The sequence below is a fragment of the Parendozoicomonas sp. Alg238-R29 genome, from assembly GCF_947331445.1.
Lineage (GTDB): Bacteria > Pseudomonadota > Gammaproteobacteria > Pseudomonadales > Endozoicomonadaceae > Sansalvadorimonas.
Genome location: NZ_CAMZOG010000004.1, coordinates 1 through 57,671, shown reverse-complemented (window position 1 = coordinate 57,671; position 57,671 = coordinate 1). Strand labels below are relative to the sequence as shown.

The 57,671-nt window shown below is 48.1% G+C and carries 46 protein-coding genes and 1 pseudogene; 12 read left to right on the top strand and 35 right to left on the bottom strand.

The window, feature by feature from the left end; translation table 11 throughout:
- Window positions 1-15: 15 nt before the first annotated feature.
- The 8 genes from QMA35_RS01800 to QMA35_RS01765 form a co-directional block, all read right to left on the bottom strand.
- A complete protein-coding gene (locus tag QMA35_RS01800) occupies window positions 16-585 on the bottom strand; it encodes a DUF4892 domain-containing protein (protein WP_281645414.1) in 570 nt (189 codons plus the stop codon).
- A 22-nt stretch (window positions 586-607) separates the two neighbouring features.
- A complete protein-coding gene (locus tag QMA35_RS01795; RefSeq protein ID WP_281645413.1) occupies window positions 608-1,489 on the bottom strand; it encodes an alpha/beta hydrolase in 882 nt (293 codons plus the stop codon).
- A gap of 46 nt (window positions 1,490-1,535) precedes the next feature.
- Window positions 1,536-1,955, bottom strand: a complete 420-nt coding sequence (locus tag QMA35_RS01790; RefSeq protein ID WP_281645412.1) for a hotdog fold thioesterase — start codon at window positions 1,953-1,955, stop codon at window positions 1,536-1,538.
- A gap of 353 nt (window positions 1,956-2,308) precedes the next feature.
- Window positions 2,309-3,601, bottom strand: coding sequence for an MFS transporter (locus QMA35_RS01785; RefSeq protein ID WP_281645411.1), 1,293 nt, complete (start codon window positions 3,599-3,601; stop codon window positions 2,309-2,311).
- Between the two features lie 4 nt (window positions 3,602-3,605).
- Entirely contained in the window at window positions 3,606-4,826 is a 1,221-nt protein-coding gene (locus QMA35_RS01780; RefSeq protein ID WP_281645410.1) for an MFS transporter, read from the bottom strand.
- Between the two features lie 332 nt (window positions 4,827-5,158).
- Window positions 5,159-5,605 (bottom strand): phosphohistidine phosphatase SixA, encoded by a 447-nt coding sequence (sixA, locus tag QMA35_RS01775; protein ID WP_281645409.1) that lies wholly within the window; start codon window positions 5,603-5,605, stop codon window positions 5,159-5,161.
- A gap of 10 nt (window positions 5,606-5,615) precedes the next feature.
- A complete protein-coding gene (locus tag QMA35_RS01770) occupies window positions 5,616-5,942 on the bottom strand; it encodes a DUF4389 domain-containing protein (RefSeq protein ID WP_281645408.1) in 327 nt (108 codons plus the stop codon).
- Window positions 5,943-6,041: 99 nt separating this feature from the next.
- The gene (locus QMA35_RS01765) at window positions 6,042-7,073 is read right to left on the bottom strand and encodes an NAD(P)H-dependent glycerol-3-phosphate dehydrogenase (protein WP_281645407.1); all 1,032 of its coding nucleotides are present in this window, start codon (window positions 7,071-7,073) and stop codon (window positions 6,042-6,044) included.
- A gap of 413 nt (window positions 7,074-7,486) precedes the next feature.
- Here QMA35_RS01765 and fabA point away from each other — a divergent pair, with 413 nt between their 5' ends.
- Together fabA and fabB are read left to right on the top strand one after the other, a co-directional pair.
- Entirely contained in the window at window positions 7,487-7,999 is a 513-nt protein-coding gene (gene fabA / locus QMA35_RS01760) for a 3-hydroxyacyl-[acyl-carrier-protein] dehydratase FabA (RefSeq protein WP_281645406.1), read from the top strand.
- A gap of 17 nt (window positions 8,000-8,016) precedes the next feature.
- Complete coding sequence (gene fabB / locus QMA35_RS01755; RefSeq protein ID WP_281645405.1) at window positions 8,017-9,234, top strand: beta-ketoacyl-ACP synthase I; 1,218 nt, start codon at window positions 8,017-8,019, stop codon at window positions 9,232-9,234.
- A 75-nt stretch (window positions 9,235-9,309) separates the two neighbouring features.
- On the opposite strand, the gene QMA35_RS01750 is transcribed toward fabB, so the two are convergent.
- From QMA35_RS01750 to QMA35_RS01715, 8 genes are all read right to left on the bottom strand, one after another.
- Window positions 9,310-12,606, bottom strand: a complete 3,297-nt coding sequence (locus QMA35_RS01750; protein WP_281645404.1) for a hypothetical protein — start codon at window positions 12,604-12,606, stop codon at window positions 9,310-9,312.
- 26 nt (window positions 12,607-12,632) lie between these two features.
- Window positions 12,633-14,309 carry a M4 family metallopeptidase gene (locus tag QMA35_RS01745; protein ID WP_281645403.1) on the bottom strand — a complete coding sequence of 559 codons (1,677 nt, stop codon included), beginning with the start codon at window positions 14,307-14,309 and terminating at the stop codon, window positions 12,633-12,635.
- A 142-nt stretch (window positions 14,310-14,451) separates the two neighbouring features.
- The gene (gene htpG / locus QMA35_RS01740) at window positions 14,452-16,380 is read right to left on the bottom strand and encodes a molecular chaperone HtpG (RefSeq protein WP_281645402.1); all 1,929 of its coding nucleotides are present in this window, start codon (window positions 16,378-16,380) and stop codon (window positions 14,452-14,454) included.
- 121 nt (window positions 16,381-16,501) lie between these two features.
- Window positions 16,502-17,449, bottom strand: coding sequence for an AEC family transporter (locus tag QMA35_RS01735; protein ID WP_281645401.1), 948 nt, complete (start codon window positions 17,447-17,449; stop codon window positions 16,502-16,504).
- On the bottom strand, window positions 17,446-17,874 hold the full coding sequence (locus QMA35_RS01730) for a PaaI family thioesterase (RefSeq protein ID WP_281645400.1): 429 nt from the start codon (window positions 17,872-17,874) through the stop codon (window positions 17,446-17,448). The genes QMA35_RS01735 and QMA35_RS01730 overlap by 4 nt, the downstream gene beginning before the upstream one ends.
- Complete coding sequence (locus QMA35_RS01725; protein ID WP_281645399.1) at window positions 17,864-18,358, bottom strand: PaaI family thioesterase; 495 nt, start codon at window positions 18,356-18,358, stop codon at window positions 17,864-17,866. The genes QMA35_RS01730 and QMA35_RS01725 overlap by 11 nt, the downstream gene beginning before the upstream one ends.
- A gap of 70 nt (window positions 18,359-18,428) precedes the next feature.
- Entirely contained in the window at window positions 18,429-19,181 is a 753-nt protein-coding gene (locus tag QMA35_RS01720) for a DUF599 family protein (RefSeq protein ID WP_281645398.1), read from the bottom strand.
- Between the two features lie 22 nt (window positions 19,182-19,203).
- A complete protein-coding gene (locus QMA35_RS01715; RefSeq protein WP_281645397.1) occupies window positions 19,204-21,255 on the bottom strand; it encodes a S9 family peptidase in 2,052 nt (683 codons plus the stop codon).
- Between the two features lie 220 nt (window positions 21,256-21,475).
- Between QMA35_RS01715 and QMA35_RS01710 the strand changes: the two genes are divergently transcribed.
- Both QMA35_RS01710 and QMA35_RS01705 read left to right on the top strand, forming a co-directional pair.
- Complete coding sequence (locus QMA35_RS01710) at window positions 21,476-21,907, top strand: hypothetical protein (RefSeq protein ID WP_281645396.1); 432 nt, start codon at window positions 21,476-21,478, stop codon at window positions 21,905-21,907.
- Window positions 21,908-21,925: 18 nt separating this feature from the next.
- A complete protein-coding gene (locus QMA35_RS01705; protein WP_281645395.1) occupies window positions 21,926-22,696 on the top strand; it encodes a class II glutamine amidotransferase in 771 nt (256 codons plus the stop codon).
- 7 nt (window positions 22,697-22,703) lie between these two features.
- Here the strand turns inward: QMA35_RS01705 and QMA35_RS01700 are convergent, their stop codons facing one another.
- The 3 genes from QMA35_RS01700 to QMA35_RS01690 all read right to left on the bottom strand — a co-directional run bounded on the left by QMA35_RS01700 (window position 22,704) and on the right by QMA35_RS01690 (window position 25,397).
- The gene (locus QMA35_RS01700; protein WP_281645394.1) at window positions 22,704-23,654 is read right to left on the bottom strand and encodes a LysR family transcriptional regulator; all 951 of its coding nucleotides are present in this window, start codon (window positions 23,652-23,654) and stop codon (window positions 22,704-22,706) included.
- Window positions 23,655-23,786: 132 nt separating this feature from the next.
- Window positions 23,787-24,059, bottom strand: coding sequence for an outer membrane protein transport protein (locus QMA35_RS01695; RefSeq protein WP_281645393.1), 273 nt, complete (start codon window positions 24,057-24,059; stop codon window positions 23,787-23,789).
- Window positions 24,060-24,143: 84 nt separating this feature from the next.
- Window positions 24,144-25,397 (bottom strand): outer membrane protein transport protein, encoded by a 1,254-nt coding sequence (locus QMA35_RS01690; protein ID WP_281645392.1) that lies wholly within the window; start codon window positions 25,395-25,397, stop codon window positions 24,144-24,146.
- Window positions 25,398-25,647: 250 nt separating this feature from the next.
- Between QMA35_RS01690 and QMA35_RS01685 the strand changes: the two genes are divergently transcribed.
- Window positions 25,648-26,328 (top strand): pseudouridine synthase, encoded by a 681-nt coding sequence (locus tag QMA35_RS01685; protein WP_281645391.1) that lies wholly within the window; start codon window positions 25,648-25,650, stop codon window positions 26,326-26,328.
- 14 nt (window positions 26,329-26,342) lie between these two features.
- Here the strand turns inward: QMA35_RS01685 and cysK are convergent, their stop codons facing one another.
- Window positions 26,343-27,314, bottom strand: a complete 972-nt coding sequence (gene cysK, locus QMA35_RS01680) for a cysteine synthase A (protein WP_281645390.1) — start codon at window positions 27,312-27,314, stop codon at window positions 26,343-26,345.
- 224 nt (window positions 27,315-27,538) lie between these two features.
- On the opposite strand from cysK, the gene QMA35_RS01675 reads away from it, so the two are divergent.
- The 3 genes from QMA35_RS01675 to QMA35_RS01665 all read left to right on the top strand — a co-directional run bounded on the left by QMA35_RS01675 (window position 27,539) and on the right by QMA35_RS01665 (window position 31,115).
- Window positions 27,539-28,381, top strand: a complete 843-nt coding sequence (locus tag QMA35_RS01675) for a MoxR family ATPase (protein WP_281645389.1) — start codon at window positions 27,539-27,541, stop codon at window positions 28,379-28,381.
- 260 nt (window positions 28,382-28,641) lie between these two features.
- Window positions 28,642-29,454, top strand: a complete 813-nt coding sequence (locus QMA35_RS01670) for a LuxR family transcriptional regulator (RefSeq protein WP_281645388.1) — start codon at window positions 28,642-28,644, stop codon at window positions 29,452-29,454.
- Window positions 29,455-29,936: 482 nt separating this feature from the next.
- Window positions 29,937-31,115 (top strand): VWA domain-containing protein, encoded by a 1,179-nt coding sequence (locus tag QMA35_RS01665; RefSeq protein ID WP_281645387.1) that lies wholly within the window; start codon window positions 29,937-29,939, stop codon window positions 31,113-31,115.
- Here the strand turns inward: QMA35_RS01665 and QMA35_RS01660 are convergent.
- The 9 genes and pseudogenes from QMA35_RS01660 to QMA35_RS01620 all read right to left on the bottom strand — a co-directional run bounded on the left by QMA35_RS01660 (window position 31,112) and on the right by QMA35_RS01620 (window position 45,320).
- Window positions 31,112-31,246, bottom strand: coding sequence for a Glu/Leu/Phe/Val dehydrogenase dimerization domain-containing protein (locus QMA35_RS01660; RefSeq protein ID WP_281645451.1), 135 nt, complete (start codon window positions 31,244-31,246; stop codon window positions 31,112-31,114). The genes QMA35_RS01665 and QMA35_RS01660 overlap by 4 nt on opposite strands.
- Window positions 31,189-31,521, bottom strand: coding sequence for a hypothetical protein (locus QMA35_RS01655; protein WP_281645386.1), 333 nt, complete (start codon window positions 31,519-31,521; stop codon window positions 31,189-31,191). Before QMA35_RS01655 ends, QMA35_RS01660 begins: the two co-directional genes overlap by 58 nt.
- 127 nt (window positions 31,522-31,648) lie before the next feature.
- The gene (locus QMA35_RS01650) at window positions 31,649-32,350 is read right to left on the bottom strand and encodes a hypothetical protein (protein WP_281645385.1); all 702 of its coding nucleotides are present in this window, start codon (window positions 32,348-32,350) and stop codon (window positions 31,649-31,651) included.
- A 268-nt stretch (window positions 32,351-32,618) separates the two neighbouring features.
- Window positions 32,619-32,774 (bottom strand): annotated as a pseudogene (locus tag QMA35_RS01645) (Sir2 family NAD-dependent protein deacetylase); the annotation flags it as partial.
- 77 nt (window positions 32,775-32,851) lie between these two features.
- Window positions 32,852-38,059, bottom strand: a complete 5,208-nt coding sequence (locus QMA35_RS01640) for a hypothetical protein (protein ID WP_281645384.1) — start codon at window positions 38,057-38,059, stop codon at window positions 32,852-32,854.
- 100 nt (window positions 38,060-38,159) lie between these two features.
- Entirely contained in the window at window positions 38,160-39,566 is a 1,407-nt protein-coding gene (locus QMA35_RS01635) for a hypothetical protein (RefSeq protein ID WP_281645383.1), read from the bottom strand.
- Between the two features lies 1 nt (window position 39,567).
- Window positions 39,568-42,690, bottom strand: coding sequence for an efflux RND transporter permease subunit (locus QMA35_RS01630; RefSeq protein ID WP_281645382.1), 3,123 nt, complete (start codon window positions 42,688-42,690; stop codon window positions 39,568-39,570).
- Window positions 42,687-43,970: an HlyD family secretion protein gene (locus QMA35_RS01625; protein WP_281645381.1), complete on the bottom strand. Its 1,284-nt coding sequence runs from the start codon at window positions 43,968-43,970 to the stop codon at window positions 42,687-42,689. The genes QMA35_RS01630 and QMA35_RS01625 overlap by 4 nt, the downstream gene beginning before the upstream one ends.
- 141 nt (window positions 43,971-44,111) lie before the next feature.
- Window positions 44,112-45,320 carry a hypothetical protein gene (locus tag QMA35_RS01620; RefSeq protein ID WP_281645380.1) on the bottom strand — a complete coding sequence of 403 codons (1,209 nt, stop codon included), beginning with the start codon at window positions 45,318-45,320 and terminating at the stop codon, window positions 44,112-44,114.
- A 535-nt stretch (window positions 45,321-45,855) separates the two neighbouring features.
- Here QMA35_RS01620 and QMA35_RS01615 point away from each other — a divergent pair.
- Both QMA35_RS01615 and QMA35_RS01610 read left to right on the top strand, forming a co-directional pair.
- Window positions 45,856-46,839, top strand: coding sequence for a metallophosphoesterase (locus QMA35_RS01615; RefSeq protein WP_281645379.1), 984 nt, complete (start codon window positions 45,856-45,858; stop codon window positions 46,837-46,839).
- A 121-nt stretch (window positions 46,840-46,960) separates the two neighbouring features.
- A complete protein-coding gene (locus tag QMA35_RS01610; RefSeq protein WP_281645453.1) occupies window positions 46,961-47,263 on the top strand; it encodes a hypothetical protein in 303 nt (100 codons plus the stop codon).
- A gap of 195 nt (window positions 47,264-47,458) precedes the next feature.
- Here QMA35_RS01610 and serS read toward each other — a convergent pair whose 3' ends face one another.
- Window positions 47,459-48,751 carry a serine--tRNA ligase gene (serS, locus tag QMA35_RS01605; RefSeq protein ID WP_281645378.1) on the bottom strand — a complete coding sequence of 431 codons (1,293 nt, stop codon included), beginning with the start codon at window positions 48,749-48,751 and terminating at the stop codon, window positions 47,459-47,461.
- Between the two features lie 278 nt (window positions 48,752-49,029).
- Between serS and crcB the strand changes: the two genes are divergently transcribed.
- Entirely contained in the window at window positions 49,030-49,422 is a 393-nt protein-coding gene (gene crcB, locus QMA35_RS01600; RefSeq protein ID WP_281645377.1) for a fluoride efflux transporter CrcB, read from the top strand.
- A gap of 180 nt (window positions 49,423-49,602) precedes the next feature.
- Here the strand turns inward: crcB and QMA35_RS01595 are convergent, their stop codons facing one another.
- Entirely contained in the window at window positions 49,603-52,233 is a 2,631-nt protein-coding gene (locus QMA35_RS01595; RefSeq protein ID WP_281645376.1) for an ExeM/NucH family extracellular endonuclease, read from the bottom strand.
- 320 nt (window positions 52,234-52,553) lie between these two features.
- On the opposite strand from QMA35_RS01595, the gene QMA35_RS01590 reads away from it, so the two are divergent.
- Entirely contained in the window at window positions 52,554-52,838 is a 285-nt protein-coding gene (locus QMA35_RS01590; protein ID WP_281645375.1) for a hypothetical protein, read from the top strand.
- Here the strand turns inward: QMA35_RS01590 and QMA35_RS01585 are convergent.
- The 4 genes from QMA35_RS01585 to QMA35_RS01570 all read right to left on the bottom strand — a co-directional run.
- Entirely contained in the window at window positions 52,832-53,278 is a 447-nt protein-coding gene (locus QMA35_RS01585) for a CopD family protein (RefSeq protein ID WP_281645374.1), read from the bottom strand. The genes QMA35_RS01590 and QMA35_RS01585 overlap by 7 nt on opposite strands.
- A gap of 102 nt (window positions 53,279-53,380) precedes the next feature.
- Window positions 53,381-54,730, bottom strand: a complete 1,350-nt coding sequence (locus QMA35_RS01580) for a replication-associated recombination protein A (protein ID WP_281645373.1) — start codon at window positions 54,728-54,730, stop codon at window positions 53,381-53,383.
- Window positions 54,727-55,455, bottom strand: a complete 729-nt coding sequence (gene lolA, locus QMA35_RS01575; protein WP_281645372.1) for an outer membrane lipoprotein chaperone LolA — start codon at window positions 55,453-55,455, stop codon at window positions 54,727-54,729. The genes QMA35_RS01580 and lolA overlap by 4 nt, the downstream gene beginning before the upstream one ends.
- Window positions 55,456-55,489: 34 nt before the next feature.
- A partial coding sequence (locus tag QMA35_RS01570) for a DNA translocase FtsK (protein ID WP_281645371.1) occupies window positions 55,490-57,671 on the bottom strand: 2,182 nt, incomplete at its 5' end.

Sequence of the window (57,671 nt, the reverse complement as noted above, 5' to 3'; positions counted from 1 at the left end):
GAAAAGAGAAGAGAATTACGGAGTTGACGTTACAGGAAAGAATTGGTCAATCATGGCGTAAACCCTGCGGGTACCGCGGGTTACTGTGTAGAGAACATAATACTCTTTCTGCCCGTCCAGTTTGCGGCTGGCGAGCATGTAACGTTGTTCACGGTCATGACCATACAAGGTGGCGACACCAAAGATGTCATTTGCCCAAAGATTGCTGGGACCACAGTCTCTCCCCTCACAAACATATTGAATATCAACACCCAGGGCTTTGATCTTTTTGGAGAAATAATTAAAAGCACGATCACTGGAATGACCAGAGGGCATTTCGTATATCCTGCGTTCTAACTGGCCATCCCTCCATTCTTCCTGCTCAGCCCGAATATCACCGCGAATCTTTTTTACTCGGCTGGATAACAGTGGATAATTACGAGCCTCTCGCGATTCGGACAGCTCAAGACTGGCATTGGGATAACGCTCAAGATGGGGAATATCACTATCCTCAGCTACAAGCGGAGTAGATAGACTGAGCGAAAAAACTCCCGCTATACACCCGGTTCGAAATACAGCCTTTAAACAGGTTAAGAATCCAACCACAGTTTCCCCCTGAGAATTGTCATCAGCTTTCTTCTGTTACAGCATTCGATACAGCAGCGCTGAGATGAGGCTGTATCACACTGGCAACATCATCAACCTGCTCCTCAAGGTGCAGGTGATGCTCGCCAGCCAGCCGTTTTACCGTAATGTGTTCCAGCGTATCAGCAAACTGCTTGGCAGCGCTATCAACCAGGCCATTTTCGGCTGCAATTAGAATCGCAGGTACTTTAACGGCGGAAACAAGCAGTCCAGATTGTTCCAGTGACATACGCATGGCTGTCGGTGCCAGTAAGCGACTGTCAGAACGCCAGATCCAGTCGCCATTGTCTTCTTTCAAACCACGGCGAACAATGATTTCTGCTGCCTTAGCAGTGATTTTCCCAAAGCCTGCCATCATCCGGGCTTTTACTGCCATTTCAATGGAAGGAAAACGACTTCTTGGCCTGCGTGACAGTCTTGTACGCCAGGCGATGGCCTTGCCAAGCTGATCTACAGTTTTTCTGGCTTCAGTATTGCCGGGCCAGAGGCCATCAATCAAAGTCAGTGACGCAACCCGGTCTGGCATGGTTGCAGCTGTCATCATCGAAACAATCGCCCCCATGGAATGACCCAGCAGATGAAGTTTTTCAAGCTGAAGGGCATCGGCAATGGTAATAACATCAGCCACATAAGACCACAGAGGATAATCACCACCGGCACCACGATGATCAGACAGGCCATGCCCAGCCAAATCCACTGCTATCACCCGTACACCTTTCAACAAAGGCGCAAGCCGGGTGAAAGATGCGGCATTATCCAGCCAGCCATGAAGAGCCAGAACAACCGGCGCGTCTTCCTGCCCCCAAGCCAGTGCGGAAAAAGTCATATCCGGGGTTTGAATTGTCAACGGTTGTCCTGATTCCATATTCTTCTTATTTCCTGGCTGAATTCCCTGGATAAGCAACGTGTTATTAAGCTTTCTTGACAGCCATGGTCAAACGAGAGACACATACCAGCTTATCATTGTCGTCATTAATAATAATTTCCCAAACTTGGGTTGAGCGCCCGATGTGTACAGCTTTAGCCGTTCCGGTCACAAGGCCACTGCGAGCAGAACGAATATGGTTGGCATTAATATCCAAACCGACACAATAATACCCAGGTTCCGCAGCGAAGTTGGCAGCCATACTGCCTAGAGATTCCGCCAATGCTACGCTGGCTCCCCCATGAAGCAGACGCATAGGCTGAACAGTGCGGGAATCAACTGGCATGGTACCAGTCACATAATCATCCCCAATTTCAATAACGACCATACCCAAGTGTTCACACAGGGTATCTTTCAGGCTTTTATTTAAAGCTTCAAGGGTAATTTCACGCTTCCAGATGCTCACGATATACCTCTTATGATTGTAAGTGCAGCCATTCCACCAACGAATGCAAAGGCGAGACTACCGAAGGGATACGCAGGCCTCAATCCCCGGAATAGAAAGCAGATCAATAAGTGAGCAAAACCAGGAGGCGTTCTCAATTAAGCATACGACTCAGTGGCGCTGGGCTCGACAACCTTACGCCAACAAAACCTGAACCCACTCTGATGACTCAGCCCTTGAGCCGTACCATGCCTGTCACTCTCCGATACTTTGAAGAAATCTTTGCCAGCGTCGCCATCTCCATCACCGTACTGATCGTTATTCTTAACGTAATACTGCGCTATGGCTATGGCTTTGTTATCCCCGCTATTTGTTCAGGCTCCTGTTTTTGGGAGCCTGAATTTCTCTTCTTCCGTCGACACAACTCTCAAAACCACCGTATTGGTTTTCCGTAAATAAAGCAGAAGAATACAGGCCACCAAAACACCCGCCGGAAGAATCATTAGCACTTCACGATAATTTTCCGTACACACCTCAGAGTACATTCCAATCAACCAGCCAATCAGTGGTTGATAGAATAACGCCCCAATCATCACACTGAGGGCATTGGTGAATGCCAACCCGATAGAAAGCTGCTCTCCTTTCAACCAGTGTTTAACGAGAACGAAAGGCAACATATAGGTTGACGCGCTCAGGCCAAGAAGAAACATCAGAGGAAAATACAAAACCGGTGTTAACCTGCCCGACAGAATGATTAAAAGCAGAGCGATAGTCATCACACCACCAACCATCATCGCTTTACGACTGTCCATGCCATGATCTGCCAGCCACCCCAGAACCGGAGCACCGACCGCCGCGCCAATAAAAATCATCCCGGCAATTCTGCCAGACTGCCCGATACAATCAGGGTTTGTGTCCAAATAAGGTATCGCCCAGAGTGCAGCAAAAGCATTCATAATCGCGAACATAAACCCGCAGAAGAGTGCCACCAGCCATACATCTGTATTACGAAAAACTTTGACCCATTCACCGGAATTGTTGTCACAGTCACAGGAAGCAGTCCCGCTATTTTTAGCAATAAAAAATAATCCACCTAACACGGGCACAAGGGTGAGAGCTGCAAAGATTTTGAAAGTAAAACGCCAGCCCCATACCTGGATGCTTTCTGGGATCAGGAAGTCACCAATACCGGCGCCAACCATGCCAAAGACTTCCATACCCGCTGCCAGCACACCAAAAAACAGTGGCGGAAAAGAGACTTCTACGGTTTTTAGGAAGCAAACGATACCAGGAGCAGCCCCTATCCCCATAATGACCCGGCCAATCATCATCTGAGTCATATTGTCTGCAGTGCCCTGTATCAAACAGCCAGCAGACATCAGCAAACCGGAGATGAGAAGCAACATGCGAACCCCGGTTCTCGACAGAATCCAACCAGCCGGAATCTGTAGAAAAACATAAGGATAAAAAAACAGTGAAGACAGCATTCCTACACCGGCTTCATGAATACTCAGATCAGCTTTCAGCTCGGGAACCATCAAGCTGACAGAACCCTGCAGAACGAACTGCAGGGAAACAAATAAACCAACCGTTAAATAAGCCCAGATTACCCGACTTGTGATTGCTGATTCCGTTTGAAGGGCAATAGGTTCAACGCGCTTAAGCATTGCCTTAAGCCTCCTTCAACTTCAGAGAGGCCAGAAGAGCCATTACGGCCAGTACCAACAGGGGAATAAAAGCAATCTGGTAGTCAACTATTCCAAGCTGCTGGGTCGCTGCCCGTATATCAAGGATGCTGCCTAACAGCGGTTGCAATATCTGCCCGGCAACCAGCAGGCAGACATTAATAAAGGCGATAGCCAGCCCTAAACCAGACTGGGGAAGCGACTCACCCGGAGCAACAAAGGCCAATCCATAACTTCCCATCGCCATACCCAACAGAAACAGCAGTACAGCCATAATCACTGAGGCAACCGGCAGGAAAATAATGGCCAATAACAAAAGTAAAGAAAGTGATGCCCCAAGAATCATCCAGTTGCGACAGGTTCCACCTCTGGCAATCACCCAACCACAAAGCACTGTTCCTACGGCAACCCCAACAAATAAAAGTGTCATACCATTGGCCGCAAAGGCGTGGGAAAAGGGGTAAAGGCATTCGAGGAATGACGCTCCCCACATCATGCCGAAAACACTGATCAGACCAAAAAGGCCAAAGCCATAAGTAGCACTGAGCCATACCTGGACAGAACCAAAGACCCTGCGCAGGTCCCCACCTTCAACAGGGTGCCCATGTGCATCAATCGACTCACTGGCAACTGACCGGGGGCGATTACTGATAAACAGCATGCATAGCCACAACAACCCGCCAAAACCTGCAGAAATCAGCATGGCATATCGCCAGCCCATTATGTTCGTCAGTTCAGGAATCACACTGCTGGACACCGCACCGCCCAGCATGGCGGACATTTCTACCAGCCCTACGAAGACTGGAAATAATCTGGCAGGAAACCATGCCGCTGCCAGACAAAGGGCGCCAACTATCGCCGACGCGCTGCCAGCCCCCTGCAGCATACGCCCAGCAATCGCCATCTCCAGGCTGGCAGCATGACTGAACAAGAGAGTGCCTCCCACCATCAGAACCTGACAGAGAAGAAACATCGCTTTAACACCGTAACGATCAATTAACCAGCCAGCAGGAAGCTGCAGCAGTATATAACTGTAAAGAATTGAGCTGGCCAGTACTCCGGTTTGCGCACGGTTCAGCGACAGATCATCCATCAACTGAGGCACAATAAACCCGGGAGAAGCCTGCATATAAAACTGATAAAGGCCGAACAGGCAGCCAACAGTGACTACCAGACAACCCCGAAGGCTGATATCAGTCATTTTCATTCTTCAACCTCCCTTGCACATGATTTATAGCTATTACGTTCACGCAGTCAGACTCCCCAGGCAGAAATCAGTGAGTCCGCCTGAGGAGTACCGCTATAGGAAGAAGGGAATCCAGTATAGAAAGCTATCCCTGCCCCTGCTGTGAAGTTATAAAACGTTGCCGACAATGAATGGCTTAAGCTAGCAACGGATCAATCCAGCAGAAATAAGACCATGGTCTGATGCAAAGGTTTCGAGGAGAAAGATCCTGTTAGACAAACTGACTGTACCATCAGCTTCTCTAACAGGGATATTGGCAAAAAACGAGGTGAAAAGAGCTCCAGAAGGAATATCTATGGAGTAAAAATACGCTGCAAGTACGCCATGCCCGGCCCAGGGAGCTCCATTTCCAACTCACACACCATGGCCGTTGAATAAGGCACATCTGCGGACACTACCCCATCAACCAGCAGACTGGTTAACTTTCCGACTAAAGGCATATGAGCGACCAATAACCAGTTACCCTGATCAGGTAACTGGTCAACAGCAATATTGGGAACGGCTTCAGGAACAATGCTCTGGGTTGTCGTGATTCCAGGCCCGGAAATCACTGATCGAACAGTCTCAGCGGTCTGCTGAGCACGCAGATAAGGGCTGGCCAAAATACCGGAGAAAGGTATATCCCTCAGTTGTTCAGCAACTTTTCGAGCCTGTTCCTGACCAGATTCACTTAACGGACGCAGCTCATCAGAAGGGGCAGCATACTCCGCCTGCCCGTGACGCATAATATACAACTTCACGACTACGCTCTCAGGAGTCCCGGGAATCAGTCACTTCTGCATGACCGGCAGAAGGCCAGTCAGAGAAAGGGAAAGGTTTGGTTTCACTGTTGAAGGTCAGGAAATTTGCCATCTGATAGAGATAACGATTCAGAGCCAGGGAAAACTCCTGCAAGCTCAGGTTAGGTTGTCCGGTAAACAGTACCAATACACCTTGCAGGACAGCGATGAGGATAACCATCGCAATCACCAAATGCCCCGCCAGCCAAAACAAAACCATGTAAAGTATGCGAATCCAGATAGACTCGGAAAGCAGGTGTTCTTTCACGGAGTCCCTGTTGCCACCTTGGTTCATCATCTTGCTCCTTGAAGTTACTCGCCAGAAATATGGCGTCCTCATTTACTGTAGATGAAAGAGGGTACCAATCACTATCTAGCTTTTTACGGAAAACTCAATCTAGCTTTTTACAGAAAACTCAACATCCGTTTTTTGTTCACGCATCATCATAGTGCTGGTCACTTCCCTGATATCTTTCCCTTCCATAATGATTGCATACAGCCCGTCGACAATTGGCATATACACTCCAAGCTGTTGAGCTTTATTCCTGACCAGAGCAAGGGTATTCACCCCTTCCGCTACCTGCCCGAGGTCAGCCTCCGCTTCCGCCAGCGTACGCCCCTGCCCCAGGGCATAACCTACCCGGAAGTTACGGCTCAGTTTGGATTCACAGGTCACAATCAAATCGCCAACACCGGCCAGGCCAAGAAAAGTCATCGGGTTTGCCCCCATGGTCACGGCAAACCGGCTCATCTCTGCCAGTCCTCTGGTGATCAGCATACTCCGGGTATTGTCGCCCATACCTAAAGCCGTCGCCAGACCGGCAACAATGGCGTAGATATTTTTCAACGCTCCGCCCAGCTCTACGCCATAACGATCATGATTGGAGTACACACGGAAATAATCACAATGAAGAACGTTTTGCACGACCTCGCATAACTCATCATCTTCGCTGGCAATAACGGTAGCCGTCATACAGCGCGCCATAATTTCTTTGGCCAGATTGGGGCCACTCAATACCCCCACGCGCGCGCCTGGAATTTCTTCGTGGAGAATATCCGTCATCAAATCAAAGGTGCCCACCTCAACACCTTTCGTGGTACTCACCACCAGAGCCTTATCAACTTTTCCTTTTAAGCGAGTCACAACACTGCGAAAGGATTTACTGGGAATCGCCACAAAGATCAGATCCGCATCTTTAATAGCGACATCCAGATCACTGATAGCCATAATCTTTTCACTGACAGAATACTCGGGAAGATAGCGAGCATTAATGTGGGTGCAATTCATCTCTGCGGCCTGTTCTTCAGAACGCATCCACTGACGTACAGTGTGACCTTTACGTGCTGCGATATCAGCCAGAGCCGTACCAAAACTGCCGCCACCAAGGACAGCGATTGTGCAGGAATGAGCAGTATTTTGGCTTGTCATGCCTTATTTTCAACTTACCGAACAAAAGCAACGATCATACACCAGCGGGATCATCTTGGAATCGAAATTCCATACAGAATTGAAGTAGCCCGCAATTCTTGCTGCAAGAAAAGGCAGTAAACTTTCATGAACGCTCGTACAAATCGCTGAATCTTTCCCGGTATGTGGTATTCTTGCTGCACATTAAAATGACCATGACATGCTATGTAACAGTTCCGTGACTTTGGGTCGGAGAGTTGTTACAGAGCATGAAATGTCATTAAACCCGTTAACCGCCAGTGATATAGTTCCGCATATACACAGTTATTCAAGACAGTTATTCAAGACAGTTCTCAGTGGCTGTCAAAAGGTAGCAAGGGCGTGACTTACTATCTGCCACAAAGACAGAAGCCACAGCCAGACCGGAAGGAAAGATGAACAAACACAGCTTCAGTCGTGATGAACTGCTGGCATGTGGCAAGGGTGAATTATTTGGCCCTGGCAACGCCCAGCTTCCCCTGCCTAATATGCTGATGATGGACAGGATTGCCCATATCAGCTCCGAAGGCGGCGAATACGGAAAAGGCGAGATTATTGCCGAACTGGATATCAATCCTGACCTTTGGTTCTTCCAGTGCCACTTTGAAGGTGACCCAGTTATGCCCGGATGCCTTGGCCTTGATGCTATGTGGCAACTGGTTGGCTTCCATCTGGGTTGGCTAGGCAGCCCCGGCCGCGGTCGTGCCCTGGGTTCTGGTGAAGTGAAATTTACCGGGCAGATTCTCCCCACCAGCAAAAAGGTCACCTACCATCTTCACATCAAACGGGTGATCACCCGCAAATTGGTGATGGGTATCGCTGATGGTTCCGTCTCTGTTGACGGACGGGAAATTTACACCGCGAAAGACCTCCGTGTAGGTCTGTTTACGCGGACAGATAACTTCTGATACAGGTTCTTGAATATATGAAACGCGTTGTTGTTACCGGCCTGGGCATCTCTTCCTGCCTGGGTAACGACGCTGAAACCGTGACCGCCTCCCTGAAAGAAGGCCGTTCCGGTATCCGTCACAATGAATCCTATGCAGAGCAGGGGTTCCGCAGCCAGGTATCCGGTTCTGTTGATATCGACTTTGCCGAGCATATTGACCGCAAGCAGATGCGCTTTATGGGCGATGCTGCGGCTTACACTTTTATCGCCATGCAGCAGGCCATCGCCGACGCTGGACTGCCCGAAGAACTGGTTTCAAACCCTCGCACTGGCCTGATTGCCGCTTCCGGTGGTGCCTCAACCGCTAACATTGTTGAGAGCACCGACATTCTCCGAGAGAAAGGCGTGAAGCGTATTGGGCCTTACCGTGTTACCCGTACCATGGGTAATACTGTATCTGCCTGTCTGGCAACACCTTTCAAAATCAAGGGTGTGAACTACTCCATCACTTCTGCCTGTGCCACGAGTGCTCATTGCATTGGTAACGGTGTAGAACAAATTCAGCTGGGTAAGCAAGACATTGTGTTTGCCGGCGGTGGTGAAGAAGAACACTGGTCCCAGACTGCTATGTTTGATGCCATGGGCGCCCTCTCAAGCAAGTACAATGACACCCCTGATAAGGCGTCTCGCGCTTACGATGCTAACCGTGATGGTTTTGTTATTGCTGGCGGTGGCGGCATTCTGGTTCTTGAAGAGCTTGAGCATGCACTGGCTCGTGGCGCCAAGATTTACGGTGAAGTGACCGGTTACGGTGCCACTTCCGATGGCTACGACATGGTTGCTCCTTCTGGTGAAGGCGCTATCCGTTGCATGCAGCAAGCCATGAGCACCACTGAAGGCCCAATTGACTATATCAACACCCACGGCACCAGCACCCCTGTTGGTGATGTTGCTGAGCTGGGCGCTATTCGCGAAACCTTTGGCAATAACTGCCCATTGATCAGCTCCACCAAATCCCTGAGTGGTCACTCTCTAGGAGCCGCTGGCGTTCACGAAGCCATTTACTGTCTGCTGATGATGGAAAATGACTTTGTTGTAGCTTCCGCTAACGTGGAAACTCTGGATGAAAAGGCTGAAGGCCTGCCGGTTGTGGTTGGTGAACCCAAACAGATGAAGCTGAACCGGGTTATGTCCAACAGTTTTGGCTTTGGTGGTACTAATGCCTGCTTGGTGTTTGATCGTTACGACGGTTGATCATCTGTCTTATATAAAAAACGGGGAGGCTTTTAGCCTCCCCGTTTTTTATATAAGACAGAATTTACTCCAAACCTATTGCTCTGTTTCTTCTAAACGCTGATAAAATGCAATTTGGGGGGCAAAGTCTGTACAACCCAGAAATTCATTCAATGTCTTCGGGCGCTGCCCGTTTGACATTCTTCGATTGGTAACAATTGCATACTCTTCCAAGGGCAGAGAAAATAACTCATCTTTAACATGGATCTTGCCATCATCCCCGATTTTCAAGTTGATATAATGCCCACCTCCACCTGAAGCACTACCACCACCATGACAAGCTAACGATGTCAGCTTACCTCGAAAAGTAAACTTCTCACCGTTTTCTTCCTGCATTGGTAAAACCAACGTGCCGCCGCCATTCATTATGACGCTCTTAGCATCATCCTTGCGGAAGACTCGCTCACCCCCAACATAAGAAAAGCAGTTCAGCTTTACTGACAGCTTTTTCAGATTCTCTTTACTCGCAAACTTCACCTGCGCACGTGATGACTCCAGCTTTTCACCAGTAAGACGACAATTATTAGCCGGCACTCCAGCCTTAACCAGGTCTTCATGAGACCAATCCAACTTACCCGCCGCCCCTTCATGAAAATAACCCTGAACCATCTCCTGCATGGAAGACCCGCTGGCTCGCCTTCTCAAATCTTCAGTCACTGGCATCCGATGACCCAGAACTTCTGCAAGCCCTGTCGCAATAGCCAACGTTTCCTCAGGATTTCCCTGACTATTTCCCTCTCTCTGCATTTTCTCTGCAAGTGAAGGATCAATAACTCTTTGCCCGTGTTGTAATCCCTGTACATTATTGCCGAGAAAGCGCCCGTCACTATCAAGAACCAATTGACCTGGAGCAAGTACGTCATATCCCTCTGCATCAAAGCCAGCCATGTTTCGAGTTTTCGCCAAACTTGGTTCTATAAGGCGCCCTTCCCTATTGACACGAGCAATCGGCCTGCAGAAATAGCTCGGTTGATAGCCTGGTATTAATTTCTTCAAATTCTCTATTTCTTGAGGATTAGTGGCTCCGTCTGGGTACGCAAGAACCTGACCTCCTCCCTGCAGCTTTTGAACTTCAGCATCATTTCGATCAACATTCGCAATTTTAAGTACAAAACGCCTTGTTCCACCTGCAGTAGGAACTGCCACCCCTCTGGAAACTCGATTGCTTCCATCTCGCTCATGAGCATCGACAAGCAATTGGTTATTCGAGTCAACAATCAAATTACTTGTAGGGCTTACTGAACGACACAAGGTATCAACAGCATTCTTAAGTCTGCCAAGGGCAGCATTAATCTGCCCTTCTCCCTGATCTTCACGATGAGCTTTAATGACTCGTCGGTAGTTTAATAAGGCATCTCGCATTTCTACCTGTTCGTGAAGAGGGTAATGTTTTGCAGCTAATTGCTGAGCATCTTGATCCGATAAAGATTCAACCAGAAGCGTAACACCCTTTTTACGCTGTGGTACGGCAAAAGCCGTATGGGTTGTTACTTCAGCGTTAGGTCTAGTTTTACTAACAGGCAGCCCTTGGTAAGTTGCACTCAACTTAACTCCATCAGTGCTAACAGCCTTACCATTCGAAACTGGCAAGATTTTATCTACAGCTGAATAAAATTCATCCGCATCATGCTGTTCACCACCAAAAGCTCCATTTTTAAACAAATCAGTCAAATCCCGGTTAGCACCTTGCAAATGCTTAGTTGCCATCCAGTATTCATAACAACCTGTGATAAATCGCCTTTGATGGCCAACCATACATACTGGCCCCATTTCTCCCCGTTCAATGCGCTGGGTGATTCTCCACATATCAACTAGAGCTTGAGCAACTTTTTCCTCTGATGGGTATTGGAATGCATGCTGAGCCAGTTTTTCTTCCAGTTCTTCAATATCATCTTCATCTCTGGAAGAGATCATGAATTGTATACCCGTAGAAGACCAGCAACCGTTACCAAGCCGCCCCACGTAAGCGCCAGTATTCTTTGTCACATCACAGTCACTTTGCACGATTTTTTCCTGCAACAAGTTCTGATCGTCAGTGATTTCTTGATGCACACGCTTTAATGCCTGCCTATTACCTTGTGCCTGCTCAATACTTTCCAAATGGTGATGCAACAACCCAGACCGGAACAAATCAACAAAGTCATTCTCCATGGTGACTAGTATTGCTCGACTCAATGCTCGAAAAGCCTCTAGATTCTTCGCAAGCTCGGGGTGAGAAACTTCTGCGGGGGTCAAGTTATTTTGAATAACCCGCTGCTCCATAGGTGTTAATTGGCAATGACGCTGTAAAACTTCAAGAGCTTGTCCTAGTTGTTCAGGCGGACGCTGCGAAATAACGGGACGACCGGCAGCGGGTACTGAAGTTGTTGCTACAGCATCAGTACCCGTCTGAAATGCTTCTAGTTGTTGAGCTGCAGACTTGTGAGCAATGACTGCTGCTGCGGGTATACTTTTTAAGTGTTCCTGCTCCACACTATCAGCATTTATTAGCACAACACACTGTTTAGCTGTTATGGTTCCGCTTAAATTGGCCTTTGTCATTGCCTGATAAAGGGCTTTTATATCACCAATTGCTTTTTGATCTTTGCGCTCCAGCTTTTGCAGAAATACTTGAATATCCTTCCGCGGTACAACCTTTTTTATTTCCGCCTCAAAGTTAAATGCCCGCGGATGAGGAGCAGAAACAGATGTGCGTAGCTCTGTAGCGACCGGCCTGCCTGTTGGTTTTTGAGAGGGTTCACGGCCAGGTGAAGGAGCAACGGCCTTTCTTGATGCAGGCTCTGGGTGCAATTCAGCTTTTAACATACGCCCTGCTTCAACCATCATATGATTAATCTGGGATCCTATCCCACGAACAGCAGCATTAATGGATTCCTGTTTAATCAAATCTCGATTATAGGCATCAATAAAATCCTGAGCCGTCAGATCTGTCCCATAAAATTGCATAAACTGAAATGTTTGCAGCTTATGGCGTAGATCGTCTGTTCCCCACGCGTCAGGCAACGCAGCGCGTATTTTTTTCTCAGCTTCCTGCTTACTCTCGCGATAAGCCTCTACGCTCATTCTCTCAGCGGGTACAGGTCCCTGCCTTCTCGAATCACGAGAAGAAGCCGTATGACTGAGCCCAACCCTTGGCACAACCTGTTCTGACGGAACCTTAGTGATTGAACGATTCGACAACGCCGTACTAGAAGTGGTTTGTGACGGTGTCAGTCCAATATTCTTTTTAGCCTGCACCAAATTAACAACCCAACCCACCAACCAACCTATTGGGGGAAGGTATGTATTAAGAAACTGCCGAAAAGCTCCCGGTCTATTAGGATCTACCTGCATAACAAAGTCCCTTTACTGAAGTTCCATTAGCAGCCTGGTGTTACACCAACCTGCTCAAATGCTTGATCAATCTTGCTTGTGTTTATGCCATCAACCTGCGCTGCCTGTTTCACACCGCACGCAGCCTCAGAGAAAGTGGCTGTTGAGGTCCAGTACAACATATTGGAACGCACCATCAGGGCGAAGGCTTTACGGACATCACCATTCAGAGAGTTCACAATATTAACGAACGCCCTGTTCATCACACCGCTGCCTTTATGAACAATATAGCTTTGCCTGCTCGCCACAGGTATCTGTTCTGAAGCATTCAAAACGTCCCCCCAAGTACGATCACACCCGGAAATCCGTTTTTCACACTCAGCAGAGTTGTAAGCTGAAGGATTATCCATAGAGCGCATGGCGAAGCTACCTTTTGTAATCCTGTCCCCTATACGCCAATCAATATTGCGGGTGCCAAGCAAAGTTTCATAAGCATCGCGGCTGTAGTACTTGAGATAATACTCCGCTGCGATAGCAGCCATATCCGAGAAAGCTTCGTTAATCGCACCAGACTGATTGGCATAAATCAGGTCGGAATGCTGATTGGTAAAAGCGTGACTTAATTCATGGGAGACAATAGAAATGGAGACCAGCGGATAATAGCTGAGATGGCCATCACCAAAGGCCAGATAAGTACCATCCCAGAATGCGTTCTCATAATTACTGCCCACATTCACCAGCACCGTGAGCTGCTTGGCCTGCCCATTTGGCAAACTGTAAACCGGGGAGTTGAACCAACCCTGGTACATGGATGACACCAGATTCGCGAACACATAAGCATCATTACCCGGTGCCCAGGCTCCATTCGCAGCATCACCAGTATTCTTGCCGCACTCATAACTGATTGGAGCCGGGTTATTAGCAACCCACCAGCTATTATTGAGGGAAACCACTTTCACCAATGAGTTGCCAAGCATGCAGGTGCCATTATTATTGGTCACGGCAAAAGACGGCATACTGCCAGCACCAAATTGGTATTTCCCTGTTTTTCCGTTGCCACCAGGAGCCCGGTCAGAATAGAGTCCCTGTATATTGTTCCAATACTGGAAAACCTCGTTATCCGCAGCAGCAATCATATAGTGTGGCCATAAAGGTGGGCCGGATTTTGGTTGAACCCGAAAACTCACCCGATAAGCCAGACGGGGCTTACTGCTCTTATCGATCCAGATCACCGGCTGGGTATCCAGATCAGACACTTCGCCAGAAACATTAAAACGGGTATTGAAATCTTCACGGGCAAAATTGCCCATATTGGAACGAAAAGTATCTGTCAGGTATTCGCTGTGAACCGGCAGCTTGATATTCCTGGCCAGCTTGCCAAAAAACCGCGCTCCGTCATGATCCCAACTATCACTGGTCTTACCATAATGGCCAACCACACTGCGCCCTACTACTTCCAGCCCCTGGTAGTACTGACGGTATCTGACGTAACGGTTTTCTTTCAGGGTAAAGCTGCGTATCTGCACCAGGCTGTGATCAAAAGTATCGGTATCTAGATCTTCGGTCGTGTCGTCCACCAGAGAAAACTGCTTTAAACCCTCAGCAGATTCATCCTTTATAAGCTCATCATCTGCAGCCTGTATCGGAGCTGCCAGTAAAAACGAAGAATACAAGAACAGTAGGCAGAACCTGAGCAGCGAAACCCTGTGTAATGCGACGGCCATAGGTGACCCCTGAAAGAGAATTTATCCTCTTGGCTATCGGTACTTCTCTGGCAACAGTTAGAAACTAAAAGGCAGGTGACAAAAAACCGCCATCCTTTTCAGGCATGGCGGTTTTGGGAACCGACGATTGCTAAAAAGCAGATTAGCCGTTAGAGAGTTCCAGCAGCAACTTGTTCAGGCGTAGAACATAAGCGCCCGGATCATCCAGCTGGCCACCTTCGGCCAGACGAGCCTGATCGAACAGCACCTTGCTCAACTCAGCAAAACGATCTTCGTCAGCTTCACTATCCAGACGGGTAATCAGCGGATGCTCAGGATTGATTTCAAAGATCGGCTTGGCCTCAGGCACAGCCTGGCCAGCCGCCTCCATCATTCGACGCATCTGGGCACCCATATCGTTGGCACCCACAACCAGGCAGGCTGGGGAATCAGTCAAACGATGGGTCACACGTACAGATTCAACCTCTTCGTTCAGGGTGTTCTGAATACGCTTAACCAGATCTTCGCTCTGCTTCTCAACTTCTTCCTGAGCTTTCTTGTCGTCTTCGGAATCCAGTTTGCCCAGATCCAGATCGCCACGACCAATATCTTCGAACTGCTTGCCATCGAACTCGTTCAGGTGAGACATCAACCACTCATCGATACGGTCTGACATCAGCAGAACTTCAATGCCCTTCTTGCGGAACACTTCCAGATGCGGGGAGCTCTTGGCAGCATTGAAGGTTTCAGCGGTCACATAGTAAATCTTGTCCTGGCCTTCCTTCATCCGTTCGATGTAGGCTTCCAGAGAAACGTTCTGTTCTTCCTTACTCTCTTCGGTGGAAGAGAAACGCAACAGTTTGGCAATTTTCTCTTTATTGGAGAAATCTTCGCCCGGACCTTCCTTCAGAACCTGACCAAATTCTTTCCAGAACTTCTCGTAGGTTTCGGCATCGTTCTTAGCCAGTTTGGCCAGCATATCCAGAACACGCTTGGTCAGCGCGCTACGCATGCTGTCTACCTGAGGATCCTGTTGCAGGATTTCACGGGAAATATTCAGGGACAGGTCGTTGGTATCCAGAACACCCTTGATAAAGCGCAGGTACATAGGCAGGAACTCTTCTGCCTTGTCCATGATAAATACGCGCTGAACAAACAGCTTCAGGCCACGATCCATCTCACGGTTATAAAGATCGAAAGGCGCCTTGCCAGGAATATACAGCAAACTGGTGTACTCCAGCTTACCTTCCACGCTGTTATGGCTCCACTTCAGCGGATCGCTGTAGTCGTGACCAATGTGGTGGTAGAACTCCTTGTACTCTTCATCAGTGATTTCGCTGCGACTGCGGGTCCACAGAGCCTTGGCAGTGTTTACAGTTTCCCACTCAGGAGCCTTCTCTTCCTTATTCTCTTCTTCCTCAGCAGAAGGCGCCTCTTCCTTCAGCATCAGGATTGGCAGAGAGATATGGTCAGAGTACTTGCGAATAATGGTGCGCAGCTGCCAATCATTGGCAAACTCTTTGTGCTCATCCTTCAGGAACAGGGTGATGCGGGTACCACGAGTCTTCTTGTCTACGGGCTCCAGTGTAAATTCGCCGGAACCATCAGATTCCCAAGCAATGGCTTCACTTTCGCCCGCTTTCAGGGTTTCAACACGCACCTTGTCTGCCACGATGAATGCAGAGTAGAAACCAACACCAAACTGACCAATCAGCTGAGAATCCTGCTTCTGGTCACCAGTCATATTTTTTAGAAAGTCTGCAGTGCCGGACTTGGCGATTGTACCCAGATTGGCAATCACATCGTCACGGTTCATACCAATACCGTTGTCGGTAATGGTTACGGTATTGGTATCTGCATCACTGCCTATACGAATTTCCAGATTTGGGTCATTGCCCAGCAAAGTGGTGTCGTGCAGAGATGCGTAACGCAACTTATCTGCCGCATCACTGGCATTGGATACCAACTCGCGCAGGAAGATTTCCGGATGAGAATACAGAGAGTGGATCATCAGATGCAGCAGCTGCTTCACCTCTGTTTGGAAACCCAGTGTTTCTTTTTTACTCTCGGTGCTGCTTGTCTCAGTTGTCATAAAACCACAAGTCCTCAGGGATTCACGTTCCGGCCGAAGCCATGAACAGTTACAAAGTTTTGATAGAACGAAAAGTGGGGACACCCCTTGAGGTTTTCAAGGGGAAAAACCAGAAGAATTTTCACATGCCTGACACGATGGTTATCCAGACAGGTAGAGTGAGCAGAGAGAAAAGCGTCGACAGAGTCACAATATGTGACGTTTCCCGGGCAAAAACACCATGGTGGGAGGTCACCACATGGGCCAGAGCCCCGGTGGGAAGAGCTGTCATCATAACCAGAGCTGTTACCCATACAGGGTCAGTGATGCCTAGTATCAAGAGCATAAAGAATGTTACAGCCGGATGAGCAAACAATTTAATAACAATCAGCCAGCTGATTTCTGATAATGAAGACCCCTCCAGCCGAAACTGCAAACCTGCCCCAAGGCAGAAAAGCGCCAGCGGTACAGTAGTAGCACCAAGGGATGAAAGAACCTGATCAGGGATATCAGGCATAACCAACCCTGCTCCCGAAAAGATCAAACCAGCCACTGTCGATAAGAAAATTGGGCTTTTTAGCAAAGATTGTTGTAATACCAGCCATACCCGCTGCCCAAGCGTATTCTTCCCGCTATTTTTTTCAAAACCTTGAAACAGAACCTGAGCACCACCAATCAACACCAGATTACCAGCCAGAATAATCGTAATAATCGCTGCGTAGCCCACATCTCCCAGAAGTGCGGACACCACAGGAATACCCATATATGCATAGTTGGCAAAGGTTGTATTCAACGCTCTGGCTGTTAGCTGTGCACCCGAAGTCGTGGCAAAAAACACACGACAACCAACAACCGCTATCAGCCCGGTAACTAGAGCCGCTGCAAAAAAAGCGGTTAAGGGTAATGTTGCCAGCAACTGGGTCAGGGAAAGCTTGCTCGCCGCATTAAACAGTAAAGCAGGCACCGCAAAATAATAAACAAACCGATTCAGTCCCGACATCATCTCCTGGCTAAGCAAGGTGCGAACACCCACCCAGCCAAGAGCAATGTAGAGAAACAGAATGGTTACCGCTTGAAAGCTTCCACTCATAATCGGAAGTGCACACGCCCGGTAGCAATCGGCACATCGCGGTGACTCTGCCATGCGGTGACAGAGACATTGGCAACACGACGCCCCTGACGATGGAGCTGACATTCAGCAAAAGTGTCCCGCAGTTGCCCACTTCTCAGATAATCAATAGAGAAATCAATAATGGCCGGTATTTTAGGCTGGTTCATAAACAACAACAGATGTAAGGCAGCAGCCGTTTCCATAAAGCCACCGATTACACCACCATGGATAGCTGGCAGAACAGGATTACCAATATTGGCGTCCTGTGGTGGTAAAAGAAACAGAGCTTCATCGCCAACCAGCTGCCCTTTAACACCAATCAGTTTTGCGTAGGGAATATTATCAATCAGCTGATCCAGCTGCCCGGTTTCACGAGCCTGTTTGACTGCGTTCTCAAGACTCATGTTGATTATCCTTCTTCTTTTTCCCAACCATTTTTCCCGGCAACAGAGTTCCCAGACGCATAAATGTTCCAACAGCATGGGCTATGGGCTGGTCAGGACTATCCTGCCAGGCTGTTCCACGGGTAAAGACAATATTGCGTGTCACCCGATAAGCTTCCACCGTCGCAAAAAGTGACTTTTCCGGTTCCGGTGTCGTCATATGATCAATGCGAAGATCAAGGGTTGGACAGGCCTCTGGAGCAGGCAAGGCTGTTACTGTAGATATGCCGCAGGAAGTATCCATCAACGTTGTTACAACCCCAGAGTGGATAACACCAGTATCCCTGTTACCGACGATTTGTTCGCTCCACGGTAGCTCTATGGTGATTCCAGACTGATCCGCGCTAACAATTGACATGCCAAGAGTCTTGCAATGGGGAATAGCCAACAGGAACTGCCGCGCCATTATTAAAATAGTTTTATTATCTGGTTTTGAATCGGCCATTATCAGCCTTGTTGTTGTGATTAAAATGTATGGGTGCCTTATACCACAGATACGATGCTTAGACCCAGCCTCACACCCTCCCATCACCCGTTGGGCTGTACGCCATGGTGCGCAAAGCTTTAGAGTGAAACTCTCTTCGGTAAAGGATAATGACCACTGCCGACACCAGCACCAGGTACAGCCAGGCAGACACAAACCAGGCCAGTGTCGCCAGCCCAAAATAGTAAGCTCTTAGCCCGTAGTTAAAGTGTTTTGCTGCCATCGAAATAGTTCGGGCACCACTCTCGGCATAAGCATCAGCCCAGGCATCGTTGGCTTCTACCTCTACCGATAGAGGACCGCTGCCAATAAAGACTGCCGCATAGTTGTACAACCGGACAGACCAGGAAAACTCGAAGAAGGCATAAACAAAAATGCCAATCATCACCAGGATTTTATATTCCCAGAGTTCCCGGGTATCTGTTGCGGCTACGGGCAAATGGGAAAGAATACTTAATCCCTGTTCCGACGCAGCCATACCTGTGGCCAAACCGGCAATCACAAGTATCGTGGTGGAAGCAAAGAAGCTGACACTGCTGCGTAACTGATCCAGAAGATTGGCATCGGCTATGCGGTTATCGCGCTTCAACATGCGCAGTAGCCATTGCTTTCGATAGAGCAAAAGAACAGAGGCCAGGCAGGTATGGGTTTTGCCGCGGTAATTAGCGAACAGGGTGTACGCAATCCAGATACCCAACATCCATACAAACGCAAGGGCATCGAGCCCCTGCACCGTCTCCCCTATGTGTTCAAGACTGCTGAACAGCTGTTCTATGGCACTCATCTCCTACATCCACCAACTAGAGTCATTGACCCAAAGAAACTGCGGTGAGAATAAAGGCCTGTTCAAAGGCTGCCTCTTTCATGGCTTCGTATCTACCGGACGCCCCAAAATGTCCTGCGCCCATATGGGTTTTCAAAAATACAGGATTATCACCCTTGGAACACTCCCTCATTCTCGCGACCCATTTTGCTGGTTCCCAATATTGCACCCGACGATCTTCCAGCCCGGCTAGCACCAGTTGGGGTGGATACTCAACTTCTGCAATATTGTCATAAGGAGAGTAAGTTGCCATATAGTCGTAAATATCTTTTTCACTCGGGTCGCCCCACTCGTCATATTCAGTGACGGTTAGTGGCAGATCCGGATTCAGCATGGAACTGAGGGCATCAACAAAAGGTACGTCGAGTACTGCGCCAGCAAACAACTCAGGGCGCATATTCAAGACCGCTCCCATTAAAAGGCCGCCGGCACTGCCACCGGAAATCACTATACGATTTTTGTCCGCAAGGCCTTCACTTATTAACCCTTCAGCACAGGCGATGAAATCATGGAATGAGTTTTTCTTATGGAGCCTGCGGCCACTCCTGTACCACTGCTCCCCCAGATCTGCGCCACCACGCACATGGGTAATAGCAAACAACAACCCTCTATCCAAAAGGTTGAGCCGTGCGCGGGCAAAGTAGGGATCTTCACTCATCCCATAAGCCCCATAGCCATAGAGCAACACTGGTGCCGGTTTGTGAAAACTTTCTTTTCTGCCAACGATACTGATAGGAACACTGGCACCATCATGACTTGTTACCATGAGTCGACGGGTTTCATAGTCGTTGGCATCAAAGTCACCCAGAACTGGCATCTGGCGACGTAACGTTTGCTCTCCAGTTTCGAGATTTACATCAAGAACCGATGAAGGGCGATTCAAGGATTCATATTCCAGACGAAGAAAGCCCGCTTGATATTCGGCATTGTCGCATCCACCGACAGACCAGGCCTCATCAGGAAAGTCCAGAGTCATCACGCTCCCTTGAGCCGGGCGTATACGCACCTGAATCAGACCGTCTTCACGTTCGAAGGTCACCACACGTCCGGGGAAAAGCTCAAAGTCTTCCAGAGTCGAGTTATCTCTGTGAGCAACCAGTTCCTGCCATGTACCCGGATTATCAAATGGCGCAGTGACAAGCCGGTAGTTAATTCCTTTATCATTGGTGCGGATAAACAGCTGTTCACCGTCCGAGTCCGGATAATATTCGAGGCCGGTTTTTCGAGGCTGAATCATAACCAGTGGATCGTCTGCACTGTTCAAACCACCAACAAAACATTCAGAGGTGTCGGTACTGGAAAGTTCCACCAGAAGCCTGGATTCGGCTCTATCCGGATACGCCGATAAGAAGAATCGCTCATCCGCTTCTTCCAATATCACGGTGTCGTCCGCATAGTTTGTTCCAAGCACATGGAAACAGAGCTGCCAGGGACGGAAGTTACGATCCTGCTTGATGTACCAGAAAGCCTGACCATTCATGGCCCAGACGATGTTGGCTGCACACCCTTCAATAACATCTTCCAGGTGTTTACCCGTTGCCAGCTCCTTAACACGCAGAGTCCAGTTTTCATTACCGGCAAAATCCTCTGCCCAGGCCAGAAGTGTGTTGTCTGGACTGACGGACATCACGCCAAGGTCGAAGTACTCCTCCTCTCCTGCCCGCTCATTACCATCAAAAATCACTTGTTCAGCGTCAGAGCCCTGCTCTCGGCGATAATGAACAGCGTAATCTTTGCCAGTAAATGTCCGGCTGAAAAACTCATAACCATGCCATGTGTAAGGCTGGGATTCGTCATCTTCTTTCAGCCTGGCCTTCATTTCCTGATAAAGGGTTTTCTGCAAAGCTTCCGTACCAGCCATACCTGCACAGGTATAATTATTTTCCCCTTCCAGCCAGGCTTGTACTTCATCGCTATCCCGCTGTTCAAGCCAGCGATAGTCATCCACCCGCTGGCCATGGGGATCTTTAAGAATCTGCGGACGACGGGGAGCAAGTGGCGGGTTGGCAGAATGAGGGAATGGCATGAAATCCATAAAACAGGGCTGTCCTTATCTTCAGGCAAGCAAAAGAAAAATACGGTACGAGAACCAAACCGGGCATTATAGAGAGTGGCCATACGTACTGCCATTACAGAATCGCGGCTATAAAACCTGACTCTATTGAGAAAAAGCGCGATGACCTTTCCTCAAAGCCACCAGACAAGTAAAATTATCCCATTATTCCTGCCAAAGACCGAAGGTTACCGACAACCCCATGAGCCCAACCCAGTATTTGATTGCCTGGACTGTTTATCTTGCTGCAGCTGTCGGCTGTCTTGCTGTATGGGTAAAAATAACCTCAGGCCTGAATGACAAACTCGCCAGCTGGCTAAGACTCTGGGGAGCCGTTATTGTGCTCGTTCCAGGGTTCACCAATCAGGATATGACCTGGTTCTCGCCGGCTTTTCTGGCCATGACTTATGATGCCCTGACTGTTGGCCCGGAGGCCATGGTTCACAATGGCATTATTGTTGGCGGCTCCCTGGTTTTTGCCAGCCTGATTAAACTGCTGTTTTTCAGACATTCTGGAAAGTCCGCAAGCAGTGAAAAGAAAGTCGCCTCCAGTCATAAAAAATCCGACCATAAATCAACCCGTGAACAGCGCTCTGACCCTAAAATCCCTGCTGCCAAGCGCAGATCATCCTGAGCGACTAGGTTATAAGACATGTGTGAACTGTTGGGCATGAGTGCCAACACCCCTACTGACATTGTTTTCAGCTTTACCGGCCTGATGCAGCGCAGTGGCGTAACAGGCCCTCACCGAGATGGTTGGGGAATATCATTTTATGAAGGTAAAGGCATTCGGGATTTTCGTGATCCGGACCCTGCCTGTCAGTCTGAAGTCGCTCTGCTGGTGCAGAACTACCCAATCAAGAGTGAAACGGTTATCAGCCATATCCGTCAGGCTAATGCTGGCCGGGTATGCCTTGAGAATACCCATCCGTTTACCCGGGAACTCTGGGGGCGTTACTGGACTTTCGCCCACAATGGCCAATTGAAAGATATCAAATCCAAGGCGCTGGAGTTCTATCACCCCGTAGGCACCACAGACAGCGAATATGCATTTTGCTGGATACTGGATCAGATTCGCCAGCGCTATCCCAAACCTCCAGCACGCCCTGCTACACTCTGGCGCTTTATCCGTAAACTGGGTGATCAGCTTCGACCTTTAGGCGTATTCAATATGTTATTGAGTGATGGTCGTGACCTGGGTTGCTACTGTTCTACAAAACTTTGCTGGATTACACGTCGCGCGCCTTTTACCAAGGCATCGTTAAAAGATGCAGACGTGATTGTCGACTTTCATCAGGAAACCACACCGAACGATGTAGTTACAGTGATTGCCACCCTGCCACTGACAGACGATGAGCAATGGAACATTATGTCTGCGGGAGATATGCAAGTATTTCGCAAAGGTGAGGCTTTAGAGGTGTAGCCAACAGTTAAGCTACACCGCGGGCTTCACGGTCTTCATTTTGTAGAGCCTGACACTCATCAAACAGTAACCCTCGAAACCACATATGAGCAGGATCCCTATTCATCAGCCGATGCCATGTCAGTTGATAGTGGGAGTAGAGGGAATCCAGCTCGGGTGGAAGTGACACAGCCCTGAGTTTGTACCTATCCAGCAACATGCTGTTCAACGATGTGGTACCAATCATCATCGCATCAGTCTGGCTGACGACTTCGAAAGCCAGATGAGGATCAGCAGTCGATAACATAATCTCCCTGTTTGCAAGCATCATGGCAATTTTATTCGCAAAGGGTTTTTCCGCATACTCTGCGATAGTCAGACTGACATGAGGGTAAGCCAGATACTGGGAGCGAGTCAGTCGATCAAGGCTGGCGTACGGATGGTTACGAGCCATAAGAACCTTAGCCTGAACAGGTACAATTATCTGCCGGTGCAAATCTGTGCGTTCCAGCGGCAAGATATTAATACTCATATCCAGCTTACCTGTAGCCATATCATTCAAACATCGACCAGACCAGGGATACACACGCACTTTGACATCAGGAGCTTCTTTCCGAAGTCGAGCCAGCAGTGGAGGCATAATCTGCATGGAAAGGTGTTCCATGACGCTGATAGTAAACTGCTTTGTGCAACGTGCTGGGTCAAATTCAGGAGGCGCTACCACTCGAGACACCATACCCAGCGCATCTGCAAGTTCGGCCTGTAGCTCAATAGCTCTTACAGTTGGCTGCAAACCATGAGGCCTGCGAATAAACAGATCATCCTCAAAGATATCCCGCAACCTGCCAAGAGAACGGCTGATAGCCGATTGGCTCAGGCAGAGCCGATCCGCTGCCCGGCTGACACTGCACTCATCCAGCAAGACATGCAAAGTGACCAGCAGGTTCAGATCAAATCGGCGAAGAGTGTCGGGTTTCATTTAAGACTCCGGTGCAACCGAATCGCAAAAACAAAACCCACAACGGGAATACGATCAGGCTCACCCATCCTAACCGGATAATCGAGCCGAACATCTAAGGGCTTACCACTACAAACAGTTACACATCCAAAGTCACCGTGCGCTTAGGCTTAAACCTGCAGGACGCACAATATAAGCCGCAGGTACAAATGCCTCACCAGCAACACTCTTTGCTCCACTGGCCGAGCCATTTTTAGACACTTCGATATCCGGGATAACGTAACTGCCAACAACCGTGACAGTTTTACGATCAAAAAGACTCATACCAGCTGGATTACGAGCAACAACTGATACATCGTCTGCCATGGCGACTTCATCTGCAAAAGTACGTCCTAAGCCGGCAGCACTATGCGCACTGATCTGCATGGCTGGTAACATGGTAGCAACATAACCATAAAAAAAACCCGCCTGACCTGCATCAGACGGGTTTAAAAAAATCAATTATAAAAATCAGAAACCGTAATTGTACTGCACACTTACAATATGGGCATTACCACTGGTAATTTCACCACCAACGCCACTTTCTTCTTCCACATCAGCTTTCGCTGCTTTCAGGAAAGCATAACCCATATCCACACTTTGTTGCTTATCAATCTTATAGTTAGCACCAACAGTGAACCACTGACGATCGGAATCAGGGATACGGAAGCTACGGTCGTTATTACCAACAGGGCTGTTGTCGTAGGCGTAACCACCACGAAGAGTCCAGTCTTTACTGTACTTGTAGGTTGCACCTACAGACCAGCGAGAACTGTCTTCGTAGTTCTGCTCATCAGTAATCGCAATGCCATTCTCTAAATCTACAACTATCTCTTCAAAGCTGGACCAGCCGATCTGCACATAGCTTGCGTGTACAGCCAGGCGATCATTGATCTGCTGCCAAATAGAAATCTCTGCAATAGAAGGAAGATCAAGATCTACGGAGCCATCAGAATTGAAGCTAGCACCTGAAGGGTTCAACCCAGGAATAGGAGTTCCAGTGATAACGTCGGACTTGGATTCACCATCAAGAGTGGTTTTCACTTCAGAGCGATAGCTGGCGCCAATACGAGTACCAGTCACTGGTTCCCAAAATACACCTGCATTCCAGCCAAAGCCCCAATCATCACCAGCCACATTCATAATGTCTTGGCCATTTGCGGCGTTGGTTAGTTGAGCATCAACGTAGACTGCATTTAAACCAAAGCCGACACTGAGATTGTTCTGGATTTTGTAGGAAACACTACCGTTCAGGTTATAGGACATAACTTCTGAAAAGTCCGCTACACGGGTTTGTGGAGAGCTTGTTTTGTAATCAGTATTGAAACCAAAGTTAGTAAAACCACCTACACCGTAGCTCCACTTATCATTAATTGGGGTAACGTAGTAGAAAACAGGAACGACAGCTTCACCAGCAACAGCCTTGTCTTTGCTGGTACCCAGAGCGGAATGCCCTTCAACTTCCACTTCCGGCTTGATGTAACTTACCGCACCGGTGAACATTGAACCTTCCAGGAAAGACATGGCTGCAACGTTACGCGCTACAACAGAAGCATCTTCCGCGATTGCCGCTTCACCGGCAAAAGCACGACCCAGACCAGCAGCACTGTGTTCGTTAACCTGGAAACCGGCAGCACTGGCATTTATGGCAGGCAGCATTGCGGCAAAAATTGCAGCAAAAAGAGTAGTCAGGGAGAAAAGCTTAATCGTCCCGTTGCGGTTCATGAAAACCCCTTGAAGTATGTGTCGGTGCGTTTCTTATGCGTCAGTGTGCAATACATTCTGTACATTGACGCAGATCATTATTGCGAGGTAAACCTTACGAAAAGTTACAGTATGAATCTAATGACTTATGCAGTTATCTGATTTTCCCCTCACGCATATCACCTGTGGAATTCTGAAACAGACAGATGCAATTAAATTCTGGTAAGGTGTGCCACCGCTGACTTATATGCCAATTTTTCCTCTGTAGCCAATGACTGCCGACACCCTCGAACGCCCCCAATTCTTTGCACCCAAATGTGCAGAACAAGTTGAAATCCTTTATTCCGATGAGTATTGCCTGCTGGTTAACAAACCCTCAGGTCTCTTATCCGTACCAGGTCGACATCCGGCCAATCGTGACTGCGCTATTTCCCGCGTGCAGGAAACCTATGCCGATGCGCTGATTGTTCATCGTCTGGATATGGATACATCCGGGGTCATGGTTCTGGCAAGAGGAAAAGAAAGCCACCGGGAGTTAAGTCGCCAGTTTCAGGATCGTGAAACCACCAAAGAATACATTGCGAAAGTTGCCGGTATCGTGGAAAAAGACAAAGGGGTTATTGATTTGCCATTGCGGTGTGATTGGCCGAACCGCCCTAAACAAATGGTTGATTTTGAACTGGGTAAACCGGCGCAGACCCGTTACGAAGTTTTACAAAAAGATATGTTCCAAAACTTAACCCACCTTAAGTTGATTCCTATTACCGGGCGCTCCCACCAACTAAGGGTGCATTGCACAGAGTTGGGTCACCCCATCCTGGGTTGCCGGTTTTATGGAACGGAAGAAACCATACAGGCCGCAGATAGATTAAATCTGCATGCCTGCACTTTGAAAGTGAAACATCCAAAAACAGGAAAGGAGCTGACCGGACAATCAACTCCTCCCTTCTAAACACCAGCGACAGATTACTGCACCAGCTCCTGTTCGGAAAACATATCTGCAAACAGAGGGCTGGAGAGATAACGTTCACCAGAGTCCGGAAGGATGACCACTACATTCTTTCCTTCAAACTCCGGTTTCTTGGCCAGTTTCAAGGCTGCAGCCATTGCTGCACCGCAGGAAATGCCACAGAGAATTCCTTCTTCCCTAGCCAATCTAAGGGCTGTTTCAATAGCTTCTTCATTGGTGACCTGCTCAACCTGATCAACCAAGGAAAGGTCCAGATTACCCGGTACAAACCCGGCTCCAATACCCTGAATTTTGTGAGGAGCGGGCTTAACCTCATCCCCTGCCAAAGTTTGGGAAATTACCGGGGAGGACACAGGCTCCACAGCAACACTGATAATCTGCTTTCCTTGTTCTTGCTTAATGTAGCGGGATACACCTGTAATCGTACCGCCAGTTCCCACACCAGCCACCAACACATCAATTTCACCATCGGTATCGTTCCAGATTTCCGGCCCTGTAGTCTGCTCATGAATTCTGGGGTTGGCAGGGTTTTCAAACTGCTGCAAAAGGAGAAAACGCTCTGGATCAGTTGCAACAATCTCTCTCGCCCTGGCAATAGCTCCGTTCATACCTTTGGCTGGCTCAGTCAGTTCCAGTTTCGCGCCTAAAGCTTTCAGCAGTTTCCTGCGCTCAAGACTCATGGAAGACGGCATGGTCAGTGTCAGGGGGATACCTTTGGATGCCGCCACAAAAGCCAATGCAATGCCGGTATTACCACTCGTTGGCTCTACCAGTTCAACACCAGGCTTTAATAAGCCCTTCTGTTCTGCATCCCAGATCATGCTGGCACCGATACGACATTTCACACTGCCTGCAGGGTTGCGGGATTCAATTTTGGCAAAGATATTTGCCCCTTTAGCAAGGCGCTGAATCTTTACCAGAGGTGTTTTGCCAATCGTCTGAGCGATGTCAGGAAATATGGAACTCATGATCTTCACTGATCCCAGAAGTTAGTGTTAATAGAGAATAGACACTGAAAAACTATCCATCAGCCGATAAGAACTGTAAACGATTGTTGTCTTATGATATTAGAAGAAATAGTTATATAACGTAGAACCCCTTCCTCTAGCTTCAAATATTGATATAAGTCAAACGTATAGATAGAGTACATCAAAATAAAAATGACGGTACAAGTCACCTCGCGGGTAAAATAATGAAGTTCAACAGCACAGAAAAATATATAGCAACTGATGATTTACGCCTTGCCGTAAACGCTGCGATCACTCTTGAACGCCCACTGTTAATTAAAGGTGAACCCGGTACAGGAAAGACCATGCTGGCAGAAGAGCTGGCACAGTCTCTAAATATGCGCTTGATTCCCTGGCATATTAAATCCACAACCCGTGCTCACCAGGGCTTGTATGAATATGACGCAGTTTCCCGCCTGCGGGATTCCCAACTTGGCGTTGAAGGTGTGAACGACATCAGCAACTACATTGTAAAAGGTAAACTGTGGGAAGCCTTTGAATCGGAAGAGCAGGTTGTTCTGTTGATTGATGAAATCGACAAAGCTGATATTGAATTTCCAAACGATTTGCTGCTTGAACTTGACCGTATGGAGTTTCATGTTTATGAAACCCAACAGCAAATCAAGGCGAAAAAACGACCAATTGTTATAATTACCAGTAATAATGAAAAGGATCTTCCCGATGCGTTCCTGCGCCGCTGTTTCTTTCATTACATTAATTTCCCAGACCGGGAAACAATGAAAGAGATTGTTAAGGTTCATTTCCCTAACGTTCGCGACGAACTGGTGAAAGAAGCCCTCGAGCTGTTCTTTGATGTACGCAAGGTACCTGGTATCAAAAAGAAACCTTCCACATCAGAACTGGTGGATTGGATTAAACTCCTGATGGCCGATGAGGTTTCAGAAAACCTGCTTCGAGAGAGAGACCCAACCAAAGCCATCCCACCACTGGCCGGTGCCTTGGTTAAAAATGAACAGGATGTGCAACTGCTGGAGAAACTGGCCTTCATGGCGAGACGTGGCGGTTAAAAAATAATCACATAGAAAATAGAGTGCTGACATTTTCCATAAACACTCTTTAATCATTTTCGCCTTATTTGTCTTTACAAGAAACAATAAGGCGAAAATTGTCCTTCAAACATCATATCTCCTGTTTTTTTTTCTTATCTGCCTAGAAAGCCTCTTACTTACTAAAACATAGTCTGACATTATTCAAATACATAAAAAGACACTCGTCGCATGTAAATCAGGGAAATCGTATTCGTTTACGGATAACACAGGGGGTTCTTATGCAGCAGGTGAAAGCTGGAGGAAGGGTTGTTCTGAGTAGCCAATTGGCTACGGAAAGTAACAATCAGGATAACGAAGATATTTTTTCTCAATCCGCACGATCTCTGGATGTCATCCAGGTGGAGATTCAAAATACTATTACCAACCTTGGCTTTAGCAGCTTCCGCTATAGCTCACTACCTACCAGCCTAACCAGTAAGGAGCGTGGCGAACATCTGAACTTTGATATAAAGCAGAGAGCCGACGGCCGGGAAGGCTTTGGAACCTTATCCGAAAAAATCCTCCGCACCTATTACCACACATTGGCAGAAGACGATAATCTTCTCACCAGATTGATATCTGCCCATGAACCAATCATTTGCCCTGCTCCGGGCTCGGATACATCTGCCACTCAGAACCTTTTCCAGCGTTACAACATTTCCAGCATGGTGATACTCCCTCTGCGCTGGCAGACAGGTTCAGATTGGTTCTGCATTTTCTCGCTGCAGAGTCAGCTACCTCCTAATGAGCTTGCGGTTCATTACCAGAGCGTTCGTAAAGAGTTGAATGCACGAGTTCTTGGCTGGCACTTGGAACTTATGGCTTTCAGACAAGAAAAGTTTAATCCTTACATTATCAGGAAAGTACTCTCACCACGGGCCAGACACATCCTGAAACTAGCTTCTGAAGGCTATTCCTCACGTGCTATCGCCGATATGACCGATATCAGTGACAACGGTGTGAACTACCATTACCGGGAAGCTAAACGGGTACTTGGTGCCAGAAACCGCACCCATCTGGTATCCCTCGCTAAAGATCATAAAATCATCTAAATAATATCTCAGGGTCTGCATGCCAGGCTCTGAATTGCACGCATTTCCCTCCACCCTCCACTTATAACCTTCTGTAGCGACTCAGCGGTCATTGAAGGCTCTTTCCATTTATGATGATCTTTTCAGGCACACAATAAAAACACATCTATTAAAGAACGAAATAGGTTGCTTCGCTGCATCCTGGCTGCTCTGTTTACCTTCCCGTCCCGTGGCATTTTTGCCTCTCAGTCACAACAACTTGCTGCCCTTGAAGGTTGTCCTATCAAGCAGTATCAGCATTTTACATAGAGACTCTGGAAACCGGTTCTTGACTATAAAGATAATAATTTCCCAACAATCGTAATCCGTGTTAATCGTAAAATTGTTGATAATCTTCTGACCGCAGCAAACCAGTAATTCTGTCAGCCAACGGGGAGTCCATTGCATGCCTGCAGCAACTCCCCTATTCTTGCTCCACTGCATTTTATTAAAATGACAAGAATATGCTGTTGAATTTCTTTGATACCCTCAGGCGGTATAAAGCTCCAGTCAGTATCCGAGAGTACCTGGATCTGCTGGAAGCATTAAAAGCGCACCTTGTCTTCGCGGATCGTGAAGAGTTTTACCATCTTGCCAAAGCCATTCTGATCAAAGACGAACGGCACTTCGATCGTTTTGACCGCGCCTTCTCAGAATTCTTTGATGGTGTTGATACGCTTGAAATGTTGCCTGAAGCGATGGTTCCTGATGAGTGGCTGCGTAAGGAGTTCGAGAAATTCCTCACTGACGAAGAAAAAGCCAAAATCATGAGTCTTGGTAATTTTGAGGAGTTGATTAAGCAGTTTAAAGAACGCCTCGCCGAACAGCAGAAACGCCATCAAGGTGGTAACAAATGGATTGGTACCGGTGGTACATCTCCTTTTGGAGCCTACGGCTTCAACCCTGAAGGGATTCGTATGGGGCAGGATGGTGGACGCAACCAAAGCGCAGTAAAAGTGTGGGACAAGCGGGAATTTAGAAACCTTGATGATTCCGTAGAACTGGGTACCCGAAATATCAAAGTCGCCCTGCGTCGTTTAAGAAAGTTTGCCCGTGAAGGCGCCCAGGAAGAACTGGATATGGATGACACCATTCATTCCACAGCACGAGCCGGGGGCATGCTGGATATCAAGATGGTGCCGGAGCGTCACAACAATGTGAAAGTTCTGGTATTAATGGATATCGGCGGCACTATGGATGCCCACGTAAAGGTATGTGAAGAACTGTTTTCCGCTATCAAGACTGAATTCAAGCATCTCGAGTTTTTCTACTTCCATAATTTTATTTATGAATCCGTCTGGAAAGACAACCTGCGCCGCCATCAGGATCGTATTCAGACTCTCGATATCCTTCATAAGTATGGTGAAGACTATAAAGTTATCTTTGTCGGTGATGCCACTATGGCTCCTTATGAAGTAACCGAACCTGGCGGTAGTGTTGAGCATTGGAATGAAGAAGCCGGCTCAACCTGGATGCTTCGGTTTATGGAAAAATATCGCAAGCTTGTATGGCTGAACCCTTACCCGGAAACCCATTGGGAATACACCACTTCAACCGACCAGATTCTGAAATTGGTGGAGAACAGGATGTATCCTCTCACAGTAAAGGGTATTGAAGATGGGATGCGCTACCTAAGCCGTTAACTCTTCAGCAGGCTCCCGGGTATGCCGGGAGCTTTTACTTTTCTGTTAAAAGTTTGTTCGAAAGCCAGAAACTTCAGAGTATCAAGGGTAACGTTCTTGTGGAAACGAAGTCCGCCTTTATAGGAGCCAATAGAATTATTGTGCTGAACACGGTAACCACGATTGGTGCCACATTATTTTCATCATCCCGCCAGTTCACCCGGAAACTGATTATCCTGTCTGGTTCGGTAAGTCGTTCCAGAATATTCATCCGGGCATATCGTGGCGTTGCAATCATAAAAGGAATGACATCTGCCGCCAGTTCTCTGACTGCCTGATGGAAGTTTTCTTCGCCTGGGTTTCTGCGCTGAAACCCATTCATAAAACAGTCCATCACCTCTTCAAACTTCATACCCTGAATATTCATGGCAGCTCCCCCCAAAATGAGAGCAGTTTGTAAGGCTATCCTAGCGCCCTTTTACCCAGCCAACCAGAACGGCAACCAGGAAAGTCTTCTCAAAAAGTGCTATAAAACAAAAGCTACCGAAGGGCGACTAGGGCTGCGTAGCAACCCGCATATCAACCGAGGGGGCGACTCTATAAGTCAGTGTTTTATTAAGCCTTTCAATGGTTATACCCTGAAGTTCCTGTTGGTTACTCAACCGGTAAGTTATGTGTGAACTGTCGCTCATGGTCAGGTCATATTTATAACCACTACCAGTATGGCTGGCATAAATCTCCTTGATAAAAGCAGGTTCATCCAACAACAGAAAATGACTGAGATAAAGTCGGTTAGCGTTAACTGTTTTACGCCCCTCAGGGAATAAAGGAAGTTTACCTACCATGTCTCCCATATGCGCGAATGTGCCATATTCTGTAACCCGCACTAACTCTTCACTATCACTCTTAGGTTTTGAGGATGAAGAAACCCGGGTAAACACCATACCTCCATCTTCCTGCAGATCTTCATATTCAGGCAGTCGCAGGCCTTCCGGCGGTGTATTTGAAAAATGACTGCTGAGCCTGAGACTACTACCGTTCAACCATTGTTCATGGGCCATAATCACCTGACCTGACCAAGATTTCCCACTGGCGTTCAGGACAACCTCAAACCCGAGAATTTTGGTGTTAATTTCATGATTTTGGCTTGGGTGGAAGTTTTGAGTCGTATGAGAGTTTTCTGTTGCCACTGCCGGGAAAGCGATTCCCGCAGCCATAACAAAACTGAAAACAGCCCCTGAGAGTCTGAACGCCATATGTCTGCCCCACTTTATGATCTGCTGGCGGCATCCATACCGGTTATCTGGTGATCCTTACCCCTGTTCAGACAGAGCAGCTAACACAAGGTTCAGCAATACCAACAATCAAATGTCAGTAACACTGACATTTTCGGTTAGTCTCACTGACCAGGCCTGAGGCATAAAAATAAAAAAAGAAGGAACGGTATCTGTAGCCATCCCGTTCATAAAGAGGTCAAAATGGCTGGCATGCTCGCCGGGGGCAAGATTCAGCTCAACGATGTAAGTCCCGTACAAACCCTTCAGGTGATGCTACATCTTCAATGCAGTGATCTTCCCAAAGCCCGTCAAATCCCCGAAACGTGCGAATACCGGATTCTGCAGAAATACCAGCACCAGTTAGCACAACAATAGATCGAAAAGAGAAAGGATTGACAGACATAATAAAGTTCCACTGTCGGGAGCTTTATACTAAAAGAATCATTTCTGGCTTTTAAAGCGAGACTGTAGAGTGATAAATCAGGCCGCGCTTTTCTGCTGTCTGGCCTCAACATCCGCCAGAATATCCAGATGCACATCAATAGCCGGTGTTCTGGGAACAACAGCAAGTAGCATGGCCCGGGCAATTTTCAGGTTAGGATAAACACCACGGAAGCAGTACATAAAGCTCATGGCTCCAAGCTTGCATTCTTCTGGAGTCAAATCGACAGGCTTACCCGCTTCAATACGTTTAGCCGCCTTCTCCATCTTATCACTCCAGACTTCCCACTCTTCCAGATCCAGTCTTTCCTTTACGTGATAGGCGTGTTGGCAACGACTCGTTAGAATTTCAACAGCTTTGCCTTTAGCTGCGGAATCAGACGCGATAAGCATCTCAAGTGTATTAACACCACTGAGGAACCCGCCACATTCACCAGTTTTCACCTCAAGACGTAAAGCTAAAGCCCCCTTTAGCAGGCGCATTTTGGTTTGGGTTTCGGGATCATCGGGAGTCTTGCCGATATAGTTGTCCAGAACAGGCAATACCTGGTCGGTCGCACCGGCAATAGCTGCTTCCTCAAGAAGCTGGAGAACACCTTCCCGTTCACCTTGATCCCATTGAACTTGGGCTAGCAGCAAGCGGGCGTTGACATTTCCAGATTCCGCCTCAACCACCTTCTGTAATATGAGAGCAGCTTTGCCTGTTTCTCTGCACTTCAGGTAGAGCTCCGCCAGATTCATCGCCTGACGACCAGTTTCCTCACAGTGATCCGCCAATTCCTGTAAAGTTGCTGGTGATACTGGAGACAACAAGCGGAAGCCCGTGTTATAGAGATACTGTGCAACGCCCTGAGTCGCAGGGTTCCGAAGAGCATGGGTGGCAACACTGCGTAGACGATGCCTGAGCCCTTTGTTGTCTCCCGCAGATTGTGCCTGATTGATCAGGGTTTCAATATTCAAACTACTCAAAAGGTAGAGGGCTTCCTGAACACGAGCACTGTCGCCAAGCGCCTCTTCTACCCGACCCAGTAACTTATCCAGACTCTCAATCGGATCAGGGCTTGAGTAAACTTGAGTTAACAGTCCATCCAACTGTTCCCTTGTACGCCATGGGAAACAGTACATCCCAGTCGCAAGATTCTGCATAGCTGCAATATTCAGCGAACCATTCTTATTCACCACCAGATGGGATTCCAACTTTTCACCAACCGGCAGTTTCCTGTTTCTCAGTATTGGAGAACGCACTACTGGGCGACCATTCTCATTGCTTACCTGTACTGCTCTTCCACTAGCAAAGAAAACCACGGCTCGAACGCCAAGGCTTAACACCCCAGCCATTGCTCGTGCCCGCAAGCTGGGTCTAGGCATGGTTGCCAGCCTCTGCCGCTTGGCCTGAAGCTCTTTCCATTCTTGATCAGAAAGGATTTCACCTTTCAATTCACGGTCTTCCAACTCTTTGACTCTGCGCTCAATAGGCAAGCGGGCCACTGTGGCATTTGGAAGAACACGAATATGGGTTGCTCTCAAATCATTGAGCAACATAGCACCCTGGGTCACGGGAACATGTCCATCCATCATCAGTGTCTTATCACGTAAAGCTGATTTCACCCAACGCGTGAACCTTCCGCGTTTTTTCAATCCTAGTGAATCAAAAACCTGAATGGCATCGGTATCTTCGTCAAGCTTATGAAATTCATCGAGATCTTCAGAAACTACCTCCGGAAACTCCACCTGGGCTTGGACTTGAGCGACTTTAACCTCCAAACCCGAGTTAACTAATTCCTCAACCCTATCAAGTCTGCTGCTAAAAGCTTCCAAATGGTCCCCTATACGCTTCTGGTCTTTCTGACTAAAATCCTTGAGATCCGGTGTCGGGTGCATTCGCGCTGCTTTTTCTTCCGCCTCTTGCCAGAGAGCTTCGGATTGAACCAGTCTCTTTACCTGCTCCCGGAATCTCTCATGCTGTTGTTCCGCAGCCTCAATATGCGCCTTAATATCCTGAACCCTATCATGGTTTTCCAGAGTTTTATCGGTGACAACCTCCGGGAAGGCTTTTAGAGCTTCCGCTTTTGCCTGAACCTCATCCATCCCCCGATTAACCAGATCATCAACCTTGTTCAGCCGACTGTCGAAAACTGTTAAATGCTCTTCTATTTGTTTCTGATCTTCTGACTCAAAATCATCAACAGACAATGGAGGATACGTCGTGGCAGCTTGAGACTTGGCATCGGCTTCTACCAGCTTTCTGGTAGTTAAAAGCTGGTGCTGTAAAACCTGGATGCATTCCCTGATCGCTACTTCCGTTCTGTATTTTTCCTCTGATGCTTTTGCTTTTATTGCATCAAAATGCACACGATCATTCACTAGATTGTTAAATCCAATACTCACGCCTTCAAGCGCTACCTCTCCAGACAAATCCTGGTCGAGGTGCAACCCTACCTTGCCAACGGACATTTGCCCGGAGCGAACTTCTTCAACTTCCAGATCAAAGTCTTCCGGAGTGAAAACCGTCATTTGGGTTTTACGACCCTGGTCTGTTTTTACATGACCAACAGTTTCCACTTTAAAACCAGTCATATGGCCTTTGCCGTGTATAGGGTAAGCAAAGTGATGACGGGGCTTTCTGCCAGTATCCAGCCCAGTATCAATGGTAATTTCTCCATCGCCAGTTAAATCAACCCGATCAAGCTGAACTTTGGTTTTCTTCTTCTCCACACCGGGGTATACCACAACTTTTGAATCAATATGGGTACCCTGGACCTGCCCCTTAACACTGGAAGGCAACATCAAGCGCATATCTTCTGTTTGAATCTGCACGGGTCTTTCAGAAGGGGCGGTGCGAACAGTGAGTTCATCAATATCCGAATGAGTGGTTCCCGATATGTTATCGTGCTTCACATCAGCTTTACCATCCAGCCGGACAACCGCATTACCGTCGATCAGGAAATGTTGGAGCGGGCCATCATTTTCTTTGGTTTCGCCCTCCTGAGGTTCTTTCTCAAAGGCTTTTGCCAGAGTTTTAACCAGAGCGGGCTTACAGGTAACAGTCACAAAACCTGTTTTTTCATCGCCCTCCTCCCCGAGAGAAAAATCAATAACATCATGCTCTGAGCCCTGTTTTTCAGTCTTGAGATGGACTTTATGGACTGTGCCATCTATTTGTAGATTACCGGCAGTATTCAGGCGTACTTGCTTCGCCTTAATACTGGTCACTTCATCACCTTCTACAACCCAGACTTCTTTGGCTTGGTTCAGCTTGGTATGTCGTTTATTGACGTTGCGAGTCAGGTTAACTTCGAGTCCGCTCGCAAAGCCGGATATTTCAGTACAGGCATCGGCGGGTAGCTTCTCCAGTACTGATGGAGACAAAGCCTTACCGCTCAACACTTGCAAAGGATCGGGAGGCAGAAGTTTACTCACTGTTTTGGCAGCCAGTGCCACAGGCCCACCAGCATCAACGTGAAGCTCTCCGACTTTAACACCAAGAGAAGCTATTCTTGAGTGGCCACCCATCTGGCCGGAAACAGCGGGGTCCAGATCAAGTTCCAGATCATGTGCTCCTACATTCAGATCAACTTCACCCGAGGTTTTCACTTCAAGCTGGTGAACATGCACATGAACGGGCAATCTTAACTGGGTCAACACTATTTGGAGAGTAGAATCGGGAGTACGTTCGACCACGCTGACACCACGAACAATTGTGTCAGTGTTGATTCCTTCAGTAAGTACTGTGACTGTGCCGATATCAGCACTGAGATGAACAGGGGCATCGCTCTGCCCACCACTGGTTACAGCCTTGACAATAACCTTGGCCAGTTTACCCATAGCTGGGGCCAATTTCGCTTTGCTGCAATCAAGGTATTCATGAAAAGCAGCACCAATAGGCCCGCCTATAGTAAGAGTGATCGGATTAATTCTGGTGCGGACATCCACTTTCACTCCACCCTCTATAGGTGCAAGAATATCGGCTTCTACATCCGTTAAGGTGATATCAACAAATGGATGTCCATCCTGCATACGGGTCACAATGTCAGAAGGGTTGAAAGTCACATTACTTAATTCCAGATGATCATCACCAACCGGAATTTTCAATTTGGGCATTTCTAAAGGAGGGAGACTGGTTTTTTTCTGGTGGATACGGCGAAGACTGAGAATAAGGGAAACAAGTTGTCGATTGAAAATTTTCTGCCGATCTCTGGCCACTTCAAGATGACTTTCAACGGCTTTTTTACGAACCACAAGTTGATTTTCAAGATCTGTTTTTTCCTGAATAGTTCTTTGATCCAACTCAATCGCAGCATTTAGGCTTACAACTTCTTGCTCCAGGCGGGATATTTTCTGATTAGCACCAGTCACTCTTACGTCAAAATCTTCAAGCTTTCTTTCGTACTTGGCCACGTTCTTTTTAGCTGCTGAATTTTCTCTTTCCTGATCCAACTTTCTCGTGTTTTTCTTGATATCTCCCTGAAGGCCTTCCTTTGATTTCCTGGCCTCTCTTAACTCTTTTTCAAGCTTTTTCTTTTGCTCTACATGTGTTTTTTCTACTGTCGAACACTGTTTACGATTCTTCGCAGCATTTTTGATTTGCTCTTCCAGCTTTTCCAGTTGCTCCTGGTATTGCTTAATTTCTTGGGAATCCACAGGCAGGTATTTTTTGAGAGCTTTCTCCGCCACCCAGCCAATGGTTTTTTCTGCAAGGTTGCGTTTGGCTTTTAACGTTCGGGGTGATGAGGATTTATGGTCAAAACCACTGTGAAACAATATATCGTCAATATCGGCATCGGAGCTTACATCCTCATAATTTGCCCCAAAGGTATCAACAGACTCTCCATCGTTTGAACTGTCATCCCTAATAACAACCCTGGGCGGAGTTGAGTTGACAAAAGGTAATACCGGGCTTGTCTTGGGATCAGACAGGGCGGGAGTGTTCTCCTTGGCTCGCCTGGGCAACCAGAATCTCTTTTTTCCTTTAGGTTTTACTTCAGGAGTAACAGGTGAGACTGTCTCTGCTTTACGCTCTGGTAATTTGGTTGGGGAACTTACAGGGGGCTCGACGTCTGCAGATGGTTTTACACTGGTTTTTGGAGCCGCTTCCTCGACTTTCTTTCCCGAAAGAGTGAGATATTTCGCCTTGAATTGACTCACCTTTTTACGAAATTTGTGAAACCTCTTATGTTTGGGGCTCTCAACTTCCACGCGTGGTAGCTGAGTGCCGGAGCTGCCCTTTTTATTTACACCATCATTCATCCCTGAAATCCCCTGAAACCAGAGTAAGCCCAATGACGGGCATATCTTGTTTCAGGGTAGCCAGCAAAGATGGCTGCCCGGCAAATCCGGGGCTACAGTGTCACTTTTTACGGTAAACGCTGGTGAAGGTAAGAGTCTTTTCCCCACCTGCCGGTATATTGGCGAGCAGCAGATTATTTTTACGTTCAATCCCTTTCATCCGTGGCACAGACAGAAGAGCAGAAGAAGTATCCTCCAAAATCAGCTCAACTGGCTTCCGGCTCTGACTGGAAACCTTTACCTGCCAGTCAACTTCCCATTGCGCTCCTGCGTCTCTGGATGCCAGCTGCTGCCGTTCAAGGGTAATGGTATAGGATTGCCCGAGTGAGATCTCAACAGGCTGTCCACCGGCACTTTGGCCAACCTGGCTAAGATTCACCATGCGCAAAGGCTTATTACCTCCCTCTTCAAAGACTTGTACAGGCCCCGCTGGTAAATCCCCTTCTGCTGTGAAGCGAATAACTCTAACAGGGTGTTCCTGGATAACCCTGCTGCCCGGATGACTCTGCCCATAAAAGCTGTAACGGTAGCGGGATTCGTATGCCACCCCCAACTCCTCAACCAGTGGCAATTTCAGCTCACTACCTGCTGGCAGGTCGTAAACTTCTGGAACACCGATAAACAACAGATCACCACTTCTTTCCCGGGACGCCCCATCAAAGGCCATTTCCGCACTCACAGACTTGGCCATTAACCGTTGAGGGGCATAGCCAGCCATGCCACCCACATCACCAGAAGCCAACTGCAGCCGGGTTTGCAGATAATCGGTGGCTGAGCGATTACGGACAATTGACGACAGACTTAGATCCAACTTGCCGGAATCCGGATGAGTGACCATTCGATATTGATTGCTGTAACTCAGCCCCCGGTTCATATAACTGAGGCGGGCTCCGGAATGTGGCTGCTTAAGCTGAAAGCGGGTATCAAGAAAAGGATAGATTCGTGATCCAGAAAGTCCCTGTTGATCGACAGTTCGCAGAGAGTAGCCCGCCCCCCACTGGAAGATTTCCTGTTTTAAATCTCGTAGCAAAATCAAACCAGTATCACCGCTCCATGCCTGCAACCTGCCAATAACAGGGACATCATGTCCCGGCCTGAACAGCTCTACATTCATCCCCACCAGTCGGGAAATATAATCGCTTCGCCCCTGTACAGGCTGATACCAAGACTGCTGATAAGGATAAGTATGATCTTCTTCATCTGTGGCCGTCAGGGCGAGAGTGCTCAGTTCCCAGTTTTGGAAATCAGGCCGAAATTGAACCTGTGACTTGCCAGCGGGCAGAGCAACTTTATAATTCTGGTCAACCAACCCCTGCTCTGGATAAACAGTGAGCATGGAAACTTCCACCATATCCTGGCTCAAATCAACAATCGCAGGCATCTTGCCAGCCTGCAGCTGCGGTGCCATTAACAACGCACCAGTCAACGCCAACGCCCGTGTTTCACTCATTGTTTTTTTACGCAACACCCTAACCTCCAGCCGGAGCCAGCATATGCCGCCCACGGAGTTTTATATCTTCCAGTGCTACCAGCAGTGATGGAACCACCAGAAGGATCAAGCCGGTACCAAATAACAGTCCGAATACAATAGTTGTCGCCATAGGAATAAGAAACTGGGCCTGGGGCGATGTTTCAAAAAGAATGGGCAACAATCCACCCACAGTGGTCAACGAGGTCAGCAATACAGCTCGGAGTCGCTGGCAGGCCGCTTCGATGATCGCATCCGTCATTTCCAGACCTTTCTCCCTGAGCTCCCGGTAAAACGTGAGCAGTACAATAGAGTCATTGACTACTATTCCAGTCAGACCAAACAGACCAAACTGGGACATAACTGTAAGATCAAGTCCTGTGAACCAGTGCCCAAACAGTGCGCCGGTAATACCAAAAGGGATGGCAATCATAACGGCCAGCGGCCAACTCCAGGAAGAGAAAACCCAAGTCAGAATGATATAAATCAACGCCAGGGCGATCACCAGGCCTAGCTTCATCTCCTCCATCATTTCACTCTGTTCTGCACTCTGGCCTTCATAACCATATCGAAGCCCGTAGCGAGCCATCAGCTCAGGTAAGAGCTCAGCTTCCAGCTCTGCCAGAATCTGATTGGAGTTAATGACGGTTTCATCCACATCAGCACTGACCTGCACCGCCAACTGTCCATCAACACGTTTTAATGTATCCAGCCCTCTTCGACTGGAAAAATCCACCAAGTTATCAAGTCGTTCGGTACTGTCCGGCTCCATGACCAACGGGAAGTCATAAATAGTTTCAAGGTGTTCACGTTGTGCTCTGGGCAAACGCAGATGAACCTCAACCTCTTCATAACGCTGGTGATAAATCTGCAGGCGTTGACCGTCTATCGCTGTACGCAACCTTTGACCAACATCCTGCAGCGACAATCCCAGCGCTTTACCAGTGGCATTCAGTTCAAAAATCAGCTGTTCCCGTCCCCAGGGCAGATCATCCTCAATATTACTGGTGCCGGGATATTGGCCGAGGGCTTCCTGCAACTCCAGCGATGCGGTTTTAAGGTTGTCAATATCCGAGCCAATCAGTTTTAATTCTATGGATTTTCCGGGTGGGCCAGCTTTAGCCTGAGCAATAGTAAATCGTTCCAAACCAGGGGAGCGCTGCAACTCCTGCTTCCACAAACGAATCAGCTCAGCATTTTTGGTATCACGAGCTTGTGTAGACACCAAATCAACAATCAAAGTACCAAAACCATCGCCAGTGGTTTTGCCGGAAGAAAACAGGCTGAATCGAGCCTCACCTTTAAGCTGGAAGATATTAACCACCAGGGTTTCGCCGGTATTTTTCTCCGCAGCTCTCAGGCTGCGCTCCAGCTCCTCCATAAATGCGTCCACCTCAGAAGCAGGTGTGCCCGGCGTAAACTGAAAGGCAGCGCGCATAGTCTGCCCATCAATAGTTGGGAAAAAGGTAAAGCGCAGATGTCCAGTCATCAGTAAGGAGAGGCTGATCACAAATAAGCAGACCGCAACAAGCATGGTGGTACCGCGGTTTTGTACGGCAGCTCTCACTAAAGGTCGAAAGCTCTGTTCGCGAAATCTATCAAAAGCGGCATCAAGCTTCTGCCGCCGTTTGCTGGGCTGATAGGGTTTACTCCCCAGGCTGTGATAGAGGTGGCCGGGAAGAATCAGAAAACATTCCACCAGCGAAGCAATGATTACACAGATCACCACAGTGGGAATATCCACCAGCATATTGCCGACATTACCCTGCAAAATCAGTAGAGGCAGAAAGGCGGCGATTGTTGTCAGAGAGGCGGCGGTTACTGGAGCAATCATTCGCCGCGCGCCATCTATTGCTGCAGAACGGGGACTTTCGCCATCCTGTACGTGTGCAAGAATATTTTCCCCTACAACAATGGCATCATCGACAATTATTCCCAGAACCATTATCAAGCCAAACAGGCTGATAATATTGATGCTTCCCCCAATCAGCTCCAGAACAGCCAGAGACGCAAGAAAGGAAATAGGAATACCAACCGTTACCCAGAAGGCCACATTCACATTCAGGAATAGAAACAGAATGGCAATCACCAGAATTAAACCACCAGCGCCGTTTTTCAACAGCAACTGCAAGCGTTCATCAAGGTAAGACCAACTCTGGTCATAAACCACCACATCCATATCAGCGGGCAGCTCTTTACGAATATCTTTAACCCATGCCTGCATAATGGCCGCCGCTTCCAGAGTATCGTCAGCTCTGGTGCGATAGAGTGTCAGTTCAACAGCAGGTTTACCTTTCACGGTAAGAACTGGTTGCCCTTCTGCACCTTCTAGCGCCACAGAAGCAACATCCCCTAACCGCACCACCTGACCATCGGTCTGGGTCAAAAGAGGAAGGTTGGCAAATTCGCTGGGCAGACGAGCCTGTCCAAGGCTTCGCAATGGTCGTTCAACCGTGCCAATACCAGCCGTTCCAGCAGGAAAGTCGACGCTTCGCTTTTGAATAGCTGCAGCAATCTGGGGGAGTGTCAGCCCTAACCTGTGCAGCTCCACACTATCCAGCTCGATGGCCATTTCCAGTTCAGGCAGGCCGGTAAACGTCGCCTTGCGTACGCCACGATTGAGGATATCCTGCTCCAGCCGCCTTGCCAGCGGACGCAGCTCATTAAGAGAGTTACCACCAGCAATAACTACCCGCGCAATGGATTCAAAACGTTCAAAGCGGTCAACCAGAGGTTTCTCTGCATCACTGGGAAGTGTGGTCATGGCCGCCAGAGTTTGACGAACCTTGTCGGTAATCTTAGCTACATCGGCATTGCGGTTAATCTCCAGACGAATACGGCTGCTGCCGGGGGAGGATGAGGAAAAATAACGATCGATGCCGGCAATACCTTTCAGTTCACGTTCAACCGGAATAGTAATCGCACGTTGAATATCATCAGCAGTTGCACCACTCCAGACGGTAGATACAGTGATAACATCAATTTCAAATTCCGGAAAAAACTGGGTATTCAGCTTCTGAATTCCCCACAATCCAGCAAGGATCATTAAAAACATTACCAGATTAGCGGCTACCCGATGACTGGTAAAAAGTCCGATTAATGAATGTTCTGCTGAAGCTTTCATTCCGACGCCGGCTCCGCAATATCTACGGCCAGGCCGCTGACGGCATTGGCAATTCGAGTCAGCAGAATATGATCTCCAGCTTGCAGTTTCTCAGAAGCCACAAGCACTTTCTCCTGATCAGCCTCAGAAAATGAACCCATTCTTTTTACTTCAATGGCTTCAAGAACATTGTCCGGGGTAACCCTGTAAATATAACTGTCGTCATAAAGAGACCGGGGCTCTATAGAAACAACATTGTCAGAGGCTGGAATACGTAACACCAAAGCAACCGGTCGACCGAGAGCAATATTAAGCTCAGAATCAGGGTGAGTTTTAAAAAATGCATCCACCCCGCCCCGTCCATCATCCACGTCGGCATCGAGGCGCGTTAATTCAACAGCCACTTGGTGCTCAGCATCAACAATATACCCGTTCACTGTGGTTTTATTGATGAGCAGCTTTTTCACATTATCCAGATAACGGTCAGGAATCTGGGCACGCACTTCCAGCGAGTCAGAGGGGTACAGCTCAATCAGCGTATCACCGGCTCTCACTCTCTCCCCTTGTGCGGCGCCAACAGAGGTCACTCTGCCGGAAAAAGGCGCTGTAATTTTACTGCGCTGAAGTTCGAGCTGTGCCTGCTGATAAGTTGCTTCCGCGCGTAATAGTTGAGCTTTTGCCTGACTCAATCGGTTAGCATGATCTTCAGCATTTTGTTGGCGTTCAATCACAACGAGTTTCTGGCGGGCAAGGTTTCCCTGTGCAGTTTCCAGCAGACTTTCTGATAATAATCCCTGCTCCATCAAAGCGACCTGGCGTTGATATTCCCGTTCAGCGATATTCTGGAGAGCCAGTTCCTGTTCAAGAGACTGGCGATCAGCCAGTGCTCGGAGTTGTTCTGAAGCAACTCTGGCCTTGGCATCGACAACATCCGCTTCCCGTTGTTGAACAATCCACTGTTGATCCCGTAAATCTATAGACACCAGCTGGCTATCTTTTTCAACATGCTGCCCTTCCAGTACAAAGGCTTCCCTAACATAGGCTGTGACCGGAGAAGTCAGCGTTACCAGACGCGGGGTTTCTATTCGTCCATACAGGCGGGTTTCTATAAATTCTTTGTTGAACTCGACAGACTCAACATCGACTTTCCAGCGACTGACAGGCGCTTGGTCTTTACGGGTTTGCTCGCTGGTTAAATTCAAAACAGTAATAATGAATATCGTTGCTACTATAGCAGCCAATGGCCAGCGTAACGGGTGTGAACGTAATCGCAATAACACAGAAGAATAAAATGCCGACACCTGCATACCTGTAATTTTTATTGTGACAGGAGGTTATTTAAAGAGTATGCCAAAAAGGCTTGGAACGGGTTTATTAAATTGTATCAATTTCCAACAAAGCAACTCAAACAATCACACCTGAGTTGCTTTGTTGGTTTTCGATCAGGGGGAAAGGGCTTCCAGCTTTTTCAGTTCTTCCTGCACCTGCCTTAATTGTTCACGAATCTCTGGATCGTCAATATTTTCAAGGTTCCGTTCAAACTCCGTTTGTTGCTCTTCAGTCGTCATCTGATCCCGCAACAACATTGCCTGCTCAAAATCCCCCATAAACGAATCCCATACAGACCAGTACCAGTAGAATCCAAAAACGATGACAGCTAGACCAGTCAAGCCCCAGCGTTTTTGTGAGCGTTTAAAATGCTCCACGCTTTTCCAGCGCTTATGCTGCCAGGCCAGCTCGCGTCCGCGAAACAATAGATAAAATGGAACGGCAATATTGATAATGGGAATAAAAACCAAAAACGAACGATAAGTACCGTTAAACAAACCCCAGATAAAAGTCCAGAAAAATGCCCCCCAACTCAGCCCCTTCACCTCTTCAGGAACAACGCTGTTAGCGCCTTGACCGGAGTTGTTTATGTCAATGGCAACTTGAAGTGTAGGTGTAGGTGTAGGTGTAGGTGTAGGTGTAGGTGTAGCATGGTTCTTTTCTACAGCTGCTGAAACGGCTATTGGAGTTAACCCTATATTTGAAGCAGGTTCTTGAGTCTCTTCAGGCTGATCTGAGGATTCCTTTTCTATTGGAGCCAGAGAAAAGTCTGGGGCTGAAATCTTGTTATCAACGTCCTGAGAGCCTGGAGTTTCCGACTTGTCACTCGAAACCTCTATAGGAGCGAGGGATAAACTGGTAAAACTTGCACTAATGGTTGGAGCATCAGTATTTAAAGCTTCTGACTCTGCTTCAGGAGAAGACCCTTCGTCTTCTTCGATCAAACCTGTCGTGTATGAGAACTCCTCCTCTTTTTCCTGAGCCCCCCAGACCGATGTTTCCTCTTCTGCAGCTTTATCGATAGTCTCTATAGCATCGTCATCAATTGCAAAAGCTGGCTCCGGTACAGGGTCATGAATCAGGACTGGAGGTTCAACACTGACCAGCACTCCAAGCTTTTCAAGCTTGGTCTGATACATTTCAACAACATCCGCCGGAATATTTTTCTTGATAACAACAGGTTTACCAGAAAACAGCAATGCCTGTTTACGTTGATCTGTGATTTTTAAAAGGCGTGAAAGACTAGCTTCGACCTGTTCACGATCGAAACCAATAAGAACGTCGCCACGAAAGACAAGCCGGTGAAGCTGCTCTTCGGACATAATGATTCCCTATTATGATTATATTTCCGGTCATCCGGTGGCTTGCCTTACATCCTGTGCAAACCGGTACCGCTATGATAATAAGGAATGAAAACAGGTGTCCAGCCGGACACTCGCTTTAAACGACAGGCGGTTGAATTCAGGGAGCACACGCGATCAAACATGCAGCCCAGTAAAATATTTAATACCTAGGGGGCGTTCTGTTCGATCAACCGCCCCCCCAACCTCAACGGGTCATAGATCGAATGCTTTTGCTGGGGATCAAGATAACAAAGGTAATTTCGGTAAGAAAAGCACGATTAAGGCTGTATAACCTCCTTATACTTATTATCGAACATTAATTTCCAAGAGCCGCCATACCTCTAACAAAAGACAAAGTTATTATACAATAATTTACACATTAGTAAGCCGCCATTTTAGGTCGCATAAAAAACAAACAGACAGTATTATTTCCCGCTGTCATATCTGTGCAATAACTACGTCACAGAACATGCTCACAAAAAAACAAATAGAAAACGACAGGGAACACCTGCACATGAAAATACTTCCTGCTTTGCTGATAGCCGGACTCGTGAGTTCTGCTCTCCAAGCTCAATCCTTAACTTTCGTTGCTGTAGGCGACACCGGAACCGGTGAGGAAAAACAATACAAAGTTGCAGCCGCCATGGCTGAGGTTTGTGAAACGCGTAGCTGTGCGTTCGCCCTGGGATTAGGCGACAATATTTATGAGAATGGCGCCGAATCAGCAGACGACAGTGAGTTTATTGATAAATTCGAGATGCCCTATCAAGAACTAGATTTCCCATTTTATATGGCTCTCGGTAATCACGATAATTCTCATTTCAATACTGGTGATGGCCTGGATAACTTTAAAGGAGATTTTCAGGTCGACTATCACTACCGTGAAGACCGGTTAAGCGACAAATGGAAAATGCCAGCACGCTATTACCATTTCAGCATGCCGGAAAGCAGCGATAAGCCACTGGCAGACTTCCTGGCTCTGGACTCTAACCCCATTGCTGGCGGCCTTGACTGGAATCATCAGTTCTGGCGCAGCCCTTATACCAAAACACATCGCCGCTGGATTCGTGACACGTTAACGGCTTCCGAGGGCACATGGAAAATTGCCTTCTCCCACCATCCCTATATATCCAATGGCCGCCACGGCAATGCTGGAAAATATGATGGACTGCCTGGTCAGGGCAAAACCTGGAAGACATTAATCGAAGATAAACTGTGCGAAAAAGTCGACCTGATGATTTCAGGGCACGACCATGATCTGCAATGGCTGGCACCGACTGAAGATTGCGAGAAAACATCTTTCATCGTCTCAGGAGCTGGCGCGAAAACCCGCGGCCTGACAAATCCTAACCGCAATGAAGCCTGGTATCAGGCTGGTGACGTACTGGGATTCTTTCTAATCACACTAAACGATACACAGTTAACGGGTGAAGCATGGGAAGTTGACCAAGACACTGGTAAGCCAACCATGGTTTACAGCAGAACAATTACCAAGTAATTCTGTGAAATGGATAACAAAAAGGGGAGCCAATGCTCTAATGCCACTCGCTTAAGAGCTTGCAGCCATAGGCAGGGATGAGAACAATCGGACTTGAAGTATTTTCAAGTCCGATTTTTTTGTGTCCGGGTTCACCAAAGAGCTGCAAATAGCAGCTGAGTTTCCCCACCCGGAATCCTTTGATGCCTTTTATCGAAACATCCCGGAAGAGTGGGTCAAAGGGTCAAAGAAGCTGTCGCCCAAACTGGTCAGAGCAGTGTGCGCTATACGGTTGAGGAAGAGTTTACCGAATGGTCAGATCAAAGGGTTCCTGACATCGCTGGCTGACCCTGCACGTTACCCTTTTACCGACTTGGTAAAAGTCTATTGGGACAGGTGGGAAATTGAACAGGGATATGGTGAGTTAAAACGCTGGCAAATCTAAGGTCACAGGGAAAACGATTGATACTGCCAGAGAGACGCAAGAGGGCATACCCGAGGGTAGTCATGAAGAAAACGATTAAATACCCCTTGAAGAAAAGAGCCACTCGCCCTTAAGCGAGTGGCATTACACGTTAAAGTGGGGTTTTCCAGAAGTCAGTCCTCATAGAAATGAGGACTTTTCGTTCTTACTCTTTCGTTATTCAATAACTTCCAGGCCACCCATGTAAGGCTTCAACACCTCAGGGATATGAATATGGCCCTGTTCGTCCTGATAGTTTTCCATCACGGCAACCATCGCACGGCCAACTGCCAGACCTGAACCGTTCAGGGTATGAACCAGTTCAGGTTTGCCGGTTTCAGGGTTGCGAAAACGAGCCTGCATACGACGAGCCTGAAAATCCAGACAGTTAGAAATAGAAGAAATCTCACGATACTTCTGCTGACCTGGCAGCCACACTTCCAGATCGAAAGTTTTGGTCGCACCAAAACCAAGATCACCGCCACACAGCTGAACCACACGATAAGGCAGGTCCAACTTCTGCAGGATTGCTTCAGCGTTGGCAGTCATCTCTTCCAGAGCTTCAAAAGACTTTTCTGGGTGAACAATGCGAACCATTTCAACCTTGTCGAATTGGTGCTGACGAATCATGCCACGGGTGTCACGGCCTGAACTGCCAGCTTCGCTACGAAAACAGGGAGTATGACCGGTCAGTTTGATCGGCAGCTGATCAGCTTCGAGAATAGACTCACGCACCAGATTGGTAAGAGTCACCTCCGAAGTAGGAATCAGATAGTGAGGTTTTTCCTGTTCTTCGGCGGTTGTTTTGAACAGGTCTTCCTCAAACTTGGGCAGCTGGCCAGTACCGTGTAGTACATGAGCATGTACCAGGTAAGGCGTAGAACATTCCTCATAGCCATGCTCGCCAGTCTGAACATCCAGCATAAACTGGGCCAGTGCACGATGCAGGCGGGCAATCTTGTTGCGCATTACAACAAAACGGGAGCCGGACAGTTTAGCACCCGCATCAAAATCCAGACCACAGTTTTCGCCTAGAGCTACATGGTCCTGTGGTTCAAAGCCAAACTCCTTTGGCGTACCCCAACGACGAACTTCAACGTTATCTTCGTCGCTATCCCCTTCTGGAACAGAAGCGTCTGGAAGGTTAGGCAATACCTGCAAGATAGCATCCAGTTCGGAAAGAATGCCCTGTTCGCGGCTTTCTGCCTCTGTCAGTCTGACATCAATATCAGAGAGTAGCTCTGCGACCTGGGCTTTGGCTTCATCAACTGACATGCCCTGCCCGATCAGCTGGCCGACTTTTTTGGAAGTCTGCTTTTTTTCTGCACGCAGATTCTGAGCCGCAGACTGTACTGTTTTGCGCTCCGACTCCAGAGACCTGATCTGTTCAACATTGAGATCAAACTTCTTCTTTCGAAGCAGTTCGGCTACATGCTCAGGATTATCACGAACGAATCTAGGGTCCAGCATTGGAATCCATTAACCTTAAAAAGTGAAAATCAAAAACCGTTTCTATAGAAGCGGCTGTCAGCCTGACTCAGGCTGAAGGTGATGCTCTCAAAAAGCAGAAACATCCCCAATGAGCTCATAATAAAAGAAACAGAAGTATTGGCAATATCTGGGAAGGCATCTTTCCGCTTATTTATTGACCTGCGCCCATAAGTTGAACCTGTCAGGGCGCAGGAGTATCGTTCTATCCAATACTTAGATTCACAACAGGCCAGTAAAAGGCCTGACAGGAATTATTCATGTTTTCATCTGTTCTCGCCATCAGCCTTGGTGCCGCTCTTGGTGCTAATGCCCGATGGCTGCTAGGCATGGCCCTGAATCCTGTTTTTGCCGGACTCCCGTTTGGAACCCTGACTGCCAACTGGGTGGGCAGTTATCTTATTGGTGTTGCATTATCAGGCTTCAATGTCCTTTCCATCGTATCACCGGAACTCAGACTGTTTGTAGTGACAGGCTTTCTGGGAGCACTGACAACCTTCTCCTCTTTTTCAGCGGACATAGTCGCCCTGATTCAGGAAGGCCGATTTGGCTGGGCCAGCGCTGGCATACTGCTTCACGTGGCTGGCTCTTTAATTATGACTATTCTCGGCATGCTGACGGTTCATTTGCTCCGCCAGATGGGTGCACATTAACAACCTGGCGTTGTTGAGCAGTTGTCTTAAGTTACGAGGTATTAGACAGTGAAAGGATATCAAGTCAGCTTTTATACTCGGGAAAGTGAACGCCCCTAGCTTAACCCGGGCAATCACACCAGATAGTGCTGCTTACAATGGTTGTAAGCAGCACAGTTAAGAGGAATTAACTCATGAAAATCAACCGCGAATCAGCGCACGACGGGCACTGCGCACTGCAGGTTGCATCTCAGACTTTATAGCATGTACCTGCTCCTGCAGAGCACGGCGATCATACTCCAGCCCCATGATCTTAATCAGCACTTTCTGGTGTGAAGCTCTTGGGTTATCCAGAACAGCCTCTATCAGGGCCGCACTATCAAGGCCAAGTTCTTTCGACAGCTCTACAGCAATAGCTGCCCGTGTTACATCTGAGCGTTTCACATTCAGTTTAGCCCTTACCAACTCACGTTTAGACAAGCTAAACAACTCATCCTTGGTAAACTCACGCAACAGATTAACCGCCCAGGCAGTGGTTACACTATTTATGGAAAGACTGGCTTCTTCCCCCAGAGTCTCAGCTGCTGCCAGAGTCAGCAGCCCGCTCTTGCCACTGAACAGAGCAGAGTAGCCTTCCTGATTTGCGGTATATTCAGGTTTGGCTTGGCCTTGACGGGCAAAGCTGTCGCTCTTCAGACCTGTGGTTTCCAAGGTCACACGCGCGTCAGGTAACGCGCCAATAACCACTGGTTGAATAACGGACTGGCTGTAATCCAGAGACAGGATGACAGGATCGTGGTCGGAAGAGCTGAAGCTGTTGTCTGCTTTCTGAAGATCACCGGAATACTTGCGGCTGTATTCAAACAGAGTGTTTTCCAGAGAGTTGATATGCCAGTCGGTCACATCAGCAACCTTGGGGGTAATAGAGCCAGAACCGAGAATATGGTCAAGGCTACCCAGTTCGCCATCGTAGCTGTAAGAGAAGGCCTCAGTACCATGAGCCATTTCTGCCAAGTTGATGTAACCGTAACCTTCAGTCAGTTCACGCCCCTGCTCACCGTCGTAAGCCCGATCACCGATAAAGGTGTAAGGTGCAGTCACCAGTGCGCGGTCGCTGCTGACAGAACTGTAATCAGTCAGCAGGCGAACGGGATCTTCTTTGCCGTAAGCATTCAGATCACCCATGACCAGTACATCACCCGCCGTGTGCTCGCGCATATAATTACCCAGCACTTCTGCAGCACTCAGGCGGAATTCATTACAGCTGCCCTGCAGGTCATCTTCATAACCGACAACGCGTTTAGCTTTCTTGGTGTCAATCCTGCCACTGCTGGTCAGAGGGATTGGCTGCAAGTATTCATTGTAATCATTAAAACACTGGGAGCCCTTCGACTTGAAGTGGTTGATAACAACAGAGAGTGAGCGGACTGAACCGTCGTCCAGAGGAACCTCAAACTCCTGCAGCAGGGAATTACGCTGACCTTTGAACAGAGTCTTAGTAACAGTCTCATCCTTCTGAGTGCCCTGGTACTCAGCCTGCTGGGTTGGCATTTCGATGATTTCAGAAGTGCTTGCCAGTTGTACGCGGGCTGGACGGAACAACATGCCAACAGCAATGGCATCGGTACCGATGTGCTGACCATCAGGTGATTGTACAAACTGATAATGATCCGCTGGGTTTGGCAGCGCATCGTTAATACCGTTCACCAGATTCTGAATGGCGGAGTTGGCACCAAAACCATTGTTTTCGATTTCCAGAAGACCAACGATATCGGCATCAATCTTAACAATGGCGTTGATGATCTTTGTGCGCTGCCTGGTGAAGTCTTCAACGTTATCTCCGGCACCACGGTTCTGACCCAATGGGTTGCTGTCTCCACCAACACCAGAGTTGAAGTAGTTCAGTACGTTAAAGCTGGCGACTTTCAGGTCACTGTCATAAGGAACGTCAGGATATTCTTTGCGATCAGAGAAGTTGTGAACAAAATCCGCTGCTTCCAGATCTTCACCGGTTTCAGGAATCAGACGAAACTCACCGTAACTATAACCGATCACACCTTCCAGGCTTTCAATCTTGTCACCAATACGGACGTAACCGTTATAGGCGTTAAAGTCTTCGAAGTAAGGAACTACACCGTTTTCAGGCTTCTGATCAGTATCGACAAACAGCTGGCCTTTGCTGTTTTCAGCGGCGAGGGCTTTAGCTTCTGGGCTGAGGGCTGGGAATTTTTGAGTAGGCTTGAAGAGAGGCTTTTCGAGGGACAGTACCATGTTGTTGCGGTAGCTACTGTAATCGAAACCAAAGTTACGGGTTACTACCAGACCGGAATCCGAGGTCGTGACCAGCATACCTTCATACGGTTCCAGCTGTTCTTCCAGTGGCAGATCCGGATCAAGTTCGAGAACAGCAGGTTCTGGTGGTGCTACATTTTCCTCAATGATTTCAATGTTGCTGCTGGTCAGAGACAACTGGGTCTGACCATAGTACTCACGCACCTGACCTTGCAGGCAGACGTGATCGCCCTCTTCAACACCTGCAGGCATATCTTTGGAGTAAACAAAAATACCATCAGACGTTGCCGGATCATTATCACCGTTTATGTCCTGAACAAAGAAGCCCTTATATAGGGAGGTTGCTTTCTTGGTAACCACACCTTCGATGACCACCTGTCCACCAGACAAACTACCGTCAGGAACCAGCGGGCTATGGTCGCCATCCCCCTGTACATCATAAACTGGTGTTGGGGAGGTGTCGCATACCCAGGCTGAAGCCAAAGAAGAGGTCAACGTTGCGACAACCGCAGCGGCCAGAGGAGTCAGTTTTGTATTCATGGTCTTAAATCTTTATGAGTTATTGCGCTTTGTTTTTGCTGTTCAGAGAGTCAGCCAAATGCGAGTGTGCGAGTTATACCTGAGGGTTCACCCAGGCTTATGCTCAAAAAGCTACAAACAAAGGTGTTTTAATTGGTTGTTTTTGTGCGTTTTATAAGCAGCGCATTAATCTCATGATGCAAAGTTGCTGTCCAGTACAGAAGCAAACCTTATTAAGAATCATTGATCCAGATTGGGGAGCAGTAGACAAAAAAAGTGAAATAGATAACAAATCATCAAGGTATATTTACAATGACAAAAACATTCGGGAGGAAGGGCTCATGATGATATCGAGGCAAACTTTTATTTGCCTTCATGGTCTGTTGACCTGCCTGCTGCTGTCAGGGTGTATGACCGAAGCCGCAAAACATGCAGTCAACAGCCAACTGCCAAAATTTAAAATTCCCGAGATTCCAGAGGAGCTAGCCCAAAGCGAACCCCCTCCCACGATACAGCCTCGCCCCGGACAGCTGGCAGCACTGATCCAGCAACAGGTTGAAAGTGGCGGACAATGCCTGATTCTGGAAGTTGCCCAGGAGCATTCAAACTGGCTCGAGAATCAGTAAAACCATCCAGTTTTGAAGGACACACCAGCCACAACAAATAACACGGAAAGAGCCGTGACAGGAATGATATGGAAAGCCAGCGATGCCATATTATCTTGAGACAATTTGGGAATAATTCTTAACCTTGCATCAATAGCTAAAGCAAAGGTACAACCCAACAGGGCGAGCTTCATAATAATTATCCGCGCTACCGGATTGGAAAAATCAAACCATTGAGAGAAATCTGGCAACAAACGAAAAGCCAGATGGAGACCAGTAAGAATCTGAATGATCAGTGCCGGAATCCCTATCTTTTCATAGGCATTCTCGAATCGAGATAGAAACTCAATATCTCTATTTTTCAGGGCTTGAGGCAGTATCGTGGTTGCCAGCACCAGATGACCACCCGTCCAGACAGTTGCTGCCAGAACGTGAAGAAATAGCATAATTCCGTACATCATCCACCTCATCAAATATTTTCTTGGTAACTATACAGCGACACTTGAAGAGATGTGAGTAGATGACAGGAATATCCACATAGTTTTGGTGAAAACGAAGAGGACTTAGCCTCTTCGTTTTTGATTGGAATGCTGGTCCAGCGACTCAAGCCACTTCAGTTTTTCGCTGATTTTACGTTCCAGCCCACGATCGGATGGATCGTAATACTTCCGAACTACCATACCTTCCGGGAAATAGCACTCCCCCGCCGCATAAGCATGCTCTTCATCATGGGCGTAGCGATAACCTTCCTTATAACCCAAATCTTTCATCAATTTTGTGGGTGCATTACGGAGGTAGATAGGGACTTCAGAGGAAGGATTACTACGAACATCTTCAAAGGCTGCCGCCATAGCCCGGTAAACAGCATTACTTTTTGGCGCGCTGGCACAATAGATTGTTGCATGAGCTATAGCTAAATAACCTTCGGGAGCACCCAACCGTTCAAACGCTTGCCAGGCATTGAGAGCCATTTCTAACGCTCTCGGATCGGCATTGCCAATATCTTCACTGGCAATAGCGACTAAACGACGAACGATGTAGAGCGGATCAGCGCCACCATCAATAATTCTCGCCATCCAGTACAAAGCCCCATCAGGACTGGAGCCGCGGACGGATTTATGGAAAGCAGAGATTTGGTCGTACCAGGCTTCACCGTGATTATCAAACCGGCGCAGATTATCGACCAGCACACCTTCAAGAATTTCACGGGTGATAATACCGTCAACGGCCAAATCACTGGCAACTTCCAACAGGTTCAAAACTCGGCGGGCATCACCATCGGCAGCCTGAACAATAATATCCCGTATCTCATCGGACACCTGAACATCCTGATTGCCTAGACCTCTCTCTGTATCAGCCAGCCCATGATCCAGAACATTACGCAGTACTTCGTTTCCCAAAGATTTGAGCACATACACTCTGGCGCGGGAAAGCAGTGCATTATTCAGCTCAAAACTCGGGTTCTCAGTGGTGGCCCCCACAAAAATCACTGTACCGTCTTCGATATGAGGAAGAAAGGCATCCTGCTGGGCTTTGTTGAACCTGTGCACCTCGTCAATAAACAGGATTGTACGACGGCCGGATTGAATACGATCCATCTTCGCACGGTCTACAGCAGCGCGGATATCTTTCACCCCAGCCAATACCGCAGACAAACTTTCGAAACGCGCATCACAAACATTGGCAACCAAACGAGCAAGGGTTGTTTTACCCACGCCGGGCGGCCCCCACAGAATCATGGAATGGGGAAGCCCCTGTTCTAACGCAACCCGAAGTGGCTTACCTTTTCCGAGAATATGTTCCTGCCCCAGATAATCATCAAGGGAGCGGGGGCGCATACGGGCAGCCAAAGGTTCATAAGCCTGACCTCTGGCATCCGCCACAGGCTCTGAGAACAGTGATTCAGTGGTCATTTCTTTACAGCTGAAGGATTAAGGGCAACGGACGTTTGATCAATAACATCAGTGCCGGGTGGCACGTAAAGTTCAAAATCCTTGTCCTTTGCTTTTATATTCTGTTTTACATCAGAAAATTGAATACGGGTGCGGGAACCAAGGGTATCCAGCAAACTCATCTCTTCCAGAGTTTTGCCTTTAAAATACAGTTGCAACTCCTGAAACGGGCTATCGGTGTTTTTCGGTATTAAAGTAAACAAATGGCTACTGTCAGCCTTTGACATTTTTACCAGAAACTCACCCAGCATCCTGGTGCTATCGCCACTCAGCAGAAGCGCAGGTGTGGCACTCGTCCGCTGATCAAGATCCTGCAGGGTGACTTGATCAAGATCTTTGTCGTAGTAGCTGATCCGACTGCCATCTGACACCACTTCCTGAGGAAAAGGCTCTACTACACTCCAACGAAACAGGTCTGGACGCTTCAACAGCATGGTGCCATGGCTTTGCTGGAGTTTGCGACCACCATCATCCAATGTTTGCTGGTCAAACTTGGCACTCAAAGTCTTTACACCAGACAGCAGTGATGACAATTCATTAGCCGCTTCCCGTTCTGCCAGGGAAATCACTTTTACATCTGCCGTCTTATCAGATTTAGCCGCCGGTGCGGCCATAACATTCCAACTCAGTGAGCAGCAGACTATGACAGCGGTCAACGGCTTTGCTAGCCTGATACCTGATAACATTTTCCTATCCATAACAATAATTTTTGCCTCCCTATTATCGCGGAGCCGGTGGAGCAATCACTTCCCGATTACCATTTGAACCAGCCGGACTGATAACACCGGCACGCTCCATGGCTTCAATAATATTGGCAGAACGGTTGTAGCCGATTTTCAGTTTTCTCTGCACCGAAGAGATAGAAGCTTTTCGGGATTCAGTAACAAAGGCCACGGCTTCATCGTACAGAGGGTCTTGCTCGGAATCAGCATCGCCAAACTCACCACCGCTCTCTTCGGAAACGCCGTTAAGAACTTCATCAATGTAGTTGGGCTCGCCCCGGCGTTTCCAATCTGCAACCACCCGGTGAACCTCTTCATCACTGACAAAAGCACCATGAACACGCACTGGCAAACTGGTTCCCGGTGGCAAATACAGCATATCACCATGCCCCAACAGCTGCTCTGCCCCGCCCTGATCCAGAATGGTTCTGGAGTCAATTTTGGAGGAGACCTGAAAGCTAATCCGAGTGGGTACGTTTGCCTTAATCAAGCCGGTAATTACATCCACAGATGGGCGCTGAGTGGCGAGAATCAAGTGTATACCAGCGGCACGAGCCTTCTGGGCAATACGGGCAATAAGCTCTTCCACCTTCTTGCCAACAATCATCATCATGTCAGCGAATTCATCAATCACCACCACGATAAACGGCAGTGTTTCCAACTCCGGTGCAAGATCTTCGGCAGAAACTGGTTGATAGAGAGGGTCACGCAAAGGTTCACCAGCTTTGGCCGCTTCTTTTATCTTGCGATTAAACCCAGCAACATTTCTAACCCCCATGGCGGCCATCAGCTTATAGCGTCGTTCCATTTCTGCCACACACCAGCGCAAGCCATTGGCGGCCTCTTTCATATCGGTCACAACCGGAGCCAGCAGATGAGGAATGCCATCGTAAACCGACAGCTCCAGCATCTTGGGGTCAACCATAATCAGTCGTACATCTTCAGGAGAAGCCTTATACAACATACTGAGGATCATGGCGTTCACACCCACAGACTTACCGGAGCCTGTAGTACCTGCCACCAGCAGGTGAGGCATTTTGGCAAGATTGGCCACGATGGGCTGACCGGCAATATCGTGACCAAGAGCCAAAGTCAGTGCGGAATCGGCACCATCAAAAACCTGGGAAGCGATCAGCTCACTGAAATAAACAATTTCCCGATCTTCGTTGGGAATCTCGACACCGACAACAGATTTACCAGGAATCACCTCAACCACACGGACACTGATCACGGCCAGAGAGCGGGCCAGGTCTTTAGCAAGATTGGTAATTTTACTAACCTTCACCCCTGCAGCAGGCTGAATTTCAAATCGGGTAATGACTGGCCCTGGATGAACGGCCACGACCTCAGCATCAACACCAAAATCTTTGAGTTTTAACTCCAGAAGACGGGACATCCCTTCAAGAGATTCTGCGGAATAACCCTTATTCTGGTTTTTATCTGGAGCATCCAGCAAACCAAGCGCGGGTTTTTCTCCTGCAGGCGCATCAGAAAATAAAGTCTGCTGCTTTTCCTTTACAACCTTCGGGCTGATTTCTGGAGCTTTGGGTGGTGGCGCAATCCTTGGAGGTTCACGGCGCTGCTGGCGGGCTTTTTCTTCAACCAGCACTTTCTCACGCTCTTTCCTGGCTTTTACAACATCACGCTTTTCTCTGAATGCCTGCAATCGCAATAATAAAGAGAGCCACCCCAGCTTGATAGCCGACAAGCTTTTCAGAGCGTAATAGCCAATGCTATCCATCAGGGCAAACCAGGATAAATCCGTAAGAAGAGTGATACCAAACAGAAGAAGCGCAAATAAAACCAGAGTTGTGCCGTGGAAACTTAACAGAGGCAGAATCAGCTCAATGGCCTGCTGACCAATAATTCCGCCATGACTGGAGGGCATATTGCTCGCATCACCCAGATGCAGCGTCAACAAGGCTCCGCCACAGACCAGACAAAGAACCATGCCGATAAAACGCAGGGTCAACATGGCGCCATTCAAGGGTTCCGGGTCATATCTATCCCGGAACACAGTCCAACCTCGGAAGAAAAACAGGAAAGGGAACAGGAAACCAAAATAGCCAAACAGGTTCAGAAACACATCTGCCAGCCAGGCTCCGGCACGCCCCCCCATATTCTGCACATCACCAACAGGGCCAATGCGGGTCCAACCGGGGTCATCTGGCGAATAGCTG

Bases quoted from the DNA above. Each gene is read 5' to 3' on its own strand.
- QMA35_RS01795 (WP_281645413.1), bottom strand. From the start codon at position 1,489: ATGGAATCAGGACAACCGTTGACAATTCAAACCCCGGATATGACTTTT.
- QMA35_RS01785 (WP_281645411.1), bottom strand. From the start codon at position 3,601: ATGCTTAAGCGCGTTGAACCTATTGCCCTTCAAACGGAATCAGCAATC.
- QMA35_RS01780 (WP_281645410.1), bottom strand. From the start codon at position 4,826: ATGAAAATGACTGATATCAGCCTTCGGGGTTGTCTGGTAGTCACTGTT.
- QMA35_RS01770 (WP_281645408.1), bottom strand. From the start codon at position 5,942: ATGATGAACCAAGGTGGCAACAGGGACTCCGTGAAAGAACACCTGCTT.
- QMA35_RS01765 (WP_281645407.1), bottom strand. From the start codon at position 7,073: ATGACAAGCCAAAATACTGCTCATTCCTGCACAATCGCTGTCCTTGGT.
- fabA (WP_281645406.1), top strand. From the start codon at position 7,487: ATGAACAAACACAGCTTCAGTCGTGATGAACTGCTGGCATGTGGCAAG.
- fabB (WP_281645405.1), top strand. From the start codon at position 8,017: ATGAAACGCGTTGTTGTTACCGGCCTGGGCATCTCTTCCTGCCTGGGT.
- QMA35_RS01750 (WP_281645404.1), bottom strand. From the start codon at position 12,606: ATGCAGGTAGATCCTAATAGACCGGGAGCTTTTCGGCAGTTTCTTAAT.
- QMA35_RS01745 (WP_281645403.1), bottom strand. From the start codon at position 14,309: ATGGCCGTCGCATTACACAGGGTTTCGCTGCTCAGGTTCTGCCTACTG.
- htpG (WP_281645402.1), bottom strand. From the start codon at position 16,380: ATGACAACTGAGACAAGCAGCACCGAGAGTAAAAAAGAAACACTGGGT.
- QMA35_RS01735 (WP_281645401.1), bottom strand. From the start codon at position 17,449: ATGAGTGGAAGCTTTCAAGCGGTAACCATTCTGTTTCTCTACATTGCT.
- QMA35_RS01730 (WP_281645400.1), bottom strand. From the start codon at position 17,874: ATGAGTCTTGAGAACGCAGTCAAACAGGCTCGTGAAACCGGGCAGCTG.
- QMA35_RS01725 (WP_281645399.1), bottom strand. From the start codon at position 18,358: ATGGCCGATTCAAAACCAGATAATAAAACTATTTTAATAATGGCGCGG.
- QMA35_RS01720 (WP_281645398.1), bottom strand. From the start codon at position 19,181: ATGAGTGCCATAGAACAGCTGTTCAGCAGTCTTGAACACATAGGGGAG.
- QMA35_RS01715 (WP_281645397.1), bottom strand. From the start codon at position 21,255: ATGGATTTCATGCCATTCCCTCATTCTGCCAACCCGCCACTTGCTCCC.
- QMA35_RS01710 (WP_281645396.1), top strand. From the start codon at position 21,476: ATGAGCCCAACCCAGTATTTGATTGCCTGGACTGTTTATCTTGCTGCA.
- QMA35_RS01705 (WP_281645395.1), top strand. From the start codon at position 21,926: ATGTGTGAACTGTTGGGCATGAGTGCCAACACCCCTACTGACATTGTT.
- QMA35_RS01700 (WP_281645394.1), bottom strand. From the start codon at position 23,654: ATGAAACCCGACACTCTTCGCCGATTTGATCTGAACCTGCTGGTCACT.
- QMA35_RS01695 (WP_281645393.1), bottom strand. From the start codon at position 24,059: ATGCAGATCAGTGCGCATAGTGCTGCCGGCTTAGGACGTACTTTTGCA.
- QMA35_RS01690 (WP_281645392.1), bottom strand. From the start codon at position 25,397: ATGAACCGCAACGGGACGATTAAGCTTTTCTCCCTGACTACTCTTTTT.
- QMA35_RS01685 (WP_281645391.1), top strand. From the start codon at position 25,648: ATGACTGCCGACACCCTCGAACGCCCCCAATTCTTTGCACCCAAATGT.
- cysK (WP_281645390.1), bottom strand. From the start codon at position 27,314: ATGAGTTCCATATTTCCTGACATCGCTCAGACGATTGGCAAAACACCT.
- QMA35_RS01675 (WP_281645389.1), top strand. From the start codon at position 27,539: ATGAAGTTCAACAGCACAGAAAAATATATAGCAACTGATGATTTACGC.
- QMA35_RS01670 (WP_281645388.1), top strand. From the start codon at position 28,642: ATGCAGCAGGTGAAAGCTGGAGGAAGGGTTGTTCTGAGTAGCCAATTG.
- QMA35_RS01665 (WP_281645387.1), top strand. From the start codon at position 29,937: ATGCTGTTGAATTTCTTTGATACCCTCAGGCGGTATAAAGCTCCAGTC.
- QMA35_RS01655 (WP_281645386.1), bottom strand. From the start codon at position 31,521: ATGAATATTCAGGGTATGAAGTTTGAAGAGGTGATGGACTGTTTTATG.
- QMA35_RS01650 (WP_281645385.1), bottom strand. From the start codon at position 32,350: ATGGCGTTCAGACTCTCAGGGGCTGTTTTCAGTTTTGTTATGGCTGCG.
- QMA35_RS01640 (WP_281645384.1), bottom strand. From the start codon at position 38,059: ATGAATGATGGTGTAAATAAAAAGGGCAGCTCCGGCACTCAGCTACCA.
- QMA35_RS01630 (WP_281645382.1), bottom strand. From the start codon at position 42,690: ATGAAAGCTTCAGCAGAACATTCATTAATCGGACTTTTTACCAGTCAT.
- QMA35_RS01620 (WP_281645380.1), bottom strand. From the start codon at position 45,320: ATGTCCGAAGAGCAGCTTCACCGGCTTGTCTTTCGTGGCGACGTTCTT.
- QMA35_RS01615 (WP_281645379.1), top strand. From the start codon at position 45,856: ATGAAAATACTTCCTGCTTTGCTGATAGCCGGACTCGTGAGTTCTGCT.
- serS (WP_281645378.1), bottom strand. From the start codon at position 48,751: ATGCTGGACCCTAGATTCGTTCGTGATAATCCTGAGCATGTAGCCGAA.
- crcB (WP_281645377.1), top strand. From the start codon at position 49,030: ATGTTTTCATCTGTTCTCGCCATCAGCCTTGGTGCCGCTCTTGGTGCT.
- QMA35_RS01595 (WP_281645376.1), bottom strand. From the start codon at position 52,233: ATGAATACAAAACTGACTCCTCTGGCCGCTGCGGTTGTCGCAACGTTG.
- QMA35_RS01590 (WP_281645375.1), top strand. From the start codon at position 52,554: ATGATGATATCGAGGCAAACTTTTATTTGCCTTCATGGTCTGTTGACC.
- QMA35_RS01585 (WP_281645374.1), bottom strand. From the start codon at position 53,278: ATGATGTACGGAATTATGCTATTTCTTCACGTTCTGGCAGCAACTGTC.
- QMA35_RS01580 (WP_281645373.1), bottom strand. From the start codon at position 54,730: ATGACCACTGAATCACTGTTCTCAGAGCCTGTGGCGGATGCCAGAGGT.
- lolA (WP_281645372.1), bottom strand. From the start codon at position 55,455: ATGTTATCAGGTATCAGGCTAGCAAAGCCGTTGACCGCTGTCATAGTC.